Here is a 57,671-nt window from a genome sequence, read left to right as displayed (position 1 = left end):
TTCTCACGTAAGGTCGCTGGCTTATCTTTTACTGATTTATGGTGTAAACAACCCCAGGCACCTTTTCCAACACGATGAATATGGATTGCTGTAATAAACCTCGTATCCTTTTGATGCGCTTGCGAGTCTGTCCCAATGGATAATCGATACAAATTTCGCGGATCCTTTTCAATGAAACTACAAATACGGTTAAAGACCATATCAAAATTTAAATGTCTCTCTGAAACATTGTAAAATTTATGTGCACCGTCCACAGAGTCACGTCCTTTCAATTAGACAGACTTTTCGTATTCTCATTGTATGGGACAAAAACTAAAATTATAACTTCCTATCCTTTATTCGTTTCAATATTTCGAATTACAAAGTGACAAACTTGGCACGTATAAATTACATTTTGATTAGATTGAGCCGTTAATACATGAATAATCTCAGCAGAACTTTGACAATTAGGACAAATCACAACTGGTAAACGTTCCATACGATAACCTCCTAGTTATATTTCTCCCGCTATTTGCAAAACCCAGCGATAGTGAGAAGTTTAGCTTCACATATTCACCCGGTTGACGGGACTAATTATCCACATGGATAAGCAAACTTGCACGGATTAAATTTTCATTTTAATACCATTGTAGGAAAAATAAAAAACTTCTATACATTACGCTGGAAAGTAATAGAACTAAAAAAGGTACTGCCATGTGGCAGTACCTTTTTTATATGTATCAAGAAATGATATCGTAAATCTCAATTGCAACCATGTCGATATTATCGAATTGATATACTTGAGGTTTTTCACCTTGTTGATACACTTCTAACTCATACATTTCACTTTTATCGAAAAATTTCACGCTACATTTGCGCTCACCGTTCACTTCAAAATAGCGTTGTGCTACTTCACCGCTTTCAGCTTGTTCTTGTAGACTAACAAGTCGAGTTAAAATTCCTTGGAGTAGAGACATGAAATCTCTCCTTTCTCTGATCTTCCTACCAATAGGTTTTACAGCTATACTCATTCTATCCGTCATAACAGAAAAAATGTTCCACACTCTAGGATAAAGGTTATTGGCCAGAAACTCAACTAAAAATTTGTCGAAATGCGAAGGAAAAAACAGAAAGAACATATTTCTCCTTCATTATTGCGGTTTTTATACTGGAAGAATATAATAAAAAACAGAAAAAAGGAGGAATTACAATGAAAAAAATTGAGATTTATACACAACCCGATTGTCCGCCATGTGTTATTGTAAAAGAATTTTTGAAGCATAATAACGTTGCATATGAAGAATTTGACGTAAAAAAAGACGCTGCTGCTCGCAATCGTCTTTTATACGACTATGATTCTTATTCAACTCCAACAGTCGTAATTGATGGCGAAGTAGTTGCAGGTTTTCAAATTGAAAAGTTACAACAACTACTCAATATAGAATAGGAATAGGTAAATACCTATTCCTATTCTTATCCCGCTATTTGTAGGTAGTAAAACTCCCACCCACTGATTAAAAGTTTCACTTTATAATTGTTGCAACCTTTTTATTTCAGTTAAAAGTTCCTGACTTTCATGATATCCTGCTAACTTCCATTTATCTTGATCCCTTTTCAATGTTACAATTTGATATTGTCCACTTTTTGTCCGCTCATATACATATAAATTTTTATGTTCTTCATCATACGACATTTTCGTTTCTGAATTAAAAGAAAACGGTGCTTCTTTTGCCGGAAGTAAATATTCACCACTTTGTTTATCACTTCTGCTATTTTCATCTGTAAATACTTGAAGGAAATTATCTGTAAAATACGGTGATAACGTCTCTATCATCTTATTCATCGGCAAATGCTTCCCACGAATTGAAAACTGGGTTTCATAGCCTTTTTGTATCGTTGTAAATACTTCTTTCCGATCGACTTCCACTTCCTCTTTTCCTAAAACAGTCGTAACACTATAACCAACTAGAAAGGCAACACATACAAATAGAACAAGCCATATTCCATATTTCCTCATTTTTTCACCTTCCTTTTAAAAGAACTTGTCTTTGTAGTATTCATTGTAACAATGATTATGCAAAGAAAGGACAGATTTCGTTCGTAAAATCTTTACAACGATAGACAGCATTTTCATCACCATTTTCACTATTACCAATTTATGATAAAAACAAACAAAAAATGCACGAATCTCTTCGTGCATTAAAATAAAACATCTTCTTCATATAAATATTCATAAGATAAATCTATAAATAAAAAGTTGTCATCATCAATCGGGAAAGAAAATGTTCGTACCATTTCTCCCGTTTCAATATCTGCATATAAATCTGAAAGCCTCGCCTTATTCTCAAAACGCATTTTCATTATATTCTCGAGAAAATACGGGCGCCAGCTCCAGTTCTTCATATAATAATCCGGCATCACAATCCATTCTCCATCTTTTTTCATAACATTTCCTGATTGTTGGAAACCATCTTCATTACAAATAAATATACGAAAACTACACTGTGATACACTTTGACTAAATTGTAATAACCAATCATTTATATCTTCATTCTTTTTTTGTTTTGATAAAACATCGCCAATGCGATCGCGTAACATCTCTGTTAAATTATAAATTTTTTGTAACTTCTTCTTTTCATGCTGAATAAACTGATGACATTCATTACCTAGTCGCTCTTTCAAAACATTCGTTTCAATAAAATCAGGTAAACATTCTTTTAAATAATTACCTTGATAATATCTTCCGCCGTTCTTCCAAGCATATTGCAGTTGATAAAAAGCATCTATTTCTTCATATAATAAAGTTGCACCAATTCTTCTAGCAAGTAATGATAAAGAATATAAAATATCTTGATAAGATTGTAAAAGTGCTGTTTGCCTTAAGTTCGTTAAATCTACTTTTAAAATATCAGGTGCTAACACGCTAATACGCTCTAAATTACTTGTACCCGTTCCGACTTTATTAATCGAAATTTGAATACCATATGTACGATAATACATAAGCAAATGATTAAATTGCTCTATATCTTCTTTACATTCATGCTCTGTAATCTCTAAAACAATTTGTTTTAAATTTAAACCTTGTTCTTCATACCTCAATAAAAGTTGAAGCAAGCTTTCATCATCATCATTCATTAATACATTAGCATTCCGATGTATAAATAATAATAATTTTTGATCGCTTTCTAAATAACGATTTAAAGCTTTTTCTACTATAATATTATCCGCTTCCAGTTGAAATTCACTTGGAATCGAATCATCGTGAAAGAAAGAAGCTAAACTTTGTATGCCCTCTTCTGTTTGAATACGTCCTACTACTTCATATCCAATTACAGTATGCTCATCAGCACTAAAAATAGCTTGATAATAAGGAAGGACTTTATCCAAGTTACTCATTACATCTAATGCATCTATCAACGTGCTTCCCTCCCTTTACTTTTCAAAAATTATAACATGATATTTACGGAAAAATAATAAAAAATCCCTTCAGTTTTCCTGAAGGGATTAGAGGGGTAAAATGCTAAGGGGAATTAGCAATTCTACTATGAAGAAAAAAGAGGTCTTAAATATAACGTATATATGACCTCTTGTAAACACTTTTCTTTCATATGTCACAATTCCGTCACATTTAACCGTAAAAAAATGAATCAAACATTCATTTTTTTATCCCTTTTAAAATGGATATTGATGTAAATGTTGTCCTCCATCCATTGTCATGCAAGTTCCATTTATGTACGCAGCTTCATCTGAGCATAAATAATAAGCTAGACCAGCGATTTCTTCTGGCGTACCCAGCCTTCCAAGCGGAACACTTTGTATCGTACGCTTAGCCATTTCTTCTGAAATCCATAATTTATCAGCACCGCCCGTACGTTCAATTGGTCCTGGAGCGATAGCGTTAACTCGTATTCCATATTTACGTCCCCACTCAACAGCGAGCGTCTTCGTCATCGCTAATACTCCTGCCTTCGCTGCAGCCGAATGAATAACTCCTGGACCTGCATCCCATGCATATGTTGCTACCATGTTAATGATATTCCCTTTTATACCTTTTTCAATCCAATATTTTCCGACAGCATGGCTACAGTAAAATGTACCGTTTAATACAATATTAATGACCGAATTCCAGCCATTCACGGATAAATCTTCTGCTGGACAAATAAAGTTTCCAGCTGCATTATTTATTAAAACATCAATTCGACCAAACTTCTCATCAATCTGTTCAATCATTTTCTGAATGTCATCCGTATTTCTTACATCCATTTGTACAGGTAATACTTGTCCTGGAAATTGTTCAATTTCCAACTTTGTTTCCTCTAGTTTTTCTTTTGTACGTCCTGTAATAACAACTCGTGCCCCTTCTTTTGCAAAGCGAGTCGCCATTCCTTTTCCCATTCCACTCGATCCACCTGTTATAATAACTACCTTTTCTTTCACATACATCCCCTCCAAAAAATGAATACACATTCATTTTATCACTTTATTTGATAGAAATCTTTATATTTTTAAACTTTTCTGATATTTTAATGTAAAGAACTTTCTTTTTATTCATTTTTTTCGTAATCTATACTAATTTTTTATTATGTAAAGCATATTTTTAAATAAACTGAAAGGAGATTTGAGTAGCCTGTAAATGGAATAAAAACATTGAGGTATACTCATATTTTTATGACGCACATTACAAGAAGAAATTTTTTAAAAATTGGTATGCGTACTTGTCTCTATTCATTTATAACCAGTGGCATCGGATACTACTATGCTAAATATATAGAACCCCATTTCATTTCTTTTACACAGCACACATTAAAATCACAACTCATCCCAAAAAGTTTTCATGGTATGAAAATTCTTCAATTCAGCGATTTACATCTCGGATACTATTTCTCGCTTCAACATTTATCTCAAGTTGTTTCTAAAATTAATACTGTAAATCCAGATATTGTCCTTTTTACCGGAGATCTCATTGATAATTATCAAACGTATACTGACACTCCTTTCGTCGCATCCATTTTAAAAAATATACAAGCCCCCTTCGGTAAATTCGCTATTTATGGTAACCATGATCACGGTGGATATGGAACTGAATACTATGAGCACATCATGCGTGAATCAGGATTTGAACTATTGCTAAATAGTGAAAAAAGAATTCGTCTAATGGATAATAGTGAAATTTCTATTTTCGGTCTCGATGATATACTACTAGGCAAACCAAAAATAGAGAAAACATTACAACATGCACGGCAAAATACTTATAACATCGTTCTTGTTCACGAGCCAGATATCGCGCCGCAAATTTCCAAATATCCAATCAACTTGCAACTTTCTGGTCATAGCCATGGTGGACAAGTACAAATTCCTTTTTTAGGGGCTATTATTACACCATCACTCGCCAAAGACTATATTGAAGGCTTCTATACGATGCAGGATTTAACTCTCTATGTCAATCGAGGCCTCGGAAGAACACGTGTCCCATTTCGTTTCATGGCAAAACCTGAAATCACAATTTTCACACTCCAACATTCGTAATAATTCGCCTATTTTCTTACATATCCTTTCTTGTACGCGCTCATCCATGTTTCGTTTACCATATGATAAAAGTGAGTCCAATAAAGGAGGTATGTTCATGTATCCATATTATCAACCAATTCCAGTCCGTTCAGCACCTATTGGTCCAGTAGGCGACTCACGCTTCTTCCCGTTTTTTGGCGTTCCCTTTCTAGCTGGAATTGCTGGTGGATTGCTCGGCGGAGCATTAGCTTTCGGCCCTCGACCATTTTATCCACCTTATCCACCACCTTTCCCGCCGCCAGCACCTTATCCTTGTTACGGTGGACCATGTCAGCAACCATACTATTACTAGGTTAAAGTAACGATTCTTTCAAATATTATTCTCTCAACGAGCCATCTCATTACACGCTTATAATAAAACTATTGTTTCTACTCATCCTTCCATTTTTGGAGCATATGAGTAGAAAAAAGTAAAAACCTCTTATGTCCATAAGAGGTTTTTACTTTTTTTCATTATTCAGCGTCTGTATTTTGATACGCCATCTTAAACAACTTCACTTGGCTATCAATTTCTTCTGTACTACCATTAATAACATAATAGTAATCACCATCTTTATTTTGTTCACGTGTTTTCACATTATCAGCTAATGTAAGCTGTAAAATCGCCTTAATTCGTGCCTTCATTTCAATATCTAATATCGGGAAAGATATTTCCACTCGCTTCTCCATATTTCGCGTCATCAAATCAGCTGAAGATAAATATATTTTTTCCTCCCCATTATGATGGAAATAATAAATACGGCTATGTTCTAAATATCTTCCAACAACACTAACTACACGAATATTTTCACTTACATTTGGAATACCAGGTCGTAGGCAACATGTTCCTCGAACAATGAGCTCTACCTTTACTCCAGCTTGTGATGCTTCGTACATTTTTTTTATTAACGGTTTATCTGTTAATGAATTCATCTTAGCGATAATATATCCATTTCCATATTGCCTATGATAACGGATTTCTTCATCTATTAAATCCATAAATTGCTCTCTTATATCAAATGGAGCAACCGATAAATGATGAAAATGTGGCTTTGTTGTATAACCACTTAAATAATTAAAGAAATTGGTTGCATCGACCCCAAAATCTTTTCTTGATGTAATATATCCAAAATCAGTATATAACTTCGCTGTTGCATCATTATAGTTCCCAGTTCCGAGATGTACGAACCTTTCGATTTTTCCGTTTTTTCTCCTTACAACTAGCGTAATTTTACTATGTGTTTTCAAGTGACTGACACCGTAAATAACATGACAGCCTGCCTGTTCCAATTCTTTAGCCCAGTGAACATTGTTTTCTTCATCAAACCTTGCCTTTAATTCAACTAATACCGTCACTTGTTTTCCCTTTTCAGCCGCTATCTTTAACGCCTGAATAATCGGTGAATCACCACTTACACGATATAACGTTTGTTTAATCGCAAGTACATTCGGATCGTCTGCCGCATCACGGACAAAATCAACTACCGGCTGAAATGATTCAAAAGGATGATGTAATAAAATATCATGCTCAATTGCTTTTTCAAATACATCTTCTTCATCACCTAAATCTTGAGGCGGTTGCGGAATAAAAGCTGGATATACAAGATGTTCATATAAAGGAGCTAGTTTTTTATATAAAGAAAACAAACATGTTAAATCTAATGGGCCATCCATTATATATACATCTTCATCTTTTACTTCCAGAACCTCATATAATAACGCTAATACTCTTTCATCAATGTGTTCTTTCCCAACTTCTAAACGTACAGCAGCCCCCCACTTACGCTTTTTTAATTCTTTTTCAATTACCTTTAATAAATCTCTCGCACCTTCTTCATGAATCGTTAAATCTGCATTGCGTGTAATACGGAAACGAGTAACAGATGATACTGTATATCCCGTAAATAATTTATGAGTAAAGCTACTAATTACGTCTTCTAATAAAATAAATTTATGCTTTTGCCCTTCACTCGGTAAAATTATGAAGCGCTCAAGTAATGAAGGAACTTGTACAATCCCTAACTTCGTCCTGTTTTCTTCTTCCGCTTGCTTCTCATCATATAAAAGAGTAGCCAAATTCAAACTTTTGTTTAATAACATTGGAAATGGGCGATATGCATCAATAGCTACAGGAGTTAACACCGGGAAAATTTGCTCGTCAAAATACTCTTCTATAAATTCTCGCTGCTCTTTCGTCAAATCATTGAATGTTAAACGTTCAATCCCCTCTAACTCAAGCGCTGGTAATATATAATTTTTAAATGTATCATATTGTACTGTCATTAGTGCATGGGCTTTTATCGCAATTTTATTTAATTGCTTTTTTGGTGTTAAGCCAGCTTTATTTTCTGGCTGATTAAATCCAGCACTCACTTGATCCTTCAATCCCGCTACACGTACCATAAAGAATTCATCTAAATTCGAACTAAAAATACTAATGAATTTCAATCTTTCCAAAAGTGGATTATTTCCATCTTGCGCTTCTTGTAGTACACGTTCATTAAATGCTAGCCAGCTTAACTCTCGATTATTGTAATAAGCTGTATCATTTAAATCTACTGCATTCCCCTTCGATAATTCCATTCTCTTCACACTTCCCCTTGAAACTTTTTTACTATAATTTAGTTAATTTCATTTTATCAAATTACAATATTACAAAGTGTAAATTTTTCGTAAAGACATCCGTACAACCTAATGTTTTAGTTCAAATAATAAATTAATATTCGTTTTTAATACTCTTTCTAACTGTTTTTTTTGTTTTTCAGCTTGTACTTTTTCTGCTAATGCCGATTGTTCACATAAAACTTTAAACGTTAATCCCTCTTCGCTTTCTGTTATAGATATGGTATCAATAAGCGATCGTTGCCTTACATTTAAAGTAGCTGAAAATTGTAAAACAGCTCCTAACAGGCGGATTTTTTTTTGTTCGCTTTTATCAAACCAACCTTCAAATGGAGATAAATGTTGTTTAAATAACATTTTTGATTTATACGATGCAATAAGCGCTAGCCTTACTCGATCTTTATGCATCATGCCATCAATTGTCTTATTCGCTAATAAATAAAACGTATGTAAACGGCTCGCTTCTTCGTCTATATATTTGCCTATATTAAATACTTTCGCAGCTTGATGGAACACTTCCCAGTCTTTTACTGACATAGAAATAAGCCCTATTTCCTCAAGTTGTTTGCAAATTAGTCTTCCATGTTTAATAAGTTGAATAACAAATTCCATGTCCATTTCGTATTCATGTGATAGTAAATGCAAACTTTCTTCAACTACGTTCGGATAATATGAAATCCCCAAATCTTTTGTCAACTCTTCATAGAAAACACCTTCTCTTAACCCTTTTCTACTTAATACAAATGCCGGTGCCTCTATAACATGAACAAGTGTATGAAATACTTCAACCGCTGGAATAATCGTATCTGCTCGATCTTTTGCTAATCCTTCCAATTTCTGAAGTTCTATGAACGACAATTTTTCCAATTCCTCTTTTACACTTTCAACATCTTCTTCTTTCATCTTGTATAAATGTAATCCTGCTATAGGATAACATATTAAATTTTGATGGATTTTTACTAAGTTCCTAGCACTACCACCAATTGCAATAAGAGGCAATTTCTTATTGATTAACCATGGTAACGTTCGAAATTGAAACTCTAAATACTGTTGCATTCCCTCTAACTCATCTTTAGTAGGAATATCACCTTTAATAAATTGTTGCTTTAAAGAAAGTGCCCCAAAAGGAAAACTATGGTACTCTAAAATCTCTCTATTTCTAAAGTATGTAACTTCCGTACTTCCCCCACCAATATCTACCGTTATTCCTTCTGAAAACGATGTAGAATTCATAACCGCCAAGTATCCGTAACGCGCTTCCTCATACTCTGATAATACTCTAAGAGTAAAGTCCGTTTGTCCTTCAACAAGCTTTTTAATTTCCTCTTGATTCTCCGACTGTCTAATTGTTGCTGTTGCAACACAAAGTACATGATGCAACTGATGGAATCTTGTACTTTCTTGAAATTGAAATAATGTCTGTAATAATACTTCTATTCCCTCTTCATTCAATACACCATCAATTAAGTAATTCCTTAACCTAGCAACAACTTTCGTATTTTCAATCTCTTTATAAAAACCTCCATTTTGCTTTTCATAAATAACTAAACGCATTGTATTAGATCCAATATCTATAATGGCATACTGTTGTTTTAATATTTCTTTCAAACTTCTCACTCTTTCATTATCAAATTTCAAAAACATATTCTATTACTATTATACAAAATAGTTGTTTTTTGTAACAATATTGCTTTAATATTGAAAATATATACAATCACTTTTTGCGTATAATAAATACCTATTTTATTTATGGTATAATAATGAAAAATTGAAAGGAGATTCAATATGAAACCTTCACAACCACAATCTCAATTACAAAACCAACATTCTATTAATCGACTAGCTCAATCTATTTTCGTTGTGAATCGTCATGCTAAAGCAGCTACTAACCCTAAATATTTATACTGGTTAAAAAAGACAGCTTTAGAACGTTTGATTGCTGAAAAAAAAGCAATTAAAGAAGGATTGCATTTTTCTAGAAACCCACGTTTTAGCCAACAACAATCTGATGTCCTTATACGTTTAGGCGATTATTTTTTCCACATCCCTCCTACGAAAGAAGATTTTCGAATTCTACCGCATCTTGGTCATCTTGAATCCTCCTATCGAAATCCGAAAACAACCTTATCTTTAACAGTAGCAAAAAAAACACTTCAAGATTATATTGGTCCTGAAGCATTAAAACAAGAAAAAAAATTAAGTGAGCCTGTTCCATGGTATAGTCGTACTTATACAAAAAAATAAAACAGTTTGGCCAAGTGTAGGCCAAACTGTTTTATTTTTTCTCTTCTTTAATTTTAATATTTGCTTGTTTATAAAAAGCTACTTTTTCTGTATTATAAGACTTTGTAAATTCATTAAATTTATCTTTTTCTGACTCAATATCCTTATAAGATTGATTTACTACTTTTACTTTTTCACTAATATCTTTTAATTTAGTACCTTTATCTTGTAACATTGTATATAACTCTTTTTCTTGTTTTAAAGATTTGTTATAGCTGTCATACATTTTATTAAATGAATCGTGGCGTTTCTCATACGTGCTTTTCACTTTATCAGCTTGATCTTTCAATTTCTTATCTTCAATTTTCTTCACATACTTATCAGCTGACTTCACTTCTTCTTGCGCTTTATTTAAAACTTCTTTTTCTTTTGTAAGCACTTTTTCTCGTTCAGTTGTATTTTTCACTGCTTGATTCAGTTTTTCTTTAACAGTTTGATTATTATCTTTTCCTTCTTGAACAATCTGGTTATATAATTCTTGTCCTTCTTTCTCTAAAGTCTCAAGTTTTTTTGCATCTTCAAACATTGTTTTTTCTTGTTTAGCAGCGTTTTCAAACGCTACATATAATTCTTCTTCTGGTTTCGGACCGAAACAACCGGCTAATAAAATCATTGATAATGTAGTTACAATTGCTAATTTACTATATTTCAACATCTCTTCCTCCTACTTATAAACGACCATCGTGTAATATAAAAAAGTTATAAAATATGTAATTGTTCTATACACTCGCATCTTTTTTACGAAGATCATTAATATTGTTTGTACAAATTATTACTTGATATTACATTATTCTTTTTGAATTATTTAGCAATTCCATATCCATCTTTAAGTATACTACTTCGTGTTTTTTAAGGCCTGTTCACACTATGTATTACTTTAATATCCACGGAATTTCACCTCAGTCTTAATAAGACTATAATAGTTCACCTGATAAAAGGTGATCGCTCCGCTCTCACGTCTATCATTCCCTTTCCAGCTTTCTATCAATTAATCTCTTTGTTCATTTTACACAGTACAATCGATATCTCGCAACAACTTACAAATATTCTTTTCATTTCCTAAAAAGGAAAAGTGTAGAGCTTGCTTTCCTCTACACTTTTAAAATAAAACACACTGTGCAAATTGCATTGGCACTACCATCATAATTATATGCTTATTTCATATATTTTTAAAGACTTTTATTACAAACGTGGCGTTTTTTTGTAATAAAAGTCAAAAAAATGTTACAAATAAAACATCTTCCTATCATATATCTTCAAATCAAAGCTTCACTCATTTTCTTGCAAATTTCTATACTGGTACAATTGATTTTGCGACTTTCTCAACAGTTCTTCAAACGTTTTTCCTTCTACTGGATAGCTAGCTGCTCCAAATAAAAGAGTGACACTGAGTAAATCACCTTCTATTTCACTTTCAATATTTTTCATTAATCGTTTTGTTATTGTTGATGTTTCATGACCATTATCAATTGCTACAATAACGTACTTATTTTCATCCCACTTTGTAACAACATCGCCCTTCCGAATTGTCTTTACAATGGTACTCTCTAATTTTTGTACTAACACTCCCAACTTTTTTTCTTGCAACGTGTCTTTTAATCCTTCCCATTCTTTTACAGAAAGAATGTACACTGTAATATTACGAGAATCTCTTTCAGATAAAGCAGCTACTTTCCCAAAAAAATCAACAACAAAATCATTGCTTGCCATTCCTCCTACTTCCATACCCATACGCTCGTTCGCTCTTTTATCGTACCAATGTCCAAAATAATAACTTAGTATCATTTGCAATATATAAATAATAAAGACGGTATAAAATGATCGTGAATCCAGTTTTGCAATTACATCCTGAAGTGCAATCCATTCTGTAACTGCCACAGTATTGCCAAGCAATAATCCACTAATTTTCCCTTTATGTTTCATACTTTTCCCCCTTTTATACCAATATATGTTTCTATATCAATAATGTTTTTCTACAAAATAAAAAATGTACATATGCAATGTACATTTCTGCTTAAGCTTGTATACCTTTTCTACTCTATTTCATATATATAATATATAACTTTTATAGAAAGGAGTAATCTATATGCTACAAAAAGAGAATCTATCAGATGCTATGCGTTTACTAGCTGGTTTTCTATTATCATTAAAATTATTATTTACCTCTTTCGGGATACACTTTATTACAAACGATCAAATCGACGCTATTGTTAATGTTGTTTCATTTTTATTTATTCTATACTTTGGCTACAAAAATAACTATGTAGGAAAAAAAGGAATGGAGCAAAAGAAAATACTCAAAAAACACAACCTTCACTAAAAAAGGAACCTTTTGTACAGGTTCCTTTTTATCATTGACGCACAACAACTTCATTTGTTTGCAGTGGGCCATATGATATCTCTTTATCTTGAAATGTATATGTAGCCTGAAAGAATGTTTGTTTAAGAGCTTTATCTTTATTAGCTTTTATTTTACAACGTAGTTCCACCTTCTCATTCGGTAACAAATCATCAATTCGCCATCTAACAAGCTGGAATAAAAACTCACTTATCCCCTTATCAACTTTTAAAGAATTAGGAATATAAGCAAAGTAATCTCGAATCATATGACTTACAACAACTCTCGAAATCATTTCTACCCCTTTATTTTCCACTTCAATTCGCATAATAAGTATGTCGTTTACATCGTAGGTCAATTCATACGAAAACTGTTCTGTATACATACTACCAATTTGTAATGTAACGGCTACTTGAGGAAATTCGTTTTCCTTTTTCGATCCGTCAATCCACAATACTGGTTGTAGCGGTATTGAATACTTTCCTGTATCCGAAATTCGTCCCCATATTTTCATAATATATATTCACCTCATTTCAGATGTAACATACACACAATGAATTCCCCAAATTACTAAAGCTTGCTACAAGCAATGTTTAATATTTCTCTTCCTTTTATCCTATTCGACAATATGAAGAAAAAACCATTTTTCATCTATTAACAGAAGGTGTTCTTTATGAAATTTTTTTACAATTTACTTCATTCCCTTCATAGCAATATTCAGTATGGCTTACTCGTTCTCTACTCATACGAAAGAATATTTTGACGTAAGAAAAAGTTTGCCTTATAGTCAAATTTGACTATAATATTCTTTATGGCATATCAGTGCACTTATGGAAAAGAAATTAAAATCAACTATACATTAAAATTTTTTATCCACTGCACTCAAAACTTAATATAGTTTACTTATTTCTAAAGGAGGGTTATATTTGGAAACTCAACCATTAAAAAAAGAAGCCAACAAGACAAAATTTGTTGTTGCTGGTTTACTGCTTGGTATATTAATGGCCGCAATGGATAATACAATCGTTGCAACCGCAATGGCAACAATCGTTGGAGACCTAGGAGGATTTGATAAGTTTGTTTGGGTCACATCAGCTTATATGGTAGCAACAATGGCAGGGATGCCTATCTTCGGGAAACTTTCTGATATGTACGGGCGGAAACGTTTTTATATTGGGGGCCTCATTCTTTTCTTATTCGGTTCTGCTCTTTGCGGAACAGCTTCAAGTATTGAGCAATTAAGTATTTATAGAGCTATTCAAGGGATCGGTGGTGGTGCCCTTATGCCTATCGCCTTCACAATTATGTACGATATCTTCCCACCAGAAAAACGCGGGAAGATGACAGGACTATTCGGTGCTGTTTTCGGGACATCTAGTGTATTCGGTCCTTTATTAGGTGCTTATATTACAGACTATATAAGTTGGCATTGGGTCTTCTATATTAATATTCCATTAGGACTTATCTCCTTTTTCTTCATTACTAAATACTACAGTGAGTCTCTAGAATTTAGAAAACAAAAAATTGATTGGGCTGGTGCTATTACACTTGTCATAAGTATCGTTTGCTTAATGTTCGCATTAGAACTTGGTGGTAAGGAATATGCCTGGAATTCTACTGTAATTATTGGCCTATTTACAACAGTAGTTATTACGCTTATTATTTTCTTCTTTGTAGAACGAAAAGCAACCGAGCCTATTATTTCGTTCCATCTATTTAAAAAACCTTTATTCGCAGCTAGTCAAGGAGTTGCCTTTTTCTATGGTGCCGCTTTTATTATCTGTACAGTTTATATTCCAATCTTCATTCAAGGCGTTCTTGGAGGTTCCGCCTCTAATGCTGGATTAATTTTAACACCAATGATGGTTGGTTCTGTAATTGGAAGTCAAACAGGAGGACAATTAGCTTCTCGAACAAGCTATCGTAACATTATGATGGTATCTGGTGTCTTCTTCGTTCTTGGTATTTATTTATTAAGCACTTTAACAATGGACACACCTCGTTTACTCGTAACACTATTTATGATTCTCGCTGGGCTTGGTGTTGGCTTCTCATTCTCAGTATTAAGTATGTCTTCTATTCACAAGTTGGAAATGCGGGACCGTGGTTCGGCGACATCAACAAACTCATTCTTCCGATCACTCGGTATGACTCTTGGTGTAACGATTTTTGGTACAATTCAAAATCATATTTTTACAGATAAACTAAACTCTGTATTCCCCCCTGAACTAGCAAAATTAGCTCCAAAAGGCGGAGACACAAGTTTCTTATTATCACCAGGCGCTACCGCAAAAATTCCTGCTGAAATATTAGCGGGTATTAAGGAAGCTCTCGCTACATCTATTGCGAACACATTCTTCTGGGCACTCATCCCGGCTGTACTAAGTATTATTTGTATTTTACTTATGGGAAATGAACGCCTCTTTACAGGCCCTAAAAAGAAAGAAAAACAAAAGCAAGTTAGTTAATATAAAAAAGAAGCGGCATATCCCTTTATGAAAAAGGATATGCCGTTTATAATATGTATAAAGTTTTTATATACAGGAGTTGAGACAGCATGAGCATGAAATTAGTCATTCTCGGCTTACTACTCGAAGGAGATAAACATCCATATGAAGTGCAGCATATTATGAAAGAACGACAAATGGATTGTTACATTAAATATGCTAAAGGATCACTTTATTACGCCTTCGAGCAATTAGAAAAGCAAGGGGCAATTCATATTACAAATGTAATTAGAGACACAAATCGACCTGACAAAACGATTTTTCATATAACAGAAGAAGGCAAAAAACTATTCCACACTTTACTATTAAAACAATTCGAAGCCAAAAACCAAATATATAAACCTATTTATTCAGCCTTATCTTTCGCTCACTTTAGCAATGATCACGAATTAGTTCCTATTTTAGAAAAAAAGAAAAACGATACTCTTCAATATTTACATACTATGCAAACGATATATGATTGTAATAAAGGAAAGGTTCCACGTGCACAACTATATATTTTGCAAAGTGTAATTGAGCATATTACAGTTGAATTACAATGGCTAAACACCCTCCTTAAAGATGCTATAGCAGGCCAACTTTCAGAAGTTGCTATAGATGAAGATTGAGCTATGAAAGAAGACATCCCTACTTCTTTCATAGCTCAATTTCTCTTTTCATACTGTAATATTATTAGTTACTCCAGAACATAAAAAGTCAGAATACTAAGAAATAAAAACTTTAGAATTTTCTTATTTTAAAACAGTAGACAAAATTCCAAAAATTATGTTAAAATTTGTTTCAATATCATATCGCTTGTTAAATTCCTTTCAAAAGGAAAATAGGTACACGAAAGTTTCGTTTCGTGTTTAAAAGGGAAGCTTGGTGAAACTCCAACACGGTCCCGCCACTGTAAATGCTGAGATTTCTTTTTGGTGCCACTGTGAAAACGGGAAGGTGAAAGAAATTATATGAAGCATAAGTCAGGAGACCTGCCTGTTTTAACAACACTGATAGATTCACGGATGATGATGAGGTGTTAAAACAAAAAGGAAGGCTTATTTTCTATGTCTTTGTACTTTTTGTTATAGGTATTTCCTAGTAAACGGAAATGCTTACTTTCAATTAGGGAGGAATTTAAAATGGCAATTCAAACAAGTAACTTAGGTTATCCACGTATCGGACTACAACGAGAGTGGAAAAAAACATTGGAAGCTTTTTGGTCCAATAAAATCGATGAAGAACAATTTTTAACAACAATGAAAGAAATTCGCCTTCAACACGTAAAAGTACAGCAAGAAAAAGGGATTGAACTCATTCCAATTGGCGACTTTACATATTATGATCACGTTTTGGATACTGCCTATATGCTAGGATTTATTCCATCACGTTTTTCTGAGTTTACATCTTACCTTGATGTATATTTCGCAATGGCGCGTGGCTCTAAAGATCACGTAGCTTCCGAAATGACAAAATGGTTTAACACAAACTATCACTATATCGTTCCTGAATATGAAGAGGGATTACAAATCTCTTTAAAAGATAATCGTCCACTTCGCTTATACGAAGAGGCAAAACAAGAATTAGGAGTAGATGGAAAGCCTGTTATTTTAGGACCATATACTTTCTTAAAATTAGCTAAAGGTTATACACAAGAACAATTTCCTACCATTTTAAAACAGTTAGTTGCACCTTACGTACAACTGCTTTCAGAACTACATGCAGCTGGTGCACCAGCCATTCAAGTTGATGAACCGATTTTCGCTTCTTTAACTAAAAAAGAAGTTCAACAAGCAAAAGAAATTTATGAAGCTATTCGTAAAGAAGTTCCAAATGCGACTCTTCTTTTACAAACATATTTTGATAGCGTAGAAGAAAACTATGAAGAAATTATTACATTCCCGGTATCCGGTATTGGATTAGATTTCATTCATGGTAAAGAAGGTAATCTAAATGCTATTTCAAAATATGGATTCCCAGCTGATAAAACTTTAGCTGTCGGTTGTATAGATGGCCGTAACATTTGGAGAGCTGACCTTGATGAAGTTCTTGAGTTATTTACAACGTTACAAAAACAAGTCCAAACGAAAGATATCATCGTTCAGCCTTCTTGTAGCTTATTGCATACACCAATCGATAAAACAGAAGAAACTCACTTATCGACTGAGCTGTTTGATGCGTTAGCATTTGCAAATCAAAAATTAGAAGAATTAGTTCTTATTCATTCCGCTCTCACTCAAGGTACAGAAAGCATTAGTAATGAGCTGGAAACATATCGAAACGTACATCATACAATTCGTTCATCTGCTGCACGTAACCGAGAAGATGTCAAAGCAGCACGAACAGCACTAAAAGAAGAAGATTTTTCACGTCCTCTTCCATTTGAAAAACGATACGAATTACAACAAGTTGCTCTAGAGTTACCGCTATTACCAACAACGACTATTGGTAGCTTCCCGCAAACAACTGAAGTTCGTCAAACGCGAAAAGAATGGCGTAACGGTGTTATTTCAAATGAACAATATGAACAATTTATTGAAAAAGAGACAGAAAAATGGATTCGTTACCAAGAAGAAATTGGGCTTGATGTCCTTGTACATGGTGAATTTGAAAGAACTGACATGGTCGAATATTTTGGTGAGCGCCTTGCTGGTTTCTCATTCACTAAAAACGGTTGGGTACAATCATACGGTTCCCGCTGCGTAAAACCACCTGTTATTTATGGTGATGTAGCCTTTATTAACGGCATGACTATTAAGGAAACAGTTTATGCGCAAAGCTTAACAGAGAAAGTTGTAAAAGGAATGTTAACCGGACCTGTTACAATTTTAAATTGGTCCTTCGTTCGAAATGATATTCCAAGAAAAGAAGTTTCGTATCAAATTGCACTAGCTCTTCGTCACGAAATTGAACTACTTGAATCTTCCGGAATTAGAGTAATCCAAGTCGATGAGCCCGCACTTCGTGAAGGAATGCCACTAAAAGAAAAAGATTGGGATGCTTATATTACATGGGCAGTACAATCCTTCCTTTTAGCAACTTCTTCTGTAGCAAATGAAACACAAATTCATACTCATATGTGTTACAGTAACTTCGAAGATATTGTTGACGCGATTCGCGCATTAGATGCAGATGTAATTTCTATCGAAACATCAAGAAGTCACGGAGAATTTATTGATACATTAAAACATACAACATATGAAAAAGGCATCGGCCTAGGTGTATATGATATTCATAGCCCACGTGTACCGAGTAAAGATGAAATGTATAAAATCGTAGAACAATCTTTAGAAGTATGTGATCCTAAATATTTCTGGATTAATCCTGATTGTGGTTTAAAAACGAGAAGAACAGAAGAAGTTATTCCAGCTTTAGAACATATGGTGCAAGCAGCGAAAGATGCTCGTTCCCTTTTAAAAACAAACGCATAACAAAAATGGGTTATCCTTTTCTCAGGATAACCCATTTTTTATTCTTTACTTTCAAAAAAGAATTCATATTGTATTTTATATAATTCATCATCCGTTGGCTCTTCAAGAGGAATTGCTTGTAATACAACTGTATACTCACCATTTGGAATAGGTATTTGAAATTTATTAGAAAGAATACTCGTTATAACGATACTTTCATTTTCAACTGTAAAAGGAACCGTAATCGTTCTAACTACTTCTTCTTTTTCAATATGTTTCCCTGGGGTCACTTTCACTTCACAAGTATAATCAGAAAGTGCTTCAAAAATAACAGTTCCATCTGCCTTAGCATAACCTCTTTCAAAATCTTCATCAGTCCAATCTACATAAGGCTGCTCACCGTCATAGTTCATCAACATTAATTGCGAATAAGAAATCGTTAACTCCATAGTTCCCCTTCTCCTTCATTATGAAATATACAACTACTACTTCACTTCAAATTTTACTCGCGTACCATCTGGGTATTTATCTAACTTATTCCCTACCCAAGAACCTGCTCCGCGGTTATCCGCCGGACTTATATATTCAATATGTGCTCCTTTTCCGCCTTCCTTGCACATCGCCATTGGCCATTCATCACGATCATACCCTTTTTTTGATGGATATGGTGCTAACGACAATTTCCTTCTATCTGCAGCACCACCACGATCGATTGTACAAACTTCTGAATGCCCTTCTTTTATAGCATCCGTAATATGTTTTCCTGTCTCTGGATAACGTTCTTTCGGAAATTCTAACACTTGATCATACGTATTCGTTTTCTTTACACTTGTTTCCTCTGGCACAAGTACTTCATAAACTGCTACTAAAATAGACAGAATTGCGATAATTGAAATGATAATACCTTTTAATTGCTTCATGTATACCTCCATGTTTCTACCAGTTTCTTTTCCTCCGTTATTATAACAAACTTCTCCTGTATATGTTTTCAGACATTATTTTAGTTATTCCTTGCCATTCCGCCAAAAATTTTCATTTTTTCACTAATGCTGTAGAAAACTAATAGCCTTCCGACATTCTTTTTCAAAGGAAGTCCTCATAAAAGATTGAAATGATATATACGATACTTTTTGGGGAGGAAATATGATGGAAGCTACCTATAAAACGAAAGATGTCACGAATAAAACAGGCATCCCAAAACATATAGTTCGCAAATATAGCCAACTGTTAGAGGAACATGGTTATATGATTTCCAAAACAGCTGATGCTCGTATTTATAAACTTGATGATTTAAAATTATTGAAATCTATACACGAAAGAGCTGCTACATTACAAGAAGATATTTCAGAAACGATACCGATTATTTTAAAAGAAAAAGAGGCCCCACCTGTACCAGTTATACAAGATAAGCAAGAGATACAAACGAAAGAAAAAGAAGATGGGCGTAACTTTGAGGAGTTCATGTTAAAACTTGAAATGCTAGCTCAATTAAATGAGGCAATTATTCATCAAAATTCTACTTTAATTACACAAAATCGTTTAAAGGATGAGAAACTAGACGAATTGATGCAACAAGTTTATGTAAAAGAAGGCTCTCAAGAAAAAATGCTTCAAGAGTTAGTCGATCACGCCGCTCAAACAGATGCACTGCAAAAAGAAAAGATGGACTTATTAATGAATCATATGTATAAACGAGAATCCAAACAGGAAGAAAAAATGAATAAACTTGTTAGTCAAATTTATAATAAAGACAGTAACCGTGATGCACAGCTTATGCAAGTTATTCGAGAAATTCAAGAAACAAAAAGAATGGTTGCTGCCTCAAAAGAGCAAAGCTTCTTTCAATCATTTAAAAGTTTATTTAGCCGAGCAAAACAAGAAAAAACAAATGAATAAACAATATAAAATAAAAAGTTACCTTTCATCGGTAACTTTTATTCTTTATTTTGTACAGCTGGTAATATAATAATTGCTTCAGTGCCTTTTCCACTTTCACTCTTATATTCCAATGTACCATTATGCGCTTGTAAAATACTAAATGTTACCATAAGTCCTAATCCTGTCCCTTTTTCTTTTAAAGAATAATATGGTTGCCCAAGCCTTGCTAACTGTTCTTTCGTCATACCAACACCACTATCTTTAACTCTTATTATGATTGTTTCATCTTTTTGAATAGCTGTTACTTTTAAATATCCTTTATTTCCTTGAATTGCTTCAATACCATTTTTAACAACATTCATAATAGCTTGCTTCAATTTTGTCTTATCACCAATCGTATAAAGACTTTCTGAAATTTCAACTTGTAAATATACACCTTGCATCGCTGCAAATGACGACATAAGAGTGGTCATTTCTATTAATTGGGCTGATAAACAAATGTGTTCTTTTTTCTCAATTTGCGGCCTTGCTAAATTTAAGTAATCTGAAATAATTTGTTCCGCCCGATCCAATTCAGCTAATACGAGACGCATATAATCCTTATTCTTCACATCTTCCGTACTTTCTAGCAATTGGATAAATCCACGAACAACAGTTAGTGGATTTCGAACTTCATGTGCCACACTTGCTGCTAACTCACTTACAATATTAAGCTTTTCTGATTTTTGCATCTCTGTACGTAGCAATGCATTTTCATTTAAATATTCAGTTAAATACACCTGGAATACCATTGTCATGACCATGATAAGCGAGGCAAATATAAATCCGCTATATATTTGCGAAATATACGGTGTAAATCCTGTTTCCAAAAGAACATTAATCATGCCTAATACTAAAGAAACAAGCACATAAAATGATGAAATCATAAATGCTAAAATTAATTTCTTATCCCTTGAAAAAAGAGACCATTTCTTTGATAAAAATAGCGGAACTATCAATAAAAATATTACTTCTAAAACTGGAAGAAAGCTCATTCCCTTTAGTAACCATTCGTATGCAACAAAAATAACTGCTGGGATTAAACCAACAATCCCACCATATAAAAAACCACTGACAATTGGAATGGGGTGAAAGTTATACCCACACACATTGCCAAAACAAATAGAGTATGTCATGGAGAGAACGAGCGTAACGCTAGATAAAAACATAATAAAGTAACGATTTGGCTTCGGAGGCATTTCTTGATAGCGATTTAAACGAATCGCTTCATATAAAAATAGTGGCAAAATTATGATGGCAATTTGAATCAATAAATCACGGATAAGCTCCATAACCTCTCATCCCCTATATGTATTTTGATATGATTATATCATTTTATATGTGTATTTGTTTTAAAATTTTGATTTTTCTTAACATATTTGTTAATTCTTTGTTAACAACTCATAATAATTGTTACAGATTTTCGAAATGATTGTAAACCCTGTACCAAATTTCTTTCGTGCAGTATACAATGAATACGGATTACAAAGAAAATATAAAAATACTTTTTAGACGGACAACTATAGCAAAATACAGCATATAATCCATACTATCTATGTTTACAAATAAGTGATCATTACTTTAGTAGGAGGAAGATAAATATGGCGGGTACTACGCTTGTTTTAAAAGAAGAAAATTTGGTTGTTCTAGAAAATGTTGAAAAATCAGTATATGAAGAGTTACAGCATAAAGCGGGAGAAGAAAACTGCACATGTGCTGTGAACGAATCAGTTGTTCACCTTGGCAAGGTATCCTCTGTACTCTGGAATGAAGATGAAATAGATTGGGAATACGGATATTAAAAAGTCGCTTATAGCGGCTTTTTTTCTCTTTTCTCTCTCTTTCTAAATAACATATACAAAGCGTAATCATAGAAAATATGATAAAATGAACTTAATTTTCAAACGGAAGAAAGGGAGATACAATGGAACAATTCATTAACCCTAGAGTGAAGGATATCCAAATTTCTGGAATCCGTCAATTCTCTAACATGATTCAAAACTATGATAATTTGATTTCTTTAACAATTGGACAACCCGATTTCCCTACACCTTCTCTCGTGAAAGAAGCGGCAAAACGGGCGATTACAGAAAACTATACAAGCTATACACATAACGCTGGTTTACTAGAATTACGTAAGGCAGCTTGTAACTTCGTAAAAGATAACTACGATTTACATTACTCACCTGAAAACGAAACCATCGTTACAATCGGTGCTAGCGAAGCAATTGATGTTGCATTCCGAACGATTTTAGAGCCAGGAACAGAAGTAATTTTACCTGCTCCTATTTATCCAGGTTACGAACCCATTATTCGATTATGCGGTGCAACGCCTATTTTTGTAGATGTTCGTGAAACTGGATTTCGTTTAACAGCTGAAGCGCTTAAAAATGCTATTACAGAAAAAACAAGATGTATCGTACTACCGTATCCTTCTAATCCAACTGGTGTAACTTTATCCACAGAAGAATTAAAAGATATTGTAGATGTTTTAAAAGATAAAAATATTTTCGTCCTTTCAGATGAAATTTATAGCGAGCTTGTATATGAACAAAAGCATACATCTATCGCACATTTCCCAGAAATGCGTGAAAAGACAATTGTCATTAACGGTTTATCTAAATCACATTCTATGACTGGCTGGCGTGTTGGACTTTTATTTGCACCAAGCTATTTAGCAGGACACATATTAAAAGTTCATCAATACAATGTAACGTGTGCTACTTCAATCGCTCAATACGCTGCAATTGAAGCATTAACAGCAGCTAAAGACGCACCAAAAATGATGCGCCACCAATATAAAAAACGCCGTGATTACGTATATAATAGACTCACTCAAATGGGATTAACAGTTGAAAAGCCAACAGGTGCATTTTACTTATTCCCATATGTTGGTCATTTGACATCTTCATCATTTGATTTTGCACTTGATCTTGTCAAAGAAGCGGGACTAGCTGTAGTTCCTGGAACAGCATTCTCTGAATACGGTGAAGGCTACCTTCGCTTGTCCTATGCGTATAGTATCGAAACTTTAAAAGAAGGCTGCGACCGATTAGAAGCCTTTCTAAAGAAAAAAGCTAAGAGTTAAACTCTTAGCTTTTTTATGCATAATGATCACAAGTTTGACGTTTTAGTAATTTATGAGGAATAATGATACACTTTGCAGTGGATTCTGCATTCTCTACTTTATCAACTAAAGCTTTTGCTGCCTCATATCCTAGCTGATAAATATTCACATCAACTGTCGAAAGTGGAGGGCTCGCAATTTCTGATAATAAAGCATTATTAAAGCTTACAATAGAAACATCTTTCGGTACAACGAATCCTTTTTTAGAAAGAGCACTTAACACACCAAGTCCAATTAAGTCATCCGTTGCCATAATTGCCGTTGGCGGTTGCTGCAGTCCCATTAATTCCTCAACAGCTTGTTGACCACTTTCCCTCGAAAAATCAAAATGTAAAATATATTCTTTTGGTAATACAATGTCTGCTAATTTCAAGGCATCACTCATACCAGCTAAACGATCTCTCGTTACAAGTAAATCTGATCCACCACCAATGAACGCGATTTGCTTATGCCCTAATGAAATTAAATATTCTGCCACTTCTCTTGCAGCTGTATAATTGTCATTATCTACATATGTAATTTCATCTTTTCGATCATATGGTTTTCCTATTAAAACAAACGGGAAATTTTGTTCATGTAAATATTGAATAATCCGATCATTCTCCCTTGAATATAAAAGAATAATGCCACCAATTTGGCGTCCCTGTACCATCTTTACGACACCATTAAAAATTTCTTCTTCCGTTTCACCTGTCGACATGTAAAGCGCATAACCTTCTACGTGTGCAAATGAACTAATCCCTCTTATAACTTCTGGGAAAAATGGATTTTGAAAAGCTTTACTTGCAGAACTTGGCATAACAAGACCAAGTGTTTTCGTCGTTTGGTTCGCAAGATTTCTCGCATTTAAATTGGGATGATACCCTAATTCACTCATCACTTTCCTAACACGGCGCTTTGTCTTTTCACTTATACTTGGATTATCAGCAATTACACGAGAAACTGTTGATGGTGCAACATTCGCTTGCTTCGCCACATCTTTAATTGTAACTGTCATAAAAATCCCCCTCCTCTCATTTCTCTGTCATTTTTCATATATTTTATCTCGCATTCATTGCAAGTCATAAACTTTCATTTCTTATATCTTGCAAAACTAATCCTATTCTCCCTCTTCATGTATTGTAAGGGATATAGCTATTTTTTCCTATACTATAATATACTATTTATTTCACTTCTTTTCACATGTGATGTCAAATCTCTTTTCATCTCCCTATAAAGTTATTTATAGGGAGATGAAAAGAAAAATGGGACGTAATGTCCCATTTTTCATCCTTTTGTACCTCCAGCTGTTAAACCGGAAACAAAATATTTTTGTAGTGATAGGAATAAAATTGAAATCGGGATCGCAATTAACACTGAACCCGCTGCAAACGTTGTAAATTCATTACCGAATTTTTTCGCAACCATTTCATATAATCCAACTGCTAAAGTATAATTTTCTGGTGTTCGCAAAATAATACTCGCTAAAATGAAATCTGTAAATGGACCAATGAAAGTAAATAATGCTACAACCGCTACGATTGGCTTTGCAAGTGGCATAATGATTTGCCAGAAAATACGGAAATGCCCTGCTCCATCCATTCGAGCTGATTCATCCAACTCTTTCGGAATCGTATCAAAATACCCTTTCATAAGCCATGTATTCATCGGAATTGCTCCGCCCACATAAATTAAAATTAATGCAAGGTGTGTATCAAGTAATCCTGTTAACTGAGCTAATATATATAGTGCGATTAACGCTGCAAAATTCGGGATCATTTGCAGAATTAAAAATGTTAATAAACCATTCTTTCTTCCAACAAAACGATATCTCGAAAATGCATAAGCAGTAAAACTAATGGCTAGTACAGAGAAAATCATCGTCATTACGCTAACTTTCAAAGTATTTTTATACCAAAGTAAGTAATTACTTGAATCGAGATCAAGTAGCTTGCGATAATGATCTAATGTGGCATTTTTCGGAATAATACTTGACCCAGATAAACTATCACCTGGATTAAACGATGAGCCAATTATCCATAGTAATGGATAGAAAACAATCGCACACATTATGAAGATAACTAAATAACTTAATGAAAGACGTAGCATCTTTTGTCGTTTAATATTCATTTACATCATATCCTCTTCTTGGAATGATTTTGTTCTCTTAAATTGCCATAACGCAACTGTAATAACGATTAACGATAAAATCATTGTAAGAGCTGCTGCTTTGCCGTATTGAGCCGAAGTCATCGTTAACTTATAGATCCATGAAATTAAAATATCCGTTCCACCTGCATTTTGTCCAGACACAGCAGGTCCCCCGTTATTAAATAGATAAATAATACTAAAATTATTAAAGTTAAATGTATATTGCGTAATTAATATTGGCGCTGTTGCATATAACACAAGTGGCAATGTAATTTTGCGGAACTGTTGCCAAGCAGTTGCTCCATCTACTGTAGCCGCTTCATATAATTCTCCTGGAATCGATTGTAGTATACCTGTTGTCATCGCAAAGACGAACGGGAAACCAAGCCACGTTTGAATCATAATTAAAGCAATCTTTGACCAAAACGGGTCTGTCATCCAAGCAATCTTTTCAATCCCGAATAAAGCTAATACTTGGTTATTAATTGCTCCAAATGTTTCATTAAACATACCAGCAAATACAAGAATAGATACGAATGCTGGAACAGCCCACGGTAAAATAAAGATTGTTCGAATAATTGCCTTACCTTTAATACCAGGCTGATTTACGATAATCGCTAAAAAAATACCAAGTGCAACTTGTAATGTTGTTGCAACGAATGTCCAAATGACAGTCCAAGAAAATACACTTAAAAATGTATCTCTCCACATCGGTAATGTGAAAATATCAATAAAGTTTTTAAAGCCCACCCAATCTACTAATTTAGCTGGAGGAGAATGATATAAATCATAGTTTGTAAATCCAATTAAAATTACGAAGATGATTGGAAATACGACAACAAAGATAAGTAGTAGAAAACCTGGTGAAACCATTAAATAAGGAAAGCCTTGATCTAACAAATTACGGTATTGCTCTTTTACAGAATTTAACGGTGTTCCAATATCACGTTTCTTCCCATTTTGATATGCATCATATAAGTTAAATGCATATATGCCAAGCCCAAAAGCGATAACGATAAGTGCCAAGATCCCTTCTACTAATAGAAAGACGGAATGGTCACGTGGAACTTCTGTACCGAGCGTTACAATGCCCCATAATCCCATATTTAATAAATCAGCAAAGGCTACAATAAATGAACCTGTTAATACTAGAAAAATAAGACCTTTTACAAATTGTTTATTATACATTTGGCCCACGCCTGGAATGATTGATAACATGGTTGCCACTTTCCTATGCTTTGAATCATTTAACCCCTTTGCAGGTTCCATAGATGTTTGCATGTTCCTTCCCCCTTTTTTCTTCCTACATGGAAGGGAGAGAATTCGTGCCCCTCATATTAGAGGCACGAATTTCACCTTATTTTTTCTTACTATGATTTGCCTCAATATTACCTTTAATTTGTTTCACTGCACTATCAAGTGCGGATTTTGGTGCTTCTTTATCTGATACAACTAATTGAAGCGCATCTCCAGCTGGTTTCCAAACTTCTTGCATTTCTGGAATATTTGGCATTGGAATTCCATTTTCAGATTGTGTCGCAACCGCTTTTGCAGCCTCATTTTCTTTAATGATTGGATCTTCCATTACTGATTTTACTGGTGGAATTTCTTTCGTTTTCTCAAAGCGAATTTTAGCATTTTCTTCATTTGTAACCCACTCAGTAAATTTTGTAGCTAAATCATTTTGTTTAGAGAAGCTTGTTACATGCCATCCTTTTACGCCAACGAACGTTTTCATCGGTTGACCATTTGGTAATTTCGGCATTGGAGCAACACCATAGTCTATTCCAGCCTTTTCCATCGCTTGGAATGCCCATGGACCATTCATAATAGATGCTGCTTTTCCTTCATTAAATAATCCATCTGCAGCTGAACCTCCAGATTCACCGATAATACCTTTCGGGAATAACTTTTCTTTATACCATTTTTGAATATATTCAGCACCTTGTACCGCACCGCTATTATTTAATCCAATATCATTTGCATTTGGCTTTCCATCTTTTTCACCAAATACATAACCACCCATACCTGCCATAAATGCATTAGCAAAGTAGAAGTTATCTCCTAGTGCTAAAAATCCGTATTTTCCATCTTTCGTAAAGTCTTTTGAGAAGTTAAACAGTTCATCCATCGTTTCCGGCGCTTTTTGCATCATTTTTTTATTATAAATAAAGATTGGTGTTTCAATCGCTTTTGGTAAACCATATATTTTTCCGTTATATGTTTGTGCTTCTATTGATAAATCTGTAAATTTACTTTTTACTGTATCATCTACTTTCACTTCTGAAAGTAGCCCTTCTGTTACCGCATTACCAATATGATCATGTGGCAATGTTACAACATCTGGCCCTGTGCCAGCTGGACCGTCGAGACGAAGTTTTTCTATTTGTTTCGTCATCTGAACCTCTTCAACTTTTACTTTCACATTATATTTCTTTTCAAAACTTTTCACCGCTGGCTCTAGACCCACACCTTTTTTCTCATCTTCCCAAACAAGAAGATCATAGTCTTTTTTCGCTTTACTTTCCTCTTTTTTCCCTGAATCTTTCGGTCCACATGCAGATAACATACCAATAGATAATGCTGAAACCGTTAATAATGATAATGCTTTCTTCATCCCAAAAACCTCCCTAAATTGTCTATGTACCTCAGTAACTGAAAACGTTTGCATTTAATAGTTTAATTGAAGCGCAAACAATATCTCAAGTCTATGAAAACGTTTGCGCTATTTGTCTATCATTATACATTCTTTTATTCATTTTGCAAATATTAATTTAAAAATTATGTCATTATACTCTTTATACATTGACTTTATATGAAATGAATACTACTCTTATAAGCAATATTAAAGCTACGAGAAAGGCAATCGTTTGCAATATAGGCTTTATTATTACACTTAAGGGAATACTATGTATAGAGATATTGAAGGGGGATTTTCTATATGTTTAAAGAAGCCATTTATCATAGGCCGAAAGATAATTATGCATACGCTTATGATGAACAAACAATTCACATCCGAGTACGTACTAAGAGAGATGATATTCAAAGCGCCGATCTTATTTACGGTGATCCTTACGAATGGAAAGACGGGAAATGGATATCAGCAAGTACACCCATGAAAAAAACGGGTTCTACTGCATTATTTGATTATTGGTCCATTTCAATCGAACCAAAATTTAAGCGCTTACGTTATGGGTTTGAATTAAAATCTGAAACAGACACTCTTATTTATGCAGAGCGAGGATTCTTTTCTAGCATTCCAAATGATGATGTTGGTAACTTTTTCTGTTTTCCATTTATTCATGCAGATGATGTATTCAAAGCACCATCTTGGATTAAAGACACCATTTGGTATCAGATTTTCCCTGAGCGATTCGCTAATGGCGATAGTACGCTGAATCCAGAAAACACCCTTCCTTGGGGAAGTGCGAATCCAACTCCAACTAATTTTTTCGGCGGAGATTTTTCTGGTGTTATTCAAAACCTTGATTACCTTGTTAAGCTTGGCATTTCCGGAATATATTTCACACCTATTTTCAAAGCTCATTCAAACCATAAATATGACACAATTGACTATATGGAAATTGACCCACAATTTGGGACGAAAGAAACTTTTAAAGAGCTCGTTGAAGAATGTCATAAGCACGGTATAAAAGTAATGCTCGATGCTGTGTTTAATCATAGTGGATACTTTTTCGAGAAATTTCAAGACGTACTAGAGAATGGTGAGAAGTCCGCATATAAAGAGTGGTTCCACATTCATGAATTTCCGATTATAACCGAACCACTTCCAAATTATGATACTTTCGCCTTTACACCGTATATGCCTAAATTAAATACAGCTCATCCAGATGTAAAAGAATACTTACTTGAAGTAGGACGTTATTGGGTACGAGAATTCAATATAGATGGCTGGCGCCTTGATGTCGCCAATGAAGTCGATCACAACTTTTGGAGAGAATTCCGAACTGAAATAAAGACACTAAATCCTGAAGTATATATTTTGGGAGAAATTTGGCACGATGCCCTTCCGTGGCTACAAGGCGATCAATTTGATGCTGTCATGAGCTATCCTGTTACAAACGCTCTACTTTCTTACTTTGCTAACGATTCCATTAAAGCAAGTGAATTTATGAAGCAAATTACAGAATCTCTACATTCCTACTCTATGAATGTAAATGAAGCAGCCTTTCATTTATTAGATAGCCATGATACTCCAAGAATTTTAACAACATGCAATGGAGATAAAAATAAGTTGAAATTGCTCTATGTATTCCATCTTTCTTTCATCGGCTCTCCATGTATTTATTACGGAGATGAAATCGGCATGGATGGTGGTATGGACCCCGATTGCCGTAAATGTATGATTTGGGATACTAAAGAACAAGATCATGCATTATTTACACATATACAAACATTGATTTCATTACGAAAACAACATGCAGCTTTTGGAGGACATGGTACTTTTCAATTCATCGAAGCAAATGATGAACATAATTATATTTCTTATACGAAAACATATGAGGATGAAACTATCTTTTTCGTTTTAAACCCTACTAATAGTGAAGTTACAGTTTCACTCCCTCTTCATGTTACTGGTAAGAAAATAATTAACATTTATACAAATGAAGAATTTTCAGCAGAAGCAAGTGTATTACAAGTTATACTTCCTCCATATGGATTCTCCATATTAAAATGGTAACCCAAAAAATCCTTATGCCAAGGTGGCATAAGGATTTTTCTTATTTCAATTTGAATACCATCGCTTCATACGGACGTAATGTAATGTTATCTATCGATCCAATTTCTACATCGTAATTGTGTATGAATAATTCTGATTCACTATAACTAATATCCTCAGGCATTTCAAATACACTTTCATCCGCAGTAAAGTTTGCAATGACAAGTAGTTTTTCATCTCCATATGTTCTTACATAAGCAAAAATAGAAGGGTCATTATTTAATATTAAATCATATGATCCATACACAACTATTTCATTATTTTTGCGTAGTTCAATTAATTTCTTATAGTAATAAAAAATTGAACCTTCATCTTGGATTGCTTGTTTCACATTAATCTCTTTATAGTTAGGATTTACAGTAATCCAAGGTTCACCTTTTGTAAATCCAGCGTGATTCTGATCATTCCACTGCATCGGAGTTCTAGCATTATCACGACCCTTTATATAAATAGATTCCATTACTTTTTCTATATCTTCACCATGGTCTATCACTTTTTCTTTATACATATTTAACGTTTCAATATCTCGATATTCATCAATCGACTCAAATCGGACGTTCGTCATTCCGATTTCCTCTCCTTGATAAATATATGGCGTTCCTTTCATCATATGAAGAACTGTCGCTAACATTTTTGCTGATTCAATGCGATACATTCCATCATTACCAAAACGAGATACAACGCGAGGCTGATCATGATTATTCCAATAAAGGCTATTCCATCCGGTATGCTCTAATGCTTTTTGCCACTTTGTTAAATTCTCTTTTAAAGTAAGAAGTGAGCATGGTTTTACATCCCACTTTCCACCTTCTCCTGAATCTAAATCCATATGTTCAAATTGGAATACCATTTGCAATTCTTTTCGTTCTTCTCCAGTATACAATTTGGCTTCTTCTGTCGTTACACCAGGCATTTCACCAACCGTCATAATATCATAATGCGATAATACTTCCTCATTCATTTCATGTAAATATTTATGAATGTTTGGACCGTTCATAAAATGCTTATGACCTGAAACATACCCCTCTTCTTCTGTTTCAACAGCTGGTAATCCCTCTTCTTTAGAAATAAAATTAATAACATCCATACGGAAGCCATCAATTCCTTTTTCTAACCAAAACTTCATCATTTCATAAACATCTTGTCTTACCTTTTCATTATCCCAATTTAAATCTGGCTGTTTTTTAGAAAACAGATGTAAATAATATTCATCTGTCATTTCATCATACTGCCATGCTGATCCACTAAACGCTGCTCCCCAGTTGTTCGGTTCTTTCCCTTCTTTTCCAGGGCGCCATATATAGTAATCTCTATATTTATTATCTTTTGATTTACGTGATTCAATAAACCAATTATGTTCATCCGAAGTATGATTAACAACTAAGTCCATCATAAGTTTCATATTACGTTCATGCATTTCATGTAATAGCTCATCCCAATCTTCCATTGTTCCGAACTCGTTCATAATTTTACAATAATCGCTTATATCATAACCATTATCATCATTTGGAGATTCATAGACTGGTGATAACCAAATCACATCAATCCCTAACTCTTTTAAGTAATCTAGCTTTGAAATAATCCCTTGAAGATCTCCTATACCATCACCATTACTATCCATAAAGCTACGAGGATAAATTTGATATACTACACTTTCTTTCCACCATTGTTTTTCCATTATGCTACCCCATTTCATTCATCATTCATTTTTCTCTTTTTTAAGGCGCAAACGTTTTCATTAATGAATGATAACAGATTCTATCTCAATTTAAAATAGCGCTTACAATTTTTATTGTTCTTTTTCTAAGAAAACATATGAAAACCACTAATAAATCTCCAATAAATGAAAACGTTTTATTTTTTTATTTATTTTTTGAATCTATTCGTTTATAATGAACTCAAAGAAAACGTTTGCATAATTATTTCTAGGGGGAAATACCATGGCAGAACTTAAATTAGAAAACATTTATAAAATATATGATAATAACGTAACAGCTGTAACTGATTTTAATTTACACATTCAAGATAAAGAATTTATTGTATTTGTCGGTCCTTCTGGATGCGGAAAATCTACAACATTACGAATGGTAGCTGGACTTGAAGATATTTCAAAAGGCGAGTTTTCAATTGATGGTAAACTAATGAATGATGTTCCTCCAAAAGATCGAGATATCGCTATGGTATTCCAAAACTACGCTCTTTATCCACATATGAGTGTATATGATAATATGGCATTTGGATTAAAACTTCGAAAAATACCAAAAGATGAAATCGATCGTCGTGTGAAAGATGCAGCAAAAATTTTAGGACTTGAACAATATTTAGATAGAAAACCGAAAGCATTATCAGGTGGACAGCGCCAACGTGTTGCGTTAGGTAGAGCAATCGTTCGAGATGCAAAAGTTTTCTTAATGGATGAACCATTATCAAACTTAGATGCTAAACTCCGTGTTGCAATGCGCTCAGAAATTTCTAAGCTACATCATCGTCTTGGAACAACAACAATTTATGTAACACATGATCAAACAGAAGCAATGACTATGGCTTCGCGTCTTGTCGTTATGAAGGATGGAAAAATCCAACAAATTGGAACTCCAAAAGAAGTATATGAAACACCAGAAAACATTTTCGTGGGTGGATTTATCGGCTCACCAGCTATGAACTTCTTCCGTGGTAAATTGACTGAAACCGATTTCGTTATAGACAATACTATAAAAATTAAAGTATCTGAAGGAAAAATGAAGATGCTACGTGAACAAGGCTATGTAAATAAGGAAATTGTTTTAGGTATTCGTCCAGAGGACATTCATGATGAACTACTATTTTTAGAAGCTTCACAATCTACTGCCTTCACAACAAAAATTGAAGTCGCTGAGTTATTAGGTGCTGAATCCATTTTATATATGAAACTTGGGAATCAAGATTTTGCGGCACGTGTAGATGCAAGACATACGTTTTCACCTGGTGACCAAATTAAATTAGCATTTGATATGAATAAAGCGCATTTCTTTGATAACCAAACTGAACAACGTATTCGCTAAAAAATTTATCTTTACTATACACATATAAAAAACCGTCCACATATATTGAGGGCGGTTTTCATTATTATACTAGGGCTTCTACTGTATGAAATGATTGTCCTTTCGTGCCAATAATACCGAAAATCGGTAAATCACTAAGCACCACTTCTTCTTGCTGTTTCATAAAAGATGACGTTAATTGTTTTATCTCTATCCAAACGTCATTAATACAAAGTACATTGGAATCGTTCTCTTGTTGGCGAGAAAAAATAGAATCTATTTTATATAAACCAGCATTTTGAAAAAGCATGTCAATGCGACTGAATGCATTCAAAGTAATGCTAATAACGCGTTGCCAATCTCCTTGCTTTTCCATATCATAGAATACAAAAAGGGCTTCTCCGCCTAGATTCGTAATTTCCTCCACTGTTGCTTGTCCACTCTCTTGATCAATGTCCGTCACAATAACTTTTGCGCCTTGTTTAGCCAACAAAAGAGCTGTATTACGTCCAATACCGATGCCACCGCCAGTTACGATAGCAACTTTTCCTGCAAGCTTCATTTTCATTACCCCTTCTATAAGTCTTACCGTCATTCAGTATACTCCTTTATAAGATTAATCTGCAAGCAAGAAAAATTGCTATTCAATTTGTAAACGTTTACTTTTTATCCTTCTTTTTTCTTATTATTACGCTGATCGAAAACTAGACCGGTAAAAATGAGAATACCCCAAAAAATTATGCTACCTCCTGTCATTTTAACTTCCCCCTTATTATATAAAATGAAATTTTACTCAGCCCCAATATGGCGGAATAAAGATATTATTTTTAATCATTATATCATTTTCTTAATTTTCAATCTATTATAAATGAAAATAACACATTTTGGCTTTCCCTTACTGTAAACATTCCCCATATACTTATAAAATCAAAAAGACCCTTTTATATATAAAAAGGTCTTTTTTTCATTATACAAGACTTATTACTTTCGTTTTTGTAATTAAATCCTGAAAACCACAATTATCTTTGCGGAACAACATCATATATACATTACATATTAATGGAATTCCTAATAGCAATACGTTCGGTAATAACACTACAAAAAATCTTATAATTAATGTTTGCAACGTTAGCTTTTCACTCTTCAATGAAATTAATTTTATTCTCGTTATCTTTTTTCCAAGTGTAACACCGTTCCAAAGAAAGGGTAATACAATAAAATATATCGCCATTAATATGAAAACTACTGCGAAATCATATCTAAAATCACCTAAGCTTATATTAAAGCGCTTAAACATAGCACTATAGTTTCCGGTCATAATAGCTACTACTGCACCATACATAACCGAGATTAAAAACATGTCAATTAGGGAAGCACCTATGCGATTCATTACAAGCGCTGGACGATGCATCTTTAACTTCATTTTATGTCGACTCCTTCATATCCTTCTTTACCCGTCTCATCGTACCACTTCTAAAAAACATTGTAAACTAGCGTTTCTCTTACTTTTCTTGTACAATTTGTTACAATAGCATTATAAAGGAGGTTCCCATATTGAAAAAATGGATAATCCTATTCGTCGCCTTCCTATTAACTGGTTGTGCAGGAAACACAAGTCACTTAACTTATACGGTTAACGATGAATACGAACTCATACGTACTTCTGGAAATGCATTTGAACTTTTCCCCTCGCAAGATGCTGTATATGCCACACAATACATCCCTGCAAAAATTACAGACATTGCTTGGGATGATAAATACATTATTGCAAAACAAACTGAGGAAAAATCAGATCCAAATAACCCTGACGCAGCAATTGCAAATAAAAAAAGTGAACATTATTGGATTATTGATGTAAAGCACAATAAACGTTTCGGTCCCTACAATGAAAAGCAATTTAATGAACAAAAAGATGCGTTTAAAATTAAGGTGCCTTTTCAAAATGTAGATTCATACATAAAAGAAATAAAAAAACAGTCAGCATAATATTTGTATGCTGACTGTTTTGTCTTACATTATTTTAGTGAGATGTTAAACGTTTGTGGCTCTTTTACAACATCTTGTGTTTCTGAATCTCCTGCAAGTAAATCATCAGTTGTAAACTGAATATCCTTTACCTTGTCTTTTCCATCGTCAAGTATTAAACCAATAATACCATCTCTTATTTCACCAGGCTTATAGTCTTCTCTTGATACATTTTTTGTACCAACTAACGTATCTTCGTCATATAAAAAGTTTTGAGTGGCTACTTTAAAATGTTGCTTACCATTAATCATAACATCATTCATAGAGAAAAATTGCATATTTTTATTTCCGCTATTCTCCACTTTATATGTAATCTCAACGTAACGAATTGTATTACTAATCTCTGTTCCACTTAGCGATGCATATAATTCTGCATCTTCTTGGCTTACTTTATCCCCTAATCTACGTTTTACTTCTTCAGGAGTTAGTGCCGTGTATACTTTCAATGTATTTTTTGCCTTTTCACTCATTTGTGATAAAGAGATTACTTTCACATCTTGTACGTGAATTTTCATTGGCGCTACTTCAAATGTTTGATTCACAGAATGCATCTGCTCTAACTTGAAAGTACCCCATCCTGTTTCTTTCACTTTTTGTCCTACTTTTTTCAGCTCACGCCCACCATATTCTTTCGTTTCAGGAATAGATTCTTTCTTCTTCGGTTCAGCTTTCTTTTCTTCTTGATGGAAGCAACCACTTAACATAAGAAGAAAACTACATAAAACAAAAATACTTTTCCATGCTTTCATCATTTCATTTCTCCTAACGCTATCATTCATGAATATAAAATTAGTCCCTTGCTTTGTAAACTATAGAAACAATGACAATTCCACAAAATGAACTTGTCAGTCCAGATACTATTATACCTCCAATTTGGAAAATATGAAAATAGGGATCTAGGAACGCATGCACGATAAATATAAAAGCTGTCACAATGATTATCGAAACCCAATACTTTCTTTTTTCTAAAGCTACAATCATATCTTTCCCTGTTTCATCTTTATACTTCCATAGTACGTATAATAGCAATAATAAGCCAACACATGTACTCCCATGTTGCATATATTTATACAATGGAATACTGCGTAATTCAATTTGTAACAATGCTATTTTCATAACGAAATAGCCTGTATTATGAGTAAATGCATCCCAAACGACATGCGTGAGCATACCGAATAATGCAGAATAGCAAAATACAAAGAATTCTTTCCAGGTATGTAGCCCCCACCTCTCATCTATTGCATATGAATAATAACCAGCAAACGGTTTAGGCAAATGCGTTATAAACGGCTTTTTTAAAATGTAATGATATATGTATGCGATTAGAAATACAAGCGGTAAATTTAAATATAAGAACCCAAGCCATGTATGGCCAATAACACCATAGGGTCTAAAGTGCAAAAAATATTCAAAGTCAGGCGCCATACTACCTAATATAAGAGCCGTTACTGAAATATGTTTAGAGTGCTTTTTCGCAAAAGGGAGAACTGCTGCTGGATGTGCAAATGTAAACGGCATACTTTAACTCCTTCTCACATTTTCAATAGAATACCATATATCATAACGAGAGAATGGATCTTCATGCAATATTTATTTTCACATTGGAATATGATAGTTTAAATGATATAATCCACATAAAATATTCAGAAAACAAGAAGGGATTCAGGTGTCATTAACACTTGTATTTGCTGCCTTTTTAAATTCAAAATCCGTTATGAATTGAGGTTTATATATTGATTGACGTACCCTTTTTACAAAATGTCACATTAAAAAAAGAAAATATCCCTAGTTTTTCCGCATATCCTTACTGTTTACCCGCTATTCGAACATTACAATCACTAGCTTTCCATCCAAATGTAACATTCATTATTGGAGAAAACGGAACAGGTAAATCAACATTACTTGAAGGAATTGCAATTGCGTTAGGTTTTAATGCAGAAGGTGGAACGAAGAACTTCCGCTTTAGCACAAACGATTCCCATTCATCTTTACATGAATACCTTCGAATTTCAAAAAGTTTCAATACACCAAACGACGGTTTCTTTCTTCGCGCTGAATCATTTTATAACGTTGCTTCTTATATTGATGAAATAGATGCTGATAGAGAAGCACGTGGGAATCCGGTTATCAACTCTTATGGTGGTATCTCACTACACAAACAATCACACGGTGAATCATTCTTCTCATTATTTATGAACCGTTTTTCAGGACAAGGTTTATACATTTTAGATGAGCCTGAGGCAGCTTTATCACCAATGAGACAACTTTCCATGCTCATTCGAATGCACGAACTAGCTGAACAAGGTTCACAATTTGTTATCGCGACGCATTCTCCTATTTTAATGGCTTATCCTGAATCCACTATATATTCTTTAACACAAGAGGGAATTCACGAATCCACATTAGAAGAAACTGAGCATTACCAAACGACGAAACTTTTCTTTGAAAATCGCGATCGATTATTCCATCATCTATTTGAGTCGTAAAAAAAGAAGCAGCAATAGCTGCTTCTTTTTTATAGTGCTTCTATAAATAAGGCAACCCCGATACCGCCACCGACGCATAAAGAGGCAATTCCTTTTTCTAACCCACGTCTTTTTAATTCGTGAATTAAACTTACTGTAATACGAGCCCCTGTACAACCAATTGGATGCCCAAGTCCTACGCCACTACCGTTTACGTTCACTTTTTCACGGTCTAAGCCTAACTCTTTCTCTACAGCTAAATATTGAGCCGCGAAAGCTTCATTAATTTCAAGTAAATCTGCATCTTCCAATGACCAATCTACTTTTTCTAAACCTTTACGAATTGCTGGTGCTGGTCCAATACCCATAATTTTTGGATCTACTCCAGCTACTGAATATCCAACAATTCTAGCTAACGGTTGTAAACCTTTTTCTTTCGCTTTTTCTTCGCTCATTAATACTAGAACTGCACTCCCGTCATTAAGGCCAGATGCATTTCCAGCAGTCACTGATCCATCTTTACGGAACGCCGGCTTCAATCCAGCTAATTTTTCAGCTGTAATATCTGCACGTGGATGTTCATCCTTCGAAAATACAACTTCTTTTCTACGCTCTTTTATTGTAATAGGAACAATTTGATCGTCAAAGTATCCCGACTCGATTGCCTTCAGTGCCAATGTATGACTGCGAAGAGCAACTTCATCTTGTTCCTCTCTTGTAATTTCATATTGTTCAACTAAATTTTCCGCTGTTTCACCCATCATAATATGGTGAATCGGATCTTCTAACACTTCCCACACCGTATCACGAATTTCTCCGTGCTGTAGACGTTGTCCCCAGCGGTGCTGTTTCAATGCATAAGGGCTCGAACTCATCGCTTCTACCCCACCTGCAACAACAACATCACTTACACCTAATTGGATTTGCATTGCAGCTGACATAATTGCTTGCATACCTGAAGAACATTGACGTTGGATTGTATATCCCGTAACTGTGTCAGGAAATCCTGCCGCTAATGCAGCTGTTCTCGCCGTATTTGCTTCATCAGTTCTTTGAATACAATGACCTAAAATTACTTCATCAATTTCATGTGGTTCTACCCCGCCTCGTTTTACAGCTTCCTGAAGTACAGGAACAGCTAATTCTACTGGCGTTACATTTTTTAGCGCTCCTCCAAAAGTTCCAATTGGCGAACGAACTGCAGCTGTAATAACAACATTATGCATTTTGCACTTGCCCCTCTCTTATGTACCCTAGTCAGTTTTTAGGTGAAATTCCATAAGATGTATATCTATAACTATCATACTATAAACATACTAAAAAATCAAAATATTTAATATAATAAAAATAGAAGGAATTAACCTTCTATTCTGTCAGCGCATATAAAAACTTTTGTAAAATTTTCTCTGTCGTTTCATTCAATTTTGGCAACTTATCTACTGGAAAATATTGAAGTTTTAACCCTTCATGATCGAGCTTTAATTCCCCGCTCACATGATGTGCCTGATACAGATGAATAACATTGAAAATTTCATCGCCATTCGGATAACGGAAATATACTTCTTTTCCTGATAGAACACCAAGAAATTGCATTATTTTTGCAGTTAACCCCGTTTCCTCAAATAACTCTCTACGTGCAGTTTCTTCTGTCGTTTCGCCCAGTTCCATCGCCCCACCAGGTACACCCCAATCATATGTATCTGAACGATATTGAAGCAATACTTCTTGATTATCGTTTAATATAATAATTGCTGATCCTACGAGAATAAGCGGCCTTGTACCAACGACTTTTCGTAACTCTTCAATATACCCCATATGTAAATTCCCCTTTCCCTAACCTCCCTTATCATAACAAAATTTTGCTCTTTTTGTTCATGTAATTTTAAAGAAAAAAAGAAGCTTTCGCCTCCTTTTTTTCACCTTTATTTCTTAAAACTTTCATATTTTACAGCTTCAAAAGCTTCCTCAATTTCATCATTACGATAATGGACATATGTAAAACGCCCCAATTCTACTAATCTTGCTATTTCCTGTAACGCTTTATGCTGCTCATATGTTTCTTTCAGCTTAATATGTACATAAAACTTCATTAACGGATGTTCATATAAAGGTTCTCCCACCTCTACATATACATCTTCCACCCCTTGTACAACTCTTACATAACTTGCAAATTGATAAAGAGCTTCTCTGTCTGAAACGATTTTTAATGTATACATATATTCTCCCCCTTTTCTTTACTATATCAAAAAGATGATCACACTACGTTATAGAACTATGAAATTTTTTCGACTTGTCATCTATATATTCAATAAAGAAGGCGTTTATCCATACATGACATCTTTTCCCCACATATATTATAGGAAGAACTTTTTTTCAGTTGAGGTGTTCCTTATGGATCCATACGTCAATATATGTATTTGTATTACTCCCGGCGCCGATATTTCTGATGACCGCATCGCAAAAGATTTAGCTGTTGCAGAATCAATTTGGCACCCCATTACATTTCAAATTCAAGAAGTAATTGTATTAAATGAACTTTTCCGTTTTTTTGACCGTGAAATCAGTTATAAAAATTCCATTCAAAGTCAAGAAAAGCTGGCATCCTTTTTCCAAACATGTGTAAATGAAGCTCCTGAATGCGACCTTTATATTTGTTATATTGGCAGTGATTATTTCAAAGAAACAGCAGTAATTGCCTGCGCTTACTCTTTAGCAAAACAGCAACAACTTACCGGATATATCGTTTTAACAAACTCGGCTGCTCCTATGAAAAATATATATACGCTTGCTCACGAAATCGGTCATATTTTATTTACAAGACGTGTTCACGGAAAACTTACTCACGCAGATCCTCATTCCCCAACTGGCTCGGAGCACCATCCTTCTCCAACCAATCTTATGTATCCGATAGTCCCGCGCCCTGAAAATGTTCCTATTCAGTCTCTATTGACGAACGAACAAAAAACACTCTCTTTACAAAGCTCTTTATTGCAAAGAAAAAAACAGTAACCCTCATGTTACTGTTTAAAACAACTTATTCCAATCAACAAAACAAATCCCGGCTGCTAGAAATAAAAATAGACAACTAAATGTAAATGTAATCCCTCTAAAAATCCCTATATAATATTTCTTTGGAAATAATTTTTGGTATATCCAGAGCAGCCGCTTTTTATTGAATTTCTAGTTCACACTTTTTCTTTCTTCAATTTTTAAAGACCATCTCATTAATCCATATATACTTCCATACATAAGTAATATCTTTGCAATTCCCCAAAATACATTTCTTTCTTCTAAGTCTTTAAATAAGAACATAATCGCAAGAGGAACAATTAGTACCAAAACACCCATCCAACCAAGAACATATACTTCACCAATAAGAAGTAATAAAAATATACTTACTGCTAATATATATGTCTGCATTGTCGACAATTGTAAAATTGGCGTCCCATACCATTTATTCATAAACATTAATAACACTAATAATAAAATAGGTATCATTACTATTACATAAATAATTCCAAACTCTACTGATTTACTTTTAAAAGAAGACATTCTAAACGCAAAAACCGTTCCAATAATGGTAATAATTAAAACGATAGGATAACCAATTACCTGTACATTTGTTAACGTAAATTGTTGATTCGGATTTCCAAATAAAATATTGGTTAGTAACCAATACCCACCTATCCCAATAATCATTCCTAAAACACTCTTTATACTTCCGCCTTTATCCTTCTCCATCTCTTTCGCTAATTCTTCCGCATACTCTTTTGGCGAATCACCAAATATATTACTTACCGTTTTTCCTTCTTTCTCACCTTCAATTAAATGAAGTTCTGCATCTTCTAAAAAAGCGTCAACATCTTCTTCTTTAATTCCTTTTGTTATTAAATATACTTTCGTATCGATTAAGAACTTTTCTCCTTCTTTAGAAATCTGCATTATAGCCCCTCCCTTATTTAACCATTTCTCTTCTATTCGCCTTCATCATAATTTCAACAAAAATTAAAATAAATAAACTTCCGTATAAACATATAATTTGAAATAACATTGGAACAAGGTCTTCCGTTGTAAATGTTTTAAACACTAACATAATTGAAAGTGGAATGATTAAATATAAGTTTTTAAACCATCCTTCAAAATATATATTTATAGCTACTGTGATGATAAAAATCCCACCAGCCACTATATAACTTTGCACTTCGGTGAATGTGAGCATTTTTGTCGGATATATCACGTCTAATATCGTAACAGCTCCTAATAAAAACATTGGAGCGATCATAACTAAAGACCACATAGAAAACCATGTTTTTGTAAAACTTGTTACGAAGGCCATTTTGCGAAGTAGAAAATTAGGACCTATAACAACTAAAATCAATGAAAAACTATAACCGATACACTGAATAAGTGAAATGTGTAACATTCCATGATTCACTATTAAGATAGAAGCAATAATCCAAAACGATACGATATTCATTACTGTAAAACCAATTTGCTTCCACGTTTCCTGTCTATCTCTTTCCATTACTTTGACAAGTTCATTTGCATATTCTTTCGGTGAGCTTCCGAAAATATCTTCTACACTTTTCCCATCACTCTCACCCTCAATTAAATGGAGTTCCGCATCTTCTATAAAATTTTCAATATCGCTTTCTTTCACACTCTTTGCCGTCAAAAATAATCTCATATCTAACAAAAACTTTCTCGCTTCACTTGATAGCATTATTTTCTCCTTCCCTTCCCTTCCCTTCAAGTAGACGTTCTACACTACTTTGCATCGTTTCCCAGCGATCCATAAATTCATCAAGTGCTTCCTCGCCTTTTTCTGTTAATGTATAATATTTTCTCTTTGGACCAGATGGAGATTCCTTCATTACGCTTGTTATTAGTCCTTCTTTTTGCATTCGTATTAATAACGGATAAATACTTCCCTCACTCGCCATTGTAAAACCATACTTCGCTAGCTTTTCACTCATTTCATAACCGTATATTTCGCCTTCAGAAATAATAGCAAGTAAGCATCCTTCTAAAATCCCTTTCAGCATTTGACTTGTCGACATAATTCAAATCCTCCTACTATCTTGCTTTACAAGATAGATAAGCGTAAGTATCTTACTTTACAAAATAGTATAGCAAAGACTATTTTGCAAAACAAGATAGCTAACGATATTTTTTCCAAAGGTTTGCAGGGATTTCATTATAGCTTCTCTAAATAGAGCACTATGAAAACTTTATTATGAAGGGATGTTTTTCATCATGGTTACAAATCGAGTTGTCTTTTTAACAGGTGCTGCAAGTGGCATTGGTTATGAAATGGGAAAGGCTTTTGCAAAAGAAGGTGCAAAAGTTGTGATTACCGATCGGCTTGAAGAACGTGCAAAAGAAGCTGCTGAACAATTACAAAATGAAGGTTTTCAAGCTATCGGTTTAAAATGTGACGTTACATCTGAAGAGGAAATTACAGCAGCAATTTCTCAAACAGTTGATCATTTCGGTTCATTACATATATTAATTAACAACGCAGGAATGCAACACGTTTCACCCATTGAAGACTTTCCAACTGAAAAGTTCGAGCTACTAATTCAAATTATGCAAATTGCTCCGTTTATTGCAATTAAGCATGCCTTTCCGATTATGAAACAACAAAAATATGGTCGTATTATTAATGTCGCTTCTATTAACGGCCTTGTCGGGTTTGCTGGAAAAGCTGCCTACAATAGTGCAAAACATGGCGTAATTGGATTAACAAAAGTTGCCGCTTTAGAAGGTGCTACGCATGGTATTACTGTTAATGCCCTTTGCCCTGGTTATGTTGATACCCCCCTTGTACGTAATCAACTACAAGACTTAGCTACTACACGAAATGTACCACTTGAAAATGTTTTAGAAGATGTTATTTATCCACTCGTTCCACAAAAGCGCTTATTACAAGTACAAGAAATTGCAGATTATGCGATGTTTTTAGCGAGTGAAAAAGCTAAAGGTATAACTGGTCAAGCTGTCGTTATCGATGGTGGTTATACCGCTCAATAAAAATAAAGTTTGCTCAAGAAGAGCAAACTTTATTTTTTATCCCGAGGATCTTCGTACTTTAGTAATTGCCGCGGGAGCTTCTCAATTGCAACAATTACCCCCTCTAATTTACTTTCAATACGGTGGAGTAAATATAATGTTACAACAATCGGAAACCCTACATTACCTATCATCTTGATCCACTCTTCCACCCTCTTCCCCTCCTTTCATTATATAAGTAAGAGAAAACACTGCATTTAGGCATAAAAAAACAAGCTATTATGTATTAGCTTGTTTTTCAAATAATGATGCAATTTCTCGTTTATAGTCCCCGCGTATAATACCTTTCTCAGTAATAATTCCTGTAATTAATTCATTCGGCGTTATGTCAAATGCTGGATTATAAACATCCGTTCCAATTGGTGCTACTTGTTTTCCAAAGATTTTCGTAACTTCTGTTTCATCTCTTTCTTCAATAATAATTTCGGCTCCAGTTTCTTTCGTAACATCAAATGTTGACAGTGGCGCAGCAACGTAAAATGGGATATTAAAGTACTTTGCTAAAATAGCTAAATTCATTGTCCCTATTTTATTGGCTGTATCTCCATTTGCGACAATTCGATCCGCCCCCACAATAATTGCGTTTATTTCTTTCGTTTGAATAGCATGAGCTGCAGTATTATCTGTTATAAGGGTCACATCAATATTTGCTTGCTTCAATTCCCACGTCGTTAAGCGACCACCTTGTAAAACTGGTCTCGTTTCACACGCATATGCATGTAAACGCACACCTTTCTCTTTTCCAATATAAAAGGGAGCTAATGCAGTTCCATATCTGGCAGTTGCGATACTTCCAGCGTTACAGATTGTTAAAATATTATTGCCATCTTTAAAACATGTTAACGCATATTCCCCAATATTTCGACACACCTCTTCATCTTCCTGTTGAATGCGAAGCGCTTCTTCTTCTAATATTTTTTGTGCTTCTTTTATTGTATTAATCTCTCGAATAGATTCTCTCATACGATCAATTGCCCAAAATAAATTTACTGCCGTTGGGCGTGATGTCCCTAAATAGTTACAGTCTCTATTAAACTTCTTTTGAAATTCTTCGATATGTAAAGTATTATATTTTTTCGCTGCAAGCGCCAAGCCAAATGCAGCTACAATTCCAATTGCAGGCGCTCCGCGTACTTCTAACATTATGATACTTTTCCAAACCTCTTCAATAGTCGTTAATGTTTTGTATTCTGTGCTATGTGGCAATTTCGTTTGATTTAATACCGCAATTGCATCCCCTTTCCAACTTACAGATCTCGGAACAGTAACGATTGTACTCATGCTTTTACACCCCTTGAAACTGTCTGTTGAAATAATGTTCGAAACAGTTGAATATCAGCACTTTTAGATTCATATTTTATTAGTTCTTTTCCTAAGGATAGCGCTTGTTTCTTAGCTTGAATTCTTGTTTCTTTATTTTCTATTTCATCTAAATCTGCTACATGAGCTAAACCAATTGTTCTACGAATTAGTTCACATCCGGCAAATCCAACAGCATCAGTAAAGATATTTTGCAAAATAATTGGTAACCATTGTTTTTCTTTCGTATATGCTTCTACACCTTCTCCAATCCATAACTTTGTAAAAGTCTCTACAAAATAACTCCACGTCTTTTCTATATGGAAAAATAGTACACTTCTCTTTTCTTCTTCTCTAGATAACGCATTTAATAATAGATTTGCAATAAATTGACCTATGTCAAACCCAAATGGGCCATATGTCGCAAATTCTGGATCAATCACTTTCGTTTCAGAAGGTGACGAAAAAATACTACCAGTATGTAAATCACCATGAATAAGAGTTTCTTTTCTTGTTAAGAACTTATATTTATATTGTGCTACTTTTAGTTTTAAAGTTTTATCACTCCAAAGTTCATCAACCACGAGCTGTAAATCTCGCTCATAATCATTTGTATCATAATGTCCAAACGGATCTGTAAACACTAGATCCTCTGTAATTTTACAAAGGTCCGGATTTACAAAGGTACCTTCTAGTACCCTTTTCTCTTTTGACTGTAAACCAAAATCTGAAGTGTAAAATAAAACATGTGCTAGAAAACGACCAATATGCTGGGATAAAAGCGGATATTCTTCTCCGTCTATTAATCCTTTTCTTGTAATTGTTAGTCTTGATAAGTCTTCTATTACCGTTATCGCTAACTCTTCATCATGACTGTACACTACTGGAACATAATCCGGTACATACTGCGCAAAAATTTGTAATGCCTTGCTTTCAATCGTTGCTCTTTTTATAGACAATGGCCAACTTTCACCAACTACTTTCGCATAAGGAAGTGCTTGTTTTATTATAATGGATTTCGCTCCATCATCTAATTTGAACACGTAATTTAAGTTTCCATCTCCAATTTCATGACAAAGGACATTTGCCTTCTCTTCAAAATAGCCATGATCTTTCGCATATTGTACAGCTGTTATTTCTGTTAATGAATAATATCCCATCGTCTTCTCCCCCTTTTTAAATTCAGAGGTTTTTCTAACACAGAAAAACCTCTTTCCACTAAGAAAGAGGTTTGAAGTTTATCTTCTCCCCTCTTATCTGCCAGAAAGTTTTACTTTCTGCTGGAATTAGCACCGTGCCTTTTGGCGTAATAAACGCCCCATTTCACAATGGTATTACGGTCGGTTGCTGGGCTTCATCGGGCCAAATCCCTCCACCTGCTCTTGATAAGAGTTGTATATTTTTTTGAATTTTTAACTTTATGTTGAAGACTATACCAAGAATAAAAATCACTTGTCAACATTTTATTTGTATAATTCTGGACGGCGATCCGCAAAAACTGGAATTCCTTTACGTACTTCTTTAATTTTCTCGAATACAAGCTCTCCAAATAAAATTGATTCCTCTTCATTCGCCTCTACTACAACTTCACCCCAAGGATCTACAATTAAAGAATGACCTGCAAACACATTATTCGGATCCTTTCCTGCTCTATTACACGCAACAACATAACACTGATTTTCAACTGCTCTTGCTTGCAATAGCAAACGCCAATGTGCTAAACGAACTAATGGCCATTCAGCTACAACAAATAATACTTTTGCACCTTTCGCAGTATGAACGCGCATCCACTCCGGAAAACGAATATCATAACAAATTGCGCCGGCGCACTCTACATCATCTAACTTAAATTCACCTGTACTATTTCCAGCGATTAAATATTTATGTTCATCCATAAGCTGAAATAAGTGCACTTTACTATATTCATTAACTAGTTCTCCTTTATTAGTTACAACATACATTGTATTTGTAACACCTTGCTCTGTTTGCTTCGCTATAGAACCACCGACAATATGTACACCATATTGCTTCGACCATTCTTTCAACTTTTCTTTCGTTTCCAATCCATCCCTATCTGCAATTTCAGAGAGCCTAGTTAAATCATATCCTGTTGTCCAAAGTTCTGGTAAGACAATAACATCTGGTCTTTCCTTCACCGCTTCACTTATTTTATTTTTAGCATTCTCAATATTTTTTTCTACATCTCCAAAGACAATGTCCATTTGAATACATGCGACTTTCATTTTGTCAGCCCCATTCATAATTTTTTCTTTACAAAATACTGGAAAGATTATATCATTTGTCACTAGAATTGTAACAACTTTCAAAAGAGGTGGAAAGTATGAAATTATTTCAACCTTCTGAGATAGTAACATCATTGCCGACACAATTTTTCGCTTCACTTGTTGCAAAAGTTAACAAAGTCGTAGCAGCTGGTCACGATGTTATTAATCTAGGTCAAGGTAATCCAGATCAACCAACACCGCAGCATATCGTAAAAGCTTTACAAGATGCTGCAGAAAAGACCATTCATCATAAATATCCGCCATTTCGCGGACATGAAAGTTTAAAAGAAGCCGTGGCAACATTCTATCAACGTGAATATGATGTAGTAGTAAATCCAAAAACAGAAGTTGCTATTTTGTTTGGCGGAAAGGCTGGATTAGTAGAATTACCAGTTTGTTTTACAAACCCTGGTGATACGATTCTCGTTCCAGATCCAGGCTATCCAGATTATTTATCAGGAGTTGCTTTAGCAAAAGCACAATTTGAAACAATGCCACTTATTGCAGAAAATAATTTTTTACCAGATTATACGAACATTGATGACTCTATTGCCGAGCGTGCAAAATTAATGTTTTTAAACTATCCAAATAATCCGACCGGTGCTACTGCATCAAAAGATTTCTTTAATGAAACCATTCATTTTGCTAATAAACATAATATATTAGTCGTTCATGATTTTGCTTACGGTGCGATTGGATTCGATGGTCAAAAACCAGTTAGTTTCTTGCAAGCAGATGGCGCGAAAGATATAGGAATTGAAATTTACACGTTATCAAAAACTTTCAATATGGCCGGCTGGCGCATCGCTTTTGCTGTAGGGAATGAAAGTGTGATTGAAACCATTAACCTATTACAAGATCATATGTATGTTAGTATATTCGGTGCAGTTCAAGATGCTGCTCGAGAAGCGCTATTAAGTTCACAGTCTTGTGTAATAGACCTTGTAAATAGTTACGAATCTCGAAGAAATGCTCTTATTTCAGCCTGTCACTCAATTGGTTGGAATGTAGACATTCCAACAGGATCATTCTTTGCATGGCTTCCTGTTCCAAAAGGATATACCTCTGAGCAATTTTCTGATATTTTACTAGAAAAAGTACATGTCGCAGTTGCTCCTGGTGTTGGATTTGGTGAGCATGGCGAAGGGTATGTCCGTGTTGGTCTCTTGCATACAGAAGATAGATTACGAGAAGCCATTAATCGAATTGATAAATTAAATTTTTTCAAAAAATAATTGACAACATGAAAAATATCTGACAAAATTCAGTTATCTTAAAATTTTAAACATTTCTAAATACTTCTTATCAAGAGCAGGTGGAGGGACGAGCCCGACGAAACCCGGCAACCGATTTACAATTGTAGACACGGTGCTAATTCTCGCAGCATTACGCTGACAGATAAGGAGCTGGTTGTAAAAAAACCTCTCCTTAGCTGAGAGGTTTTTTTATTTAACTAGGAGGTTATAACAATGAGCGGAATTATAGCGACGTATTTAATTCATGACGATTCACATAACTTAGAAAAAAAGGCGGAACAAATTGCACTCGGATTAACAATTGGTTCTTGGACTCATTTGCCACACTTATTGCAAGAACAATTAAAGCAGCATAAAGGCAACGTCATTCATGTTGAGGAATTAGCTGAACATGAACATACCAATTCGTATTTACGTAAGAAAGTAAAACGCGGAATTATTAAAATTGAATATCCGCTATTAAACTTCAGTCCAGATTTACCAGCGATTTTAACGACTACATTTGGAAAGCTATCACTTGATGGCGAAGTAAAATTAATTGATTTAACTTTTTCAGACGAGTTAAAAAAACATTTTCCTGGTCCAAAATTCGGGATTGATGGTATTCGAAACCTTTTACAAGTGCATGATCGTCCTCTTTTAATGAGTATTTTTAAAGGAATGATTGGACGAAACATTGGGTATTTAAAAACGCAATTACGAGATCAAGCAATTGGTGGTGTAGATATAGTAAAAGATGATGAAATATTATTTGAAAATGCATTAACACCACTTACGAAACGCATTGTATCTGGAAAAGAAGTTTTACAATCTGTTTACGAAACATACGGTCATAAAACGTTATATGCCGTAAATTTAACAGGACGAACTTTTGATTTAAAAGAAAATGCTAAACGTGCAGTGCAAGCTGGAGCTGATATTCTATTATTTAACGTATTTGCTTACGGACTAGATGTACTACAATCACTTGCAGAAGATGATGAAATCCCAGTTCCTATTATGGCACATCCTGCTGTAAGTGGTGCTTATTCAGCATCCAAGTTATATGGAATTTCATCTCCTTTATTACTTGGAAAGCTACTACGTTATGCTGGGGCTGACTTTTCATTATTCCCATCTCCATATGGAAGTGTTGCGCTAGAAAAAGAGGAGGCTCTTGCTATCTCAAAATATTTAACTGAAGACGATGCATTTTTCAAGAAGAGCTTTTCTGTTCCGTCTGCTGGTATTCATCCTGGTTTCCTTCCCTTTATTGTACGAGATTTCGGTAAAGATGTTGTTATTAATGCTGGCGGCGGGATACACGGACATCCAAATGGAGCGCAAGGCGGGGGTAAAGCTTTCCGTACTGCAATTGATGCTACTTTGCAAAATAAACCACTCCATGAAGTAGACGACATAAATTTGCATAGTGCACTACAAATATGGGGAAATCCCTCTCATGAGGTGAAATTATGAGTATTCAAGTATTTTGTGATTTCGATGGCACGATTACAAATAATGATAACATTATGTCCATTATGGAAAAATTCGCACCACCAGAAGCCGACGAAGTAAAGAATAAAATTTTATCACAAGAACTATCCATTCAAGAAGGTGTTTCTCAATTATTTCAATTCATACCTACTAATCTGCACGATGATATTATTCAATTTTTAATAGAAACTGCTGAAATCCGTAGTGGTTTTCATGAGTTTATACAATTCGTAAAGGAAAATAACATTTCTTTTTACGTGATATCAGGAGGAATGGATTTCTTCGTCTATCCACTCTTACAAGGAATCATTCCAAAAGAGCAAATTTATTGTAATGAAACAGACTTTTCAGCGGAGTTTATTACAGTTAAATGGCCTCATTCTTGTGATGATCATTGTCAAAATCATTGCGGATTATGTAAATCATCATTAATCCGTAAATTAAGTGATACAAATGACTTTCATATTGTAATTGGAGATTCTATTACTGACTTACAAGCCGCGAAACAAGCTGATAAAGTATTCGCTCGCGATTTTCTTATTACAAAGTGTGAAGAAAATCATATTGCTTATACACCGTTTGAAACATTTCAAGATGTGCAAGCTGAATTAAAACTTTTGTTGGAGGTGAAGGCATGAAACAACTTTTCCGTCAATGGTATGACTTGAGCGAGATAAAAAAAGAGTTAACAACACGAAATTGGTTCCCAGCAACAAGTGGTAATATTTCTATAAAGGTTAGTCATGAACCACTTACTTTTCTTATTACAGCAAGCGGTAAAGATAAAACAAAAACCACTCCAGATGATTTTCTATTAGTAGATCATGTAGGAGTTCCCGTTTTAGAGACTGAATTACGCCCTTCAGCAGAAACAATATTGCATACACACATTTATAACAATACGAATGCCGGGTGCGTACTTCATGTTCATACAACCGATAATAATGTCATCACAAATTTATATAGTGATGCAGTCACCTTTCAAAATCAAGAAATTATTAAAGCTCTCGATATTTGGGAAGAAGGTGCAACAATTCAAATTCCTATTATTGAAAACCATGCCCATATCCCAACGCTTGGAGAAAACTTCCGAAAGCATATACAAGGAGATTCGGGTGCAGTATTAATCCGTAACCACGGTATTACCGTATGGGGCCGAGATAGCTTTGATGCAAAGAAGAGATTAGAAGCTTATGAGTTTCTATTCCAATTTCATATAAAACTATTATCAATTCAAGGAGGCGTTTCTAATGGCGCAAATTCGTATTCATGAAGGAAATACTCGTATTGAAAATGAAGTGGAAGTATCTAAATTTCTACAAGAGGAAGGCGTTTTATATGAGAAATGGAATATTTCTAAACTTCCTACTCATTTAAATGAAAATTATTCGTTAACAGATGAAAACAAAGCTGAAATATTAGCTGTGTTTTCAAAAGAAATTGCTGATGTTTCAGCACGCCGTGGTTATAAAGCACATGATGTAATTTCACTTTCAAATAGCACCCCTAACCTTGACGAATTATTAATTAATTTCCAAAAGGAACACCATCATACAGATGACGAAGTTCGCTTTATCGTCAGTGGTCATGGCATTTTCGCTATTGAAGGAAAAGATGGGAAATTCTTTGATGTTGAACTTGAGCCAGGCGATTTAATATCTGTTCCTGAAAATGCAAGACATTATTTTACTTTGCAAGATGATCGCCAAGTTGTAGCTATTCGTATTTTTGTGACAACTGAAGGCTGGGTTCCAATCTATTAAGGTAGTTAGTTGAATAAAAGGACTTGGATCCCCTTTTCCAAACTTTTATTCACTCTACATATATACATCCTCCTATGGAACAGGCTTATTTCATTTTGAAATAAGCCTGATTTTTTATTTACTTGAAGTACCATTTCATCACAAATTTAACAACTTGATTTTTCAAGTGCATTTTTTGAACTTTTTTTGAACATTTATTGAATTTTTTCTGAAAATTCTGTTTTGTATGTGATATACTACAATTAACTGAGAAGGAAAATAATATCGCAAACAGAGGGGGATAATCATGAGCTTACTTATCGCACTTATACTTGGAGTTACATGTGGAGCATTTCCTGTTATTTTAGGAGCTATTATGGAAGAGTTAGAAATTGGTGTTTTAGGATTTGTCGCATCTTGTGTAAGCGCTTTATTATTTGGTTTATTCGGCGCTATTCCTGTTTCAATTCTGTGTGCTTTTTATATAATACGCCATGCTCGTACAAAACAATTTGGTCCTAATCACATCGCACAAATTATCCCGTTCCCGGTTGAACGATGCCGCCGCGCTTCTAACTTATAATTATAAAAATTAAACATGACTAAATAAATAAAAGTCCTCAAATGAGGACTTTTATTTATTTTCTTCTAGAAATTGAAACAATTCTTGTAGATGTAGGGCATCTTCACCATAGCTAACAGATACATGAAATATACCATCAATCTCAGCTTGCATATAAAGATCCACTCCATCACGATCATATTTCAATGCCAAATAAAACTCCATTTCTTCTAACATCTTTTTTGAGGTTCGAATTACATAATGTCCCTTCTCATCTCTTCCATATTCAAATTCTGGTTCAAAATCATATTTTTGTTTAAAAGCTTCTTTTTGTTTTTCATTAATTTGCATACAAGTAGCTCGCTGTACAGTATCAATCATCTCATCAAACTTTTGAAGGTCCACCTCGTTTACCCCCTTATATATTTTTTATATAGTACTTGTGTTCCACTATTTTCTTCGCCATCCTTAATTAACTCTTCATACAATTCTTTCGCCAAACTTAAGCCTGGGACTGGTAATTGTAATTTTTCTGCTTCCTCTAAAGCAATTTTCATATCTTTCATAAAATGCTTTACATAAAATCCTGGCTCAAAGTCTCCTTTTAACATTCGAGGAGCTAAATTACTTAATGACCAGCTACCTGCTGCCCCTGTTGAAATACTCTCTAACACTTTATCTGGATTCAGTCCAGCCTTCTTCGCGTAAGCAACAGCTTCACATACTCCAATCATATTGGAAGCAATCGCAATTTGATTGCACATTTTTGTATGTTGTCCACTCCCAGCTGGTCCTTGTAATTGAATGTTTGTTCCTAACTTTTCAAGTAAAGGTAAGCATCTATCATATATTTCTTTCTCCCCACCTACCATAATTGCGAGTTTTGCTTCTTTCGCACCAACATCTCCTCCTGAGACAGGTGCATCTAACGTATATATATTTTTGCTTTTTGCAACTTCATTAATCCGTTTTGCTAAAGTAGGTGTAGATGTCGTAAAGTCAATTGCTATCGTACCTTCTTTTGCATGTTCTACAATTCCTTCTATACCAAAATACACTTCTTCTACATCATGTGGATATCCAACCATTGTCATTACAATATCAACTTGCTTTACTAACTCTTTTGGCGTATTACACCAATTTGCACCATCTTGCACTAAAGAATCTGTTTTTGCTTTCGTTCTATTATATACATATACTTTATGACCATCTTGCATTAAGTGATAAACCATACTTTTTCCCATTACACCAATACCAATGAAACCTATTGATAAAGTTTTATGTTCCATTTTCTCATCCCCTTTGTTCTAATAAATCATTTACCATCTTTCGGAACTCTTTATTAAAATCATCATCCATACTATTTTTCACATTTGAAAATAAAATAACAAAAGTTCCTTTTTCTTTATTAAAATTATTGAAAGTGTTCCAACCAGATAATACACCATGATTATGAAAATAATCTGGATATATATAAAAACTAAATGCATATTTCCGTTCTGCTGAAGGTGAAAACATTGCTTGTATACTTTGTTCAGAAAGAAGTTTTCCATTTATAATTGCTTCGTCTAATTTCTTCATATCTCCAACTGTCGTATACATCTCACCACAACCATATAGCCAATCCATGCCTAACTTCTGCGCTGGTACAAGCTCTTGATCTTTTTTCACATAACCCTTTGTAAAATTTTTATCTCCAGGTACCATATTTCCCATACCGGATTCATGCATATCTGCTTTTACAAATATGTTTTCTTTTATGTAATCTCCTAAAGGTTTTTTCGATATATGTTCTATTATATAAGCAAGCACCATATAATTATAATCTGTATATCTCCAACCTGTTCCTGCAGGAAATTCTAAATTTTGACGTCCAATCCAATTCATTAACTGTAAGCGGGAAGCCGCATTAATATTGCCTTTTGCGTGTTCAGGTAAACCAGAGGTATGTGTTAATAAATGATATAGCGTAATATTTTTATTCTCCGGAAATGAAGGAATATATTTATTTACATTATCTTGAATATTCAATTTCCCTTGTTCTTGCAGCTGTAAAATAGATGTGGCAACGACTGTTTTCGTAATAGAACCGATACGATATTTTGTTTGAGGCGTATTTTCTATTTTATTTTGAACATCAGCATACCCATATCCTTTATTCAATATAACATGCTCTTTATCTGTTACCAAAACTGTTCCATTGAATTGCTTTCCAACTAAATATTGATCTAATTTTTGAGATATGCTAGCATAATCAATTTGTTGCTCTTCTTTTTCTTCTATATTCCCTTGTACTTCCGATTTAATAGTAGGATTCACTTTAGTTGTTAATACAGTGTTTTCCTTTATATTGAGGCTAACAAGAAAATAGTATACTCCGCCGCCAACTATAGCAGACAGTGAAGCCACCACCATCACTTTTTTTATCATATTGATCCTCCATAATTCCTTCGCTAAAAATTGTCCCCCTATTCTATTATCAAACAATAAAAAAAAATCGCAACAATTTGTTGCGAAAAATCACATTTTTTCTTTTCTATACACACATACTTGATTCTTTCCATTTTTTTTCGCTTCATATAATGCAATATCCGCTCGTTGCATTAATTCTTCTCTTGTAGTTCCTTGTTCATATAACGCAACTCCAAAGCTAGCTGTTAACTTCGAAATTCCAGTAAATTGCTTTGTTTCAATGAAGAATCGTAATGATTCCGCAACTTGAAATGCTTCCTTTTCTACTGTATTTGTCACTAATATAATGAATTCTTCCCCTCCCCATCTTGCAAATACATGTTGCTGCTCCACTTTAGATTTCATAAGCTCTGCAAGTTGTATTAATGCCAAATCGCCAAAATCATGACCATATGTGTCATTAACTGTTTTAAAATTATCTATATCAAATAAAATAATTGCTATTTTCTCATCATTACGTATTACCTTTTCCCATTCTACCTCTAGTATTTGTTGAAACTTTAAACGATTATAAATCTCTGTCAATGAATCTATCATAGCAAGTCTTTCTTGTTCTTGATAGATTTCATCTAATTCTGTAATTTCCGTGCACTTTACAATAAATCTTGATAAATCTTCTGGCAATGGTGTCGCACGTAATAGAAAAGTAGATACTGCCCCTTCATAATTTGACATCTTAATTCTTCTACCGCTTGATAAAGTATCGTCTAGCCATGTTATATCATGCGTCGTCGAGTAGTATCCATTTTCTCTAATAAAATGTTCAGCAAATACTAAATGTTGCTCGCGATAGGCAAACAAATTTTCATATCCGAAAAACGTTAAAAAATTTGTATTACAATCAACAATTTCATCATCTTCTACTATAAATAATAAATCATTTTGAAAATCAAACATCGTTTGAAGCAGTTCCTGTTGTAAACTAACTTGCCTTACTAAAGAAAGTTGATACAAACTCTTATTCACTTCTTCTAACACTGCTTGCGGAGTTACAGGGGCTATTACAATATTACGTATTCCTAATGCAAGTACATCTGTAAATTCTTTTGTTATTTGTTGATCCCAAATGACAATGAATGTACTTTGCGAGGTATACATATTCTTTATATATTTTATTTGAGAATAATCTGTTACATACATAATTATAATGTGCGGTTTCGTTCTTTGAAATAATAGTTCGCCCTCTTCAAAACTATTTGCTATAAACATACATTTTGGATGGATATTTTCTATCGTTTGTTGATGTTTACATCCATTTTCTATATAAAGGACATTTAACTGCAGATCTTGTAACACATTTTGGAAAACCGTATTCTCTAATAAAAAATGTAGTATGTTCATCACTAGTCTTCACTCACTTCATATATCTTGTTCTACTGAATTCCTCACAAATATTTTTAAAAGACTGTTCTTCAATAAACTTTAATTTGTGAGAAATACATATTAACAAGCTAATTGAGAATGTTATCTTCCCTTTTCACTCTATAAATTCCTTTTTTAGTGTATGATTATAGGAATTATATCGTTTGTATGAATGCCCTAGCTTATTTCTTAAAACTTGACAATTAAAATAAAGATATTATATTCTTAAATTCGATAACTTACAAAATGTAAGTAATATACATTGCATTTTCCCGATAATTTTATATACAATTTGGAGGATATATTATGACAAACGACAACTTTTTTAACGTTCTATATGAACGCACATCTACACGTGCATTCAACCCAAATAAAGAAATCTCATCTACAGAATTACATGAGATTTTAAAAGCAGCAGCACAAGCACCTTCCGCTTGGAACTTACAACACTGGAAATTCCTTGTTTTTCAAGGTGAAGATGTACAAAAACGATTACATCCAATAGCTTATAACCAACAACAAATTCTTGATGCTTCTGCAGTAGTCGCTATTTTAGGTGATTTAGAAGCTTATAAAAATGTTGAGCCAGTATATGGTCCAATTGTAGAACAAGGATTTATGAAAGAAGAAGCAAAAGAACGCTTAGCTAAAAATATTGAATCTGCATATGCTCGTGAACAATTCCCAAGAGATGCTGCCTTTTCAAATGCATCTTTAGCAGCAATGCAACTTATGCTTGCAGCTAAAGCAACTGGTTGGGATACTTGTGCTATTGGTGGCTTCAATCCACAAGCACTGACAGACGAATTTAACGTTTCATCTCGTTACGTTCCAATTATGCTTATTACAATTGGTGAATCAACTTTAAAAGGCCACCCTGCACCTCGCATGAGCGTAGAGCAAGTGAGCGAGTGGGCAAAATAATAAAAAACGAAGGCAACTATTACAATGTACCCTATAGAATAGACACTTAAAAAAAGTCTATTCTATAGGGTATTTCTTGTATAATGAGAGAAAAATGAGAATCGGAGAAATTTTAAAATGACGAAAAAATT

At 34.1% G+C, this 57,671-nt stretch carries 62 protein-coding genes, 1 pseudogene and 3 riboswitches (1 of these 66 running past the window's edge); of the genes and pseudogenes, 24 read left to right on the top strand and 39 right to left on the bottom strand.

The genetic code is table 11. The annotated features are described in order from the left end of the window. The 3 genes from ACTFSL_RS21935 to ACTFSL_RS21925 form a co-directional block, all read right to left on the bottom strand. Nucleotides 1-254, bottom strand: the start of a protein-coding gene (locus ACTFSL_RS21935) for a ribonuclease H-like YkuK family protein (protein WP_000348488.1). Its footprint begins 265 nt before the window's first position; the window shows 254 of its 519 coding nt (coding positions 1-254); it begins with the start codon at nt 252-254; the stop codon falls past the left edge of the window. 74 nt (nt 255-328) lie between these two features. Continuing rightward, nucleotides 329-478 carry a hypothetical protein gene (locus ACTFSL_RS21930; protein ID WP_000440540.1) on the bottom strand — a complete coding sequence of 50 codons (150 nt, stop codon included), beginning with the start codon at nt 476-478 and terminating at the stop codon, nt 329-331. 241 nt (nt 479-719) lie between these two features. Continuing rightward, nucleotides 720-956, bottom strand: coding sequence for a YkuJ family protein (locus ACTFSL_RS21925; RefSeq protein WP_000055151.1), 237 nt, complete (start codon nt 954-956; stop codon nt 720-722). 233 nt (nt 957-1,189) lie between these two features. On the opposite strand from ACTFSL_RS21925, the gene ACTFSL_RS21920 reads away from it, so the two are divergent. Beyond that, nucleotides 1,190-1,426: a glutaredoxin family protein gene (locus ACTFSL_RS21920; RefSeq protein ID WP_119683876.1), complete on the top strand. Its 237-nt coding sequence runs from the start codon at nt 1,190-1,192 to the stop codon at nt 1,424-1,426. 81 nt (nt 1,427-1,507) lie between these two features. Here the strand turns inward: ACTFSL_RS21920 and ACTFSL_RS21915 are convergent, their stop codons facing one another. The 3 genes from ACTFSL_RS21915 to fadH form a co-directional block, all read right to left on the bottom strand. Further along, on the bottom strand, nt 1,508-1,996 hold the full coding sequence (locus ACTFSL_RS21915; RefSeq protein ID WP_001233804.1) for a DUF3993 domain-containing protein: 489 nt from the start codon (nt 1,994-1,996) through the stop codon (nt 1,508-1,510). 182 nt (nt 1,997-2,178) lie between these two features. Beyond that, complete coding sequence (locus tag ACTFSL_RS21910; protein ID WP_000564306.1) at nt 2,179-3,396, bottom strand: EAL domain-containing protein; 1,218 nt, start codon at nt 3,394-3,396, stop codon at nt 2,179-2,181. 255 nt (nt 3,397-3,651) lie between these two features. Further along, nucleotides 3,652-4,416 carry a 2,4-dienoyl-CoA reductase gene (gene fadH / locus ACTFSL_RS21905; RefSeq protein WP_000660913.1) on the bottom strand — a complete coding sequence of 255 codons (765 nt, stop codon included), beginning with the start codon at nt 4,414-4,416 and terminating at the stop codon, nt 3,652-3,654. Nucleotides 4,417-4,647: 231 nt separating this feature from the next. On the opposite strand from fadH, the gene ACTFSL_RS21900 reads away from it, so the two are divergent. Both ACTFSL_RS21900 and ACTFSL_RS21895 read left to right on the top strand, forming a co-directional pair. Then, complete coding sequence (locus ACTFSL_RS21900) at nt 4,648-5,505, top strand: metallophosphoesterase (protein WP_440042401.1); 858 nt, start codon at nt 4,648-4,650, stop codon at nt 5,503-5,505. Between the two features lie 97 nt (nt 5,506-5,602). Beyond that, nucleotides 5,603-5,839 carry a hypothetical protein gene (locus ACTFSL_RS21895; RefSeq protein WP_000283738.1) on the top strand — a complete coding sequence of 79 codons (237 nt, stop codon included), beginning with the start codon at nt 5,603-5,605 and terminating at the stop codon, nt 5,837-5,839. Between the two features lie 161 nt (nt 5,840-6,000). Here the strand turns inward: ACTFSL_RS21895 and ACTFSL_RS21890 are convergent, their stop codons facing one another. Both ACTFSL_RS21890 and ACTFSL_RS21885 read right to left on the bottom strand, forming a co-directional pair. Continuing rightward, the gene (locus ACTFSL_RS21890; protein ID WP_000423547.1) at nt 6,001-8,109 is read right to left on the bottom strand and encodes a polyphosphate kinase; all 2,109 of its coding nucleotides are present in this window, start codon (nt 8,107-8,109) and stop codon (nt 6,001-6,003) included. A gap of 108 nt (nt 8,110-8,217) precedes the next feature. Then, complete coding sequence (locus ACTFSL_RS21885) at nt 8,218-9,792, bottom strand: Ppx/GppA family phosphatase (protein ID WP_002198132.1); 1,575 nt, start codon at nt 9,790-9,792, stop codon at nt 8,218-8,220. A 141-nt stretch (nt 9,793-9,933) separates the two neighbouring features. Here ACTFSL_RS21885 and ACTFSL_RS21880 point away from each other — a divergent pair, with 141 nt between their 5' ends. Next, a complete protein-coding gene (locus ACTFSL_RS21880) occupies nt 9,934-10,392 on the top strand; it encodes a YkyB family protein (RefSeq protein WP_000804864.1) in 459 nt (152 codons plus the stop codon). 31 nt (nt 10,393-10,423) lie between these two features. Here the strand turns inward: ACTFSL_RS21880 and ACTFSL_RS21875 are convergent, their stop codons facing one another. Continuing rightward, on the bottom strand, nt 10,424-11,086 hold the full coding sequence (locus ACTFSL_RS21875) for a YkyA family protein (RefSeq protein WP_000922498.1): 663 nt from the start codon (nt 11,084-11,086) through the stop codon (nt 10,424-10,426). Between the two features lie 614 nt (nt 11,087-11,700). Continuing rightward, the gene (locus tag ACTFSL_RS21870; protein ID WP_000680811.1) at nt 11,701-12,354 is read right to left on the bottom strand and encodes a diguanylate cyclase domain-containing protein; all 654 of its coding nucleotides are present in this window, start codon (nt 12,352-12,354) and stop codon (nt 11,701-11,703) included. 163 nt (nt 12,355-12,517) lie between these two features. Here ACTFSL_RS21870 and ACTFSL_RS21865 point away from each other — a divergent pair, with 163 nt between their 5' ends. Then, a complete protein-coding gene (locus tag ACTFSL_RS21865; protein ID WP_000939448.1) occupies nt 12,518-12,751 on the top strand; it encodes an SPP1 phage holin family protein in 234 nt (77 codons plus the stop codon). A 31-nt stretch (nt 12,752-12,782) separates the two neighbouring features. Here ACTFSL_RS21865 and ACTFSL_RS21860 read toward each other — a convergent pair whose 3' ends face one another. Continuing rightward, nucleotides 12,783-13,283: a hypothetical protein gene (locus ACTFSL_RS21860; protein ID WP_000708120.1), complete on the bottom strand. Its 501-nt coding sequence runs from the start codon at nt 13,281-13,283 to the stop codon at nt 12,783-12,785. Nucleotides 13,284-13,695: 412 nt separating this feature from the next. On the opposite strand from ACTFSL_RS21860, the gene ACTFSL_RS21855 reads away from it, so the two are divergent. The 3 genes from ACTFSL_RS21855 (at nt 13,696) to metE (ending at nt 18,686) form a co-directional block, all read left to right on the top strand. Further along, nucleotides 13,696-15,237 carry an MDR family MFS transporter gene (locus ACTFSL_RS21855; RefSeq protein WP_000449912.1) on the top strand — a complete coding sequence of 514 codons (1,542 nt, stop codon included), beginning with the start codon at nt 13,696-13,698 and terminating at the stop codon, nt 15,235-15,237. 89 nt (nt 15,238-15,326) lie between these two features. Further along, nucleotides 15,327-15,884 carry a PadR family transcriptional regulator gene (locus ACTFSL_RS21850; RefSeq protein ID WP_000062061.1) on the top strand — a complete coding sequence of 186 codons (558 nt, stop codon included), beginning with the start codon at nt 15,327-15,329 and terminating at the stop codon, nt 15,882-15,884. 197 nt (nt 15,885-16,081) lie between these two features. Continuing rightward, a riboswitch (cobalamin riboswitch) is annotated at nt 16,082-16,269 on the top strand. A 128-nt stretch (nt 16,270-16,397) separates the two neighbouring features. After that, on the top strand, nt 16,398-18,686 hold the full coding sequence (gene metE / locus ACTFSL_RS21845) for a 5-methyltetrahydropteroyltriglutamate--homocysteine S-methyltransferase (protein WP_001007608.1): 2,289 nt from the start codon (nt 16,398-16,400) through the stop codon (nt 18,684-18,686). A 38-nt stretch (nt 18,687-18,724) separates the two neighbouring features. Here the strand turns inward: metE and comJ are convergent, their stop codons facing one another. Beyond that, complete coding sequence (comJ, locus tag ACTFSL_RS21840) at nt 18,725-19,114, bottom strand: competence protein ComJ (protein WP_000424030.1); 390 nt, start codon at nt 19,112-19,114, stop codon at nt 18,725-18,727. Between the two features lie 36 nt (nt 19,115-19,150). Further along, complete coding sequence (gene nucA, locus ACTFSL_RS21835; protein WP_000811494.1) at nt 19,151-19,585, bottom strand: DNA-entry nuclease; 435 nt, start codon at nt 19,583-19,585, stop codon at nt 19,151-19,153. A gap of 226 nt (nt 19,586-19,811) precedes the next feature. Between nucA and ACTFSL_RS21830 the strand changes: the two genes are divergently transcribed. Further along, complete coding sequence (locus ACTFSL_RS21830; RefSeq protein WP_000388471.1) at nt 19,812-20,561, top strand: DUF3967 domain-containing protein; 750 nt, start codon at nt 19,812-19,814, stop codon at nt 20,559-20,561. Nucleotides 20,562-20,599: 38 nt separating this feature from the next. On the opposite strand, the gene kinB is transcribed toward ACTFSL_RS21830, so the two are convergent. Further along, entirely contained in the window at nt 20,600-21,874 is a 1,275-nt protein-coding gene (kinB, locus tag ACTFSL_RS21825; RefSeq protein ID WP_000420369.1) for a sporulation sensor histidine kinase KinB, read from the bottom strand. Between the two features lie 309 nt (nt 21,875-22,183). On the opposite strand from kinB, the gene ACTFSL_RS21820 reads away from it, so the two are divergent. Together ACTFSL_RS21820 and ACTFSL_RS21815 are read left to right on the top strand one after the other, a co-directional pair. After that, nucleotides 22,184-22,384, top strand: a complete 201-nt coding sequence (locus ACTFSL_RS21820) for a hypothetical protein (protein WP_000929280.1) — start codon at nt 22,184-22,186, stop codon at nt 22,382-22,384. Between the two features lie 122 nt (nt 22,385-22,506). Beyond that, on the top strand, nt 22,507-23,670 hold the full coding sequence (locus tag ACTFSL_RS21815; RefSeq protein WP_098583044.1) for an aminotransferase A: 1,164 nt from the start codon (nt 22,507-22,509) through the stop codon (nt 23,668-23,670). A gap of 13 nt (nt 23,671-23,683) precedes the next feature. Here ACTFSL_RS21815 and malR read toward each other — a convergent pair whose 3' ends face one another. The 4 genes from malR to ACTFSL_RS21795 all read right to left on the bottom strand — a co-directional run bounded on the left by malR (nt 23,684) and on the right by ACTFSL_RS21795 (nt 28,456). Continuing rightward, nucleotides 23,684-24,706: a maltose operon transcriptional repressor MalR gene (gene malR / locus ACTFSL_RS21810; RefSeq protein WP_000219053.1), complete on the bottom strand. Its 1,023-nt coding sequence runs from the start codon at nt 24,704-24,706 to the stop codon at nt 23,684-23,686. A gap of 269 nt (nt 24,707-24,975) precedes the next feature. Continuing rightward, nucleotides 24,976-25,818, bottom strand: coding sequence for a maltosaccharide ABC transporter permease MalD (gene malD / locus ACTFSL_RS21805; RefSeq protein WP_001022603.1), 843 nt, complete (start codon nt 25,816-25,818; stop codon nt 24,976-24,978). Next, entirely contained in the window at nt 25,819-27,120 is a 1,302-nt protein-coding gene (gene malC / locus ACTFSL_RS21800) for a maltosaccharide ABC transporter permease MalC (protein ID WP_001194982.1), read from the bottom strand. Between the two features lie 76 nt (nt 27,121-27,196). Then, entirely contained in the window at nt 27,197-28,456 is a 1,260-nt protein-coding gene (locus ACTFSL_RS21795) for an extracellular solute-binding protein (protein WP_000709931.1), read from the bottom strand. A gap of 324 nt (nt 28,457-28,780) precedes the next feature. Between ACTFSL_RS21795 and ACTFSL_RS21790 the strand changes: the two genes are divergently transcribed. Beyond that, nucleotides 28,781-30,541 carry an alpha-glycosidase gene (locus ACTFSL_RS21790; RefSeq protein ID WP_440042397.1) on the top strand — a complete coding sequence of 587 codons (1,761 nt, stop codon included), beginning with the start codon at nt 28,781-28,783 and terminating at the stop codon, nt 30,539-30,541. A 40-nt stretch (nt 30,542-30,581) separates the two neighbouring features. Here the strand turns inward: ACTFSL_RS21790 and malL are convergent, their stop codons facing one another. Further along, entirely contained in the window at nt 30,582-32,258 is a 1,677-nt protein-coding gene (gene malL / locus ACTFSL_RS21785; RefSeq protein ID WP_440042395.1) for an oligo-1,6-glucosidase, read from the bottom strand. Between the two features lie 262 nt (nt 32,259-32,520). Between malL and ACTFSL_RS21780 the strand changes: the two genes are divergently transcribed. Further along, nucleotides 32,521-33,621: an ABC transporter ATP-binding protein gene (locus ACTFSL_RS21780; protein WP_000818931.1), complete on the top strand. Its 1,101-nt coding sequence runs from the start codon at nt 32,521-32,523 to the stop codon at nt 33,619-33,621. Between the two features lie 64 nt (nt 33,622-33,685). Here the strand turns inward: ACTFSL_RS21780 and ACTFSL_RS21775 are convergent, their stop codons facing one another. The 3 genes from ACTFSL_RS21775 to ACTFSL_RS21765 all read right to left on the bottom strand — a co-directional run bounded on the left by ACTFSL_RS21775 (nt 33,686) and on the right by ACTFSL_RS21765 (nt 35,023). Further along, the gene (locus tag ACTFSL_RS21775; protein WP_000218413.1) at nt 33,686-34,195 is read right to left on the bottom strand and encodes an SDR family NAD(P)-dependent oxidoreductase; all 510 of its coding nucleotides are present in this window, start codon (nt 34,193-34,195) and stop codon (nt 33,686-33,688) included. Between the two features lie 71 nt (nt 34,196-34,266). Next, nucleotides 34,267-34,356, bottom strand: coding sequence for a flagellar motor protein (locus tag ACTFSL_RS21770; protein ID WP_119683880.1), 90 nt, complete (start codon nt 34,354-34,356; stop codon nt 34,267-34,269). 211 nt (nt 34,357-34,567) lie between these two features. After that, entirely contained in the window at nt 34,568-35,023 is a 456-nt protein-coding gene (locus ACTFSL_RS21765; RefSeq protein ID WP_000769082.1) for an RDD family protein, read from the bottom strand. A 131-nt stretch (nt 35,024-35,154) separates the two neighbouring features. Here ACTFSL_RS21765 and ACTFSL_RS21760 point away from each other — a divergent pair, with 131 nt between their 5' ends. Beyond that, a complete protein-coding gene (locus ACTFSL_RS21760) occupies nt 35,155-35,586 on the top strand; it encodes a DUF3997 domain-containing protein (protein WP_000758789.1) in 432 nt (143 codons plus the stop codon). A 29-nt stretch (nt 35,587-35,615) separates the two neighbouring features. On the opposite strand, the gene ACTFSL_RS21755 is transcribed toward ACTFSL_RS21760, so the two are convergent. Both ACTFSL_RS21755 and ACTFSL_RS21750 read right to left on the bottom strand, forming a co-directional pair. After that, a complete protein-coding gene (locus tag ACTFSL_RS21755) occupies nt 35,616-36,377 on the bottom strand; it encodes a hypothetical protein (RefSeq protein ID WP_000973899.1) in 762 nt (253 codons plus the stop codon). Between the two features lie 37 nt (nt 36,378-36,414). Further along, nucleotides 36,415-37,143 (bottom strand): DUF4184 family protein, encoded by a 729-nt coding sequence (locus ACTFSL_RS21750; protein ID WP_001116855.1) that lies wholly within the window; start codon nt 37,141-37,143, stop codon nt 36,415-36,417. 215 nt (nt 37,144-37,358) lie between these two features. Here ACTFSL_RS21750 and ACTFSL_RS21745 point away from each other — a divergent pair, with 215 nt between their 5' ends. After that, nucleotides 37,359-38,111, top strand: a complete 753-nt coding sequence (locus ACTFSL_RS21745) for an AAA family ATPase (RefSeq protein ID WP_000567998.1) — start codon at nt 37,359-37,361, stop codon at nt 38,109-38,111. Between the two features lie 29 nt (nt 38,112-38,140). Here ACTFSL_RS21745 and ACTFSL_RS21740 read toward each other — a convergent pair whose 3' ends face one another. The 3 genes from ACTFSL_RS21740 to ACTFSL_RS21730 form a co-directional block, all read right to left on the bottom strand. Beyond that, nucleotides 38,141-39,316 (bottom strand): acetyl-CoA C-acetyltransferase, encoded by a 1,176-nt coding sequence (locus ACTFSL_RS21740; protein ID WP_440042392.1) that lies wholly within the window; start codon nt 39,314-39,316, stop codon nt 38,141-38,143. Nucleotides 39,317-39,455: 139 nt separating this feature from the next. Continuing rightward, nucleotides 39,456-39,905 carry an NUDIX hydrolase gene (locus ACTFSL_RS21735; protein ID WP_000540529.1) on the bottom strand — a complete coding sequence of 150 codons (450 nt, stop codon included), beginning with the start codon at nt 39,903-39,905 and terminating at the stop codon, nt 39,456-39,458. Nucleotides 39,906-40,012: 107 nt separating this feature from the next. After that, nucleotides 40,013-40,306 (bottom strand): DUF3928 family protein, encoded by a 294-nt coding sequence (locus ACTFSL_RS21730; RefSeq protein WP_000288330.1) that lies wholly within the window; start codon nt 40,304-40,306, stop codon nt 40,013-40,015. Nucleotides 40,307-40,481: 175 nt separating this feature from the next. Here ACTFSL_RS21730 and ACTFSL_RS21725 point away from each other — a divergent pair, with 175 nt between their 5' ends. Further along, a complete protein-coding gene (locus ACTFSL_RS21725; protein WP_000371608.1) occupies nt 40,482-41,099 on the top strand; it encodes an ImmA/IrrE family metallo-endopeptidase in 618 nt (205 codons plus the stop codon). 15 nt (nt 41,100-41,114) lie between these two features. Here ACTFSL_RS21725 and ACTFSL_RS21720 read toward each other — a convergent pair. The 4 genes and pseudogenes from ACTFSL_RS21720 to ACTFSL_RS21705 all read right to left on the bottom strand — a co-directional run. After that, a pseudogene (locus ACTFSL_RS21720) lies at nt 41,115-41,258 on the bottom strand (DNA-binding protein); the annotation flags it as partial. Nucleotides 41,259-41,270: 12 nt separating this feature from the next. Continuing rightward, nucleotides 41,271-42,032: a DUF1129 domain-containing protein gene (locus ACTFSL_RS21715; RefSeq protein WP_211477803.1), complete on the bottom strand. Its 762-nt coding sequence runs from the start codon at nt 42,030-42,032 to the stop codon at nt 41,271-41,273. A 13-nt stretch (nt 42,033-42,045) separates the two neighbouring features. After that, a complete protein-coding gene (locus ACTFSL_RS21710) occupies nt 42,046-42,813 on the bottom strand; it encodes a DUF1129 domain-containing protein (RefSeq protein WP_440042390.1) in 768 nt (255 codons plus the stop codon). Continuing rightward, the gene (locus ACTFSL_RS21705) at nt 42,800-43,150 is read right to left on the bottom strand and encodes a PadR family transcriptional regulator (protein WP_242555084.1); all 351 of its coding nucleotides are present in this window, start codon (nt 43,148-43,150) and stop codon (nt 42,800-42,802) included. The genes ACTFSL_RS21710 and ACTFSL_RS21705 overlap by 14 nt, the downstream gene beginning before the upstream one ends. 196 nt (nt 43,151-43,346) lie before the next feature. On the opposite strand from ACTFSL_RS21705, the gene ACTFSL_RS21700 reads away from it, so the two are divergent. Then, the gene (locus ACTFSL_RS21700; protein WP_000258428.1) at nt 43,347-44,123 is read left to right on the top strand and encodes a 3-hydroxybutyrate dehydrogenase; all 777 of its coding nucleotides are present in this window, start codon (nt 43,347-43,349) and stop codon (nt 44,121-44,123) included. A gap of 29 nt (nt 44,124-44,152) precedes the next feature. Here ACTFSL_RS21700 and ACTFSL_RS21695 read toward each other — a convergent pair whose 3' ends face one another. The 4 genes from ACTFSL_RS21695 to ACTFSL_RS21680 all read right to left on the bottom strand — a co-directional run bounded on the left by ACTFSL_RS21695 (nt 44,153) and on the right by ACTFSL_RS21680 (nt 47,788). After that, nucleotides 44,153-44,314, bottom strand: coding sequence for a YvrJ family protein (locus ACTFSL_RS21695; protein ID WP_000393336.1), 162 nt, complete (start codon nt 44,312-44,314; stop codon nt 44,153-44,155). Between the two features lie 67 nt (nt 44,315-44,381). Further along, complete coding sequence (gene mtnA / locus ACTFSL_RS21690; protein WP_440042388.1) at nt 44,382-45,443, bottom strand: S-methyl-5-thioribose-1-phosphate isomerase; 1,062 nt, start codon at nt 45,441-45,443, stop codon at nt 44,382-44,384. Next, nucleotides 45,440-46,621 (bottom strand): S-methyl-5-thioribose kinase, encoded by a 1,182-nt coding sequence (gene mtnK, locus ACTFSL_RS21685; protein WP_440042387.1) that lies wholly within the window; start codon nt 46,619-46,621, stop codon nt 45,440-45,442. Before mtnK ends, mtnA begins: the two co-directional genes overlap by 4 nt. 90 nt (nt 46,622-46,711) lie before the next feature. Continuing rightward, nucleotides 46,712-46,853: riboswitch (SAM riboswitch) on the bottom strand. 71 nt (nt 46,854-46,924) lie between these two features. Continuing rightward, on the bottom strand, nt 46,925-47,788 hold the full coding sequence (locus ACTFSL_RS21680) for a carbon-nitrogen family hydrolase (protein ID WP_063537334.1): 864 nt from the start codon (nt 47,786-47,788) through the stop codon (nt 46,925-46,927). Between the two features lie 14 nt (nt 47,789-47,802). On the opposite strand from ACTFSL_RS21680, the gene ACTFSL_RS21675 reads away from it, so the two are divergent. The 6 genes from ACTFSL_RS21675 (at nt 47,803) to ACTFSL_RS21650 (ending at nt 52,803) form a co-directional block, all read left to right on the top strand. Continuing rightward, on the top strand, nt 47,803-48,981 hold the full coding sequence (locus ACTFSL_RS21675) for a pyridoxal phosphate-dependent aminotransferase (RefSeq protein ID WP_017673601.1): 1,179 nt from the start codon (nt 47,803-47,805) through the stop codon (nt 48,979-48,981). 64 nt (nt 48,982-49,045) lie between these two features. Next, nucleotides 49,046-49,151: riboswitch (SAM riboswitch) on the top strand. A 64-nt stretch (nt 49,152-49,215) separates the two neighbouring features. Then, nucleotides 49,216-50,460 carry a 2,3-diketo-5-methylthiopentyl-1-phosphate enolase gene (gene mtnW, locus ACTFSL_RS21670; RefSeq protein WP_000014179.1) on the top strand — a complete coding sequence of 415 codons (1,245 nt, stop codon included), beginning with the start codon at nt 49,216-49,218 and terminating at the stop codon, nt 50,458-50,460. Further along, the gene (locus ACTFSL_RS21665; protein WP_000027448.1) at nt 50,457-51,116 is read left to right on the top strand and encodes a 2-hydroxy-3-keto-5-methylthiopentenyl-1-phosphate phosphatase; all 660 of its coding nucleotides are present in this window, start codon (nt 50,457-50,459) and stop codon (nt 51,114-51,116) included. Before mtnW ends, ACTFSL_RS21665 begins: the two co-directional genes overlap by 4 nt. Next, the gene (locus ACTFSL_RS21660) at nt 51,113-51,751 is read left to right on the top strand and encodes a methylthioribulose 1-phosphate dehydratase (protein ID WP_000811339.1); all 639 of its coding nucleotides are present in this window, start codon (nt 51,113-51,115) and stop codon (nt 51,749-51,751) included. The genes ACTFSL_RS21665 and ACTFSL_RS21660 overlap by 4 nt, the downstream gene beginning before the upstream one ends. Beyond that, a complete protein-coding gene (locus ACTFSL_RS21655) occupies nt 51,729-52,241 on the top strand; it encodes a 1,2-dihydroxy-3-keto-5-methylthiopentene dioxygenase (protein WP_000057300.1) in 513 nt (170 codons plus the stop codon). The genes ACTFSL_RS21660 and ACTFSL_RS21655 overlap by 23 nt, the downstream gene beginning before the upstream one ends. A 286-nt stretch (nt 52,242-52,527) precedes the next feature. After that, nucleotides 52,528-52,803, top strand: coding sequence for a hypothetical protein (locus ACTFSL_RS21650; protein ID WP_000054659.1), 276 nt, complete (start codon nt 52,528-52,530; stop codon nt 52,801-52,803). Nucleotides 52,804-52,854: 51 nt separating this feature from the next. Here ACTFSL_RS21650 and ACTFSL_RS21645 read toward each other — a convergent pair whose 3' ends face one another. The 4 genes from ACTFSL_RS21645 to ACTFSL_RS21630 form a co-directional block, all read right to left on the bottom strand. Next, nucleotides 52,855-53,187 (bottom strand): DUF3909 family protein, encoded by a 333-nt coding sequence (locus tag ACTFSL_RS21645; RefSeq protein ID WP_000365619.1) that lies wholly within the window; start codon nt 53,185-53,187, stop codon nt 52,855-52,857. Between the two features lie 5 nt (nt 53,188-53,192). After that, a complete protein-coding gene (locus ACTFSL_RS21640; RefSeq protein ID WP_000400433.1) occupies nt 53,193-54,071 on the bottom strand; it encodes an NAD(P)-dependent oxidoreductase in 879 nt (292 codons plus the stop codon). A 4-nt stretch (nt 54,072-54,075) separates the two neighbouring features. After that, nucleotides 54,076-55,212 (bottom strand): serine hydrolase, encoded by a 1,137-nt coding sequence (locus ACTFSL_RS21635; RefSeq protein ID WP_440042383.1) that lies wholly within the window; start codon nt 55,210-55,212, stop codon nt 54,076-54,078. Between the two features lie 90 nt (nt 55,213-55,302). After that, a complete protein-coding gene (locus ACTFSL_RS21630; protein WP_001023185.1) occupies nt 55,303-56,595 on the bottom strand; it encodes a GGDEF domain-containing protein in 1,293 nt (430 codons plus the stop codon). 327 nt (nt 56,596-56,922) lie between these two features. Here ACTFSL_RS21630 and ACTFSL_RS21625 point away from each other — a divergent pair, with 327 nt between their 5' ends. Next, on the top strand, nt 56,923-57,540 hold the full coding sequence (locus ACTFSL_RS21625; RefSeq protein ID WP_000180387.1) for a nitroreductase family protein: 618 nt from the start codon (nt 56,923-56,925) through the stop codon (nt 57,538-57,540). The last annotated feature ends 131 nt before the right edge of the window (nt 57,541-57,671 follow it).

The organism is Bacillus cereus group sp. MYBK108-1 (genome assembly GCF_051917185.1).
In the GTDB taxonomy this organism is placed as follows: domain Bacteria; phylum Bacillota; class Bacilli; order Bacillales; family Bacillaceae_G; genus Bacillus_A; species Bacillus_A cereus.
This window is presented reverse-complemented; position numbering and strand designations above follow the sequence as displayed.

Coding starts and splice junctions, on each gene's coding strand:
- ACTFSL_RS21725 (WP_000371608.1), top strand. CDS start 40,482: ATGGATCCATACGTCAATATATGTATTTGTATTACTCCCGGCGCCGAT.
- malD (WP_001022603.1), bottom strand. CDS start 25,818: ATGAATATTAAACGACAAAAGATGCTACGTCTTTCATTAAGTTATTTA.
- ACTFSL_RS21630 (WP_001023185.1), bottom strand. CDS start 56,595: ATGAACATACTACATTTTTTATTAGAGAATACGGTTTTCCAAAATGTG.
- ACTFSL_RS21865 (WP_000939448.1), top strand. CDS start 12,518: ATGCTACAAAAAGAGAATCTATCAGATGCTATGCGTTTACTAGCTGGT.
- ACTFSL_RS21700 (WP_000258428.1), top strand. CDS start 43,347: ATGGTTACAAATCGAGTTGTCTTTTTAACAGGTGCTGCAAGTGGCATT.
- ACTFSL_RS21850 (WP_000062061.1), top strand. CDS start 15,327: ATGAGCATGAAATTAGTCATTCTCGGCTTACTACTCGAAGGAGATAAA.
- ACTFSL_RS21660 (WP_000811339.1), top strand. CDS start 51,113: ATGAAACAACTTTTCCGTCAATGGTATGACTTGAGCGAGATAAAAAAA.
- mtnA (WP_440042388.1), bottom strand. CDS start 45,443: ATGAGTACAATCGTTACTGTTCCGAGATCTGTAAGTTGGAAAGGGGAT.
- ACTFSL_RS21900 (WP_440042401.1), top strand. CDS start 4,648: ATGACGCACATTACAAGAAGAAATTTTTTAAAAATTGGTATGCGTACT.
- ACTFSL_RS21650 (WP_000054659.1), top strand. CDS start 52,528: ATGAGCTTACTTATCGCACTTATACTTGGAGTTACATGTGGAGCATTT.
- ACTFSL_RS21635 (WP_440042383.1), bottom strand. CDS start 55,212: ATGATAAAAAAAGTGATGGTGGTGGCTTCACTGTCTGCTATAGTTGGC.
- mtnW (WP_000014179.1), top strand. CDS start 49,216: ATGAGCGGAATTATAGCGACGTATTTAATTCATGACGATTCACATAAC.
- ACTFSL_RS21870 (WP_000680811.1), bottom strand. CDS start 12,354: ATGAAACATAAAGGGAAAATTAGTGGATTATTGCTTGGCAATACTGTG.
- nucA (WP_000811494.1), bottom strand. CDS start 19,585: ATGAAGCAATTAAAAGGTATTATCATTTCAATTATCGCAATTCTGTCT.
- ACTFSL_RS21735 (WP_000540529.1), bottom strand. CDS start 39,905: ATGGGGTATATTGAAGAGTTACGAAAAGTCGTTGGTACAAGGCCGCTT.
- ACTFSL_RS21790 (WP_440042397.1), top strand. CDS start 28,781: ATGTTTAAAGAAGCCATTTATCATAGGCCGAAAGATAATTATGCATAC.
- ACTFSL_RS21895 (WP_000283738.1), top strand. CDS start 5,603: ATGTATCCATATTATCAACCAATTCCAGTCCGTTCAGCACCTATTGGT.
- ACTFSL_RS21750 (WP_001116855.1), bottom strand. CDS start 37,143: ATGCCGTTTACATTTGCACATCCAGCAGCAGTTCTCCCTTTTGCGAAA.
- malL (WP_440042395.1), bottom strand. CDS start 32,258: ATGGAAAAACAATGGTGGAAAGAAAGTGTAGTATATCAAATTTATCCT.
- malC (WP_001194982.1), bottom strand. CDS start 27,120: ATGCAAACATCTATGGAACCTGCAAAGGGGTTAAATGATTCAAAGCAT.
- malR (WP_000219053.1), bottom strand. CDS start 24,706: ATGACAGTTACAATTAAAGATGTGGCGAAGCAAGCGAATGTTGCACCA.
- ACTFSL_RS21675 (WP_017673601.1), top strand. CDS start 47,803: ATGAAATTATTTCAACCTTCTGAGATAGTAACATCATTGCCGACACAA.
- ACTFSL_RS21770 (WP_119683880.1), bottom strand. CDS start 34,356: ATGACAGGAGGTAGCATAATTTTTTGGGGTATTCTCATTTTTACCGGT.
- ACTFSL_RS21775 (WP_000218413.1), bottom strand. CDS start 34,195: ATGACGGTAAGACTTATAGAAGGGGTAATGAAAATGAAGCTTGCAGGA.
- ACTFSL_RS21920 (WP_119683876.1), top strand. CDS start 1,190: ATGAAAAAAATTGAGATTTATACACAACCCGATTGTCCGCCATGTGTT.
- ACTFSL_RS21815 (WP_098583044.1), top strand. CDS start 22,507: ATGGAACAATTCATTAACCCTAGAGTGAAGGATATCCAAATTTCTGGA.
- ACTFSL_RS21730 (WP_000288330.1), bottom strand. CDS start 40,306: ATGTATACATTAAAAATCGTTTCAGACAGAGAAGCTCTTTATCAATTT.
- ACTFSL_RS21655 (WP_000057300.1), top strand. CDS start 51,729: ATGGCGCAAATTCGTATTCATGAAGGAAATACTCGTATTGAAAATGAA.
- ACTFSL_RS21715 (WP_211477803.1), bottom strand. CDS start 42,032: ATGCAGATTTCTAAAGAAGGAGAAAAGTTCTTAATCGATACGAAAGTA.
- mtnK (WP_440042387.1), bottom strand. CDS start 46,621: ATGGGATATTATTCATTAACAGAAATAACAGCTGTACAATATGCGAAA.
- ACTFSL_RS21915 (WP_001233804.1), bottom strand. CDS start 1,996: ATGAGGAAATATGGAATATGGCTTGTTCTATTTGTATGTGTTGCCTTT.
- ACTFSL_RS21830 (WP_000388471.1), top strand. CDS start 19,812: ATGGAAGCTACCTATAAAACGAAAGATGTCACGAATAAAACAGGCATC.
- ACTFSL_RS21820 (WP_000929280.1), top strand. CDS start 22,184: ATGGCGGGTACTACGCTTGTTTTAAAAGAAGAAAATTTGGTTGTTCTA.
- ACTFSL_RS21885 (WP_002198132.1), bottom strand. CDS start 9,792: ATGTTTTTGAAATTTGATAATGAAAGAGTGAGAAGTTTGAAAGAAATA.
- ACTFSL_RS21875 (WP_000922498.1), bottom strand. CDS start 11,086: ATGTTGAAATATAGTAAATTAGCAATTGTAACTACATTATCAATGATT.
- ACTFSL_RS21930 (WP_000440540.1), bottom strand. CDS start 478: ATGGAACGTTTACCAGTTGTGATTTGTCCTAATTGTCAAAGTTCTGCT.
- ACTFSL_RS21795 (WP_000709931.1), bottom strand. CDS start 28,456: ATGAAGAAAGCATTATCATTATTAACGGTTTCAGCATTATCTATTGGT.
- ACTFSL_RS21880 (WP_000804864.1), top strand. CDS start 9,934: ATGAAACCTTCACAACCACAATCTCAATTACAAAACCAACATTCTATT.
- ACTFSL_RS21705 (WP_242555084.1), bottom strand. CDS start 43,150: ATGTCGACAAGTCAAATGCTGAAAGGGATTTTAGAAGGATGCTTACTT.
- ACTFSL_RS21780 (WP_000818931.1), top strand. CDS start 32,521: ATGGCAGAACTTAAATTAGAAAACATTTATAAAATATATGATAATAAC.
- ACTFSL_RS21740 (WP_440042392.1), bottom strand. CDS start 39,316: ATGCATAATGTTGTTATTACAGCTGCAGTTCGTTCGCCAATTGGAACT.
- ACTFSL_RS21665 (WP_000027448.1), top strand. CDS start 50,457: ATGAGTATTCAAGTATTTTGTGATTTCGATGGCACGATTACAAATAAT.
- ACTFSL_RS21755 (WP_000973899.1), bottom strand. CDS start 36,377: ATGATGAAAGCATGGAAAAGTATTTTTGTTTTATGTAGTTTTCTTCTT.
- kinB (WP_000420369.1), bottom strand. CDS start 21,874: ATGGAGCTTATCCGTGATTTATTGATTCAAATTGCCATCATAATTTTG.
- ACTFSL_RS21890 (WP_000423547.1), bottom strand. CDS start 8,109: ATGGAATTATCGAAGGGGAATGCAGTAGATTTAAATGATACAGCTTAT.
- ACTFSL_RS21765 (WP_000769082.1), bottom strand. CDS start 35,023: ATGAAGTTAAAGATGCATCGTCCAGCGCTTGTAATGAATCGCATAGGT.
- metE (WP_001007608.1), top strand. CDS start 16,398: ATGGCAATTCAAACAAGTAACTTAGGTTATCCACGTATCGGACTACAA.
- ACTFSL_RS21860 (WP_000708120.1), bottom strand. CDS start 13,283: ATGAAAATATGGGGACGAATTTCGGATACAGGAAAGTATTCAATACCG.
- ACTFSL_RS21710 (WP_440042390.1), bottom strand. CDS start 42,813: ATGCTATCAAGTGAAGCGAGAAAGTTTTTGTTAGATATGAGATTATTT.
- ACTFSL_RS21925 (WP_000055151.1), bottom strand. CDS start 956: ATGTCTCTACTCCAAGGAATTTTAACTCGACTTGTTAGTCTACAAGAA.
- ACTFSL_RS21625 (WP_000180387.1), top strand. CDS start 56,923: ATGACAAACGACAACTTTTTTAACGTTCTATATGAACGCACATCTACA.
- ACTFSL_RS21640 (WP_000400433.1), bottom strand. CDS start 54,071: ATGGAACATAAAACTTTATCAATAGGTTTCATTGGTATTGGTGTAATG.
- comJ (WP_000424030.1), bottom strand. CDS start 19,114: ATGGAGTTAACGATTTCTTATTCGCAATTAATGTTGATGAACTATGAC.